The organism is Mesorhizobium sp. BR-1-1-10, assembly GCF_020165595.1.
Taxonomy (GTDB): Bacteria; Pseudomonadota; Alphaproteobacteria; order Rhizobiales; family Rhizobiaceae; genus Mesorhizobium; species Mesorhizobium australicum.
Genome location: NZ_JAIUIL010000007.1, coordinates 1 through 56050 on the forward strand (window position 1 = coordinate 1; position 56050 = coordinate 56050).

At 62.7% G+C, this 56050-nt stretch carries 57 protein-coding genes, 2 pseudogenes and 1 riboswitch (1 of these 60 cut by a window edge); of the genes and pseudogenes, 24 read left to right on the forward strand and 35 right to left on the reverse strand.

Translation table 11 applies throughout. The features are described from left to right. From LB555_RS29315 to LB555_RS16300, 6 genes are all read left to right on the forward strand, one after another. Positions 1–1713: type I secretion C-terminal target domain-containing protein (locus tag LB555_RS29315; protein ID WP_263489132.1), on the forward strand; the 1713-nt coding region annotated here is incomplete at its 5' end. Positions 1714–1785: 72 nt separating this feature from the next. Beyond that, positions 1786–2154, forward strand: a complete 369-nt coding sequence (locus LB555_RS16280) for a hypothetical protein (RefSeq protein WP_224683266.1) — start codon at positions 1786–1788, stop codon at positions 2152–2154. Positions 2155–2183: 29 nt separating this feature from the next. Then, positions 2184–3386 (forward strand): ABC transporter substrate-binding protein, encoded by a 1203-nt coding sequence (locus tag LB555_RS16285; RefSeq protein WP_224683267.1) that lies wholly within the window; start codon positions 2184–2186, stop codon positions 3384–3386. 46 nt (positions 3387–3432) lie between these two features. Then, positions 3433–4095, forward strand: coding sequence for a thermonuclease family protein (locus LB555_RS16290; RefSeq protein ID WP_224683268.1), 663 nt, complete (start codon positions 3433–3435; stop codon positions 4093–4095). Between the two features lie 120 nt (positions 4096–4215). Continuing rightward, positions 4216–4995: a GGDEF domain-containing protein gene (locus LB555_RS16295; protein ID WP_224683269.1), complete on the forward strand. Its 780-nt coding sequence runs from the start codon at positions 4216–4218 to the stop codon at positions 4993–4995. 133 nt (positions 4996–5128) lie between these two features. Next, positions 5129–5587, forward strand: a complete 459-nt coding sequence (locus tag LB555_RS16300; protein ID WP_224683270.1) for a VanZ family protein — start codon at positions 5129–5131, stop codon at positions 5585–5587. Between the two features lie 186 nt (positions 5588–5773). Here LB555_RS16300 and smc read toward each other — a convergent pair whose 3' ends face one another. The 3 genes from smc to LB555_RS16315 all read right to left on the reverse strand — a co-directional run bounded on the left by smc (position 5774) and on the right by LB555_RS16315 (position 10868). Continuing rightward, positions 5774–9232, reverse strand: a complete 3459-nt coding sequence (smc, locus tag LB555_RS16305; protein ID WP_224683271.1) for a chromosome segregation protein SMC — start codon at positions 9230–9232, stop codon at positions 5774–5776. 123 nt (positions 9233–9355) lie between these two features. Then, complete coding sequence (locus LB555_RS16310; protein WP_140617272.1) at positions 9356–10099, reverse strand: DsbA family protein; 744 nt, start codon at positions 10097–10099, stop codon at positions 9356–9358. Between the two features lie 268 nt (positions 10100–10367). Continuing rightward, positions 10368–10868 (reverse strand): DUF721 domain-containing protein, encoded by a 501-nt coding sequence (locus LB555_RS16315; protein WP_140878153.1) that lies wholly within the window; start codon positions 10866–10868, stop codon positions 10368–10370. A gap of 53 nt (positions 10869–10921) precedes the next feature. Between LB555_RS16315 and mutY the strand changes: the two genes are divergently transcribed. Together mutY and LB555_RS16325 are read left to right on the forward strand one after the other, a co-directional pair. Beyond that, positions 10922–12061 (forward strand): A/G-specific adenine glycosylase, encoded by a 1140-nt coding sequence (gene mutY / locus LB555_RS16320; protein WP_224683272.1) that lies wholly within the window; start codon positions 10922–10924, stop codon positions 12059–12061. Beyond that, positions 12054–12665 carry an HAD family hydrolase gene (locus tag LB555_RS16325; protein ID WP_224683273.1) on the forward strand — a complete coding sequence of 204 codons (612 nt, stop codon included), beginning with the start codon at positions 12054–12056 and terminating at the stop codon, positions 12663–12665. The genes mutY and LB555_RS16325 overlap by 8 nt, the downstream gene beginning before the upstream one ends. A gap of 64 nt (positions 12666–12729) precedes the next feature. Here the strand turns inward: LB555_RS16325 and LB555_RS16330 are convergent, their stop codons facing one another. Continuing rightward, positions 12730–13863 (reverse strand): site-specific DNA-methyltransferase, encoded by a 1134-nt coding sequence (locus tag LB555_RS16330; RefSeq protein ID WP_140617276.1) that lies wholly within the window; start codon positions 13861–13863, stop codon positions 12730–12732. Between the two features lie 178 nt (positions 13864–14041). On the opposite strand from LB555_RS16330, the gene LB555_RS16335 reads away from it, so the two are divergent. Further along, on the forward strand, positions 14042–14731 hold the full coding sequence (locus tag LB555_RS16335) for an HAD family hydrolase (RefSeq protein ID WP_140617277.1): 690 nt from the start codon (positions 14042–14044) through the stop codon (positions 14729–14731). Between the two features lie 42 nt (positions 14732–14773). Here LB555_RS16335 and LB555_RS16340 read toward each other — a convergent pair whose 3' ends face one another. Beyond that, positions 14774–15505, reverse strand: coding sequence for a hypothetical protein (locus LB555_RS16340; protein ID WP_140661407.1), 732 nt, complete (start codon positions 15503–15505; stop codon positions 14774–14776). Between the two features lie 129 nt (positions 15506–15634). Here LB555_RS16340 and thrC point away from each other — a divergent pair, with 129 nt between their 5' ends. The 4 genes from thrC to LB555_RS16360 are packed head-to-tail and all read left to right on the forward strand — an operon-like array spanning position 15635 to position 21840. After that, entirely contained in the window at positions 15635–17032 is a 1398-nt protein-coding gene (gene thrC / locus LB555_RS16345) for a threonine synthase (RefSeq protein WP_224683274.1), read from the forward strand. A gap of 14 nt (positions 17033–17046) precedes the next feature. After that, positions 17047–18339, forward strand: coding sequence for a M16 family metallopeptidase (locus LB555_RS16350; protein WP_140617280.1), 1293 nt, complete (start codon positions 17047–17049; stop codon positions 18337–18339). Between the two features lie 12 nt (positions 18340–18351). Further along, positions 18352–18948: a GNAT family N-acetyltransferase gene (locus LB555_RS16355; RefSeq protein WP_140661409.1), complete on the forward strand. Its 597-nt coding sequence runs from the start codon at positions 18352–18354 to the stop codon at positions 18946–18948. Between the two features lie 3 nt (positions 18949–18951). Continuing rightward, a complete protein-coding gene (locus LB555_RS16360) occupies positions 18952–21840 on the forward strand; it encodes an EAL domain-containing protein (protein ID WP_224683275.1) in 2889 nt (962 codons plus the stop codon). A gap of 49 nt (positions 21841–21889) precedes the next feature. On the opposite strand, the gene LB555_RS16365 is transcribed toward LB555_RS16360, so the two are convergent. Next, on the reverse strand, positions 21890–22780 hold the full coding sequence (locus LB555_RS16365; protein WP_140724839.1) for a LysR family transcriptional regulator: 891 nt from the start codon (positions 22778–22780) through the stop codon (positions 21890–21892). 185 nt (positions 22781–22965) lie between these two features. Here LB555_RS16365 and LB555_RS16370 point away from each other — a divergent pair, with 185 nt between their 5' ends. Further along, positions 22966–23670: an MBL fold metallo-hydrolase gene (locus tag LB555_RS16370; RefSeq protein WP_224683276.1), complete on the forward strand. Its 705-nt coding sequence runs from the start codon at positions 22966–22968 to the stop codon at positions 23668–23670. 153 nt (positions 23671–23823) lie between these two features. Here the strand turns inward: LB555_RS16370 and LB555_RS16375 are convergent, their stop codons facing one another. Then, positions 23824–24432 carry a YqgE/AlgH family protein gene (locus tag LB555_RS16375; RefSeq protein ID WP_015318780.1) on the reverse strand — a complete coding sequence of 203 codons (609 nt, stop codon included), beginning with the start codon at positions 24430–24432 and terminating at the stop codon, positions 23824–23826. A 172-nt stretch (positions 24433–24604) separates the two neighbouring features. Between LB555_RS16375 and LB555_RS16380 the strand changes: the two genes are divergently transcribed. From LB555_RS16380 to LB555_RS16390, 3 genes are all read left to right on the forward strand, one after another. After that, positions 24605–25411, forward strand: a complete 807-nt coding sequence (locus tag LB555_RS16380; RefSeq protein ID WP_224683277.1) for a protein-disulfide reductase DsbD domain-containing protein — start codon at positions 24605–24607, stop codon at positions 25409–25411. A gap of 78 nt (positions 25412–25489) precedes the next feature. After that, positions 25490–25972: a peroxiredoxin gene (locus LB555_RS16385; protein ID WP_015318782.1), complete on the forward strand. Its 483-nt coding sequence runs from the start codon at positions 25490–25492 to the stop codon at positions 25970–25972. Positions 25973–26065: 93 nt separating this feature from the next. Continuing rightward, a complete protein-coding gene (locus tag LB555_RS16390) occupies positions 26066–26542 on the forward strand; it encodes a DUF2938 domain-containing protein (protein ID WP_140617286.1) in 477 nt (158 codons plus the stop codon). A 4-nt stretch (positions 26543–26546) separates the two neighbouring features. On the opposite strand, the pseudogene LB555_RS16395 reads toward LB555_RS16390, so the two are convergent. The 14 genes and pseudogenes from LB555_RS16395 to coxB form a co-directional block, all read right to left on the reverse strand. Beyond that, positions 26547–26808, reverse strand: a pseudogene (locus tag LB555_RS16395) (type II toxin-antitoxin system RelE/ParE family toxin). Positions 26809–26842: 34 nt separating this feature from the next. Further along, on the reverse strand, positions 26843–27124 hold the full coding sequence (locus LB555_RS16400; RefSeq protein ID WP_140878137.1) for a type II toxin-antitoxin system ParD family antitoxin: 282 nt from the start codon (positions 27122–27124) through the stop codon (positions 26843–26845). A 122-nt stretch (positions 27125–27246) separates the two neighbouring features. Continuing rightward, a complete protein-coding gene (locus LB555_RS16405; RefSeq protein ID WP_015318786.1) occupies positions 27247–27822 on the reverse strand; it encodes a histidine phosphatase family protein in 576 nt (191 codons plus the stop codon). A 44-nt stretch (positions 27823–27866) separates the two neighbouring features. Then, complete coding sequence (gene rnhA / locus LB555_RS16410) at positions 27867–28400, reverse strand: ribonuclease HI (protein WP_015318787.1); 534 nt, start codon at positions 28398–28400, stop codon at positions 27867–27869. Next, complete coding sequence (locus LB555_RS16415) at positions 28397–29374, reverse strand: homoserine kinase (protein WP_140714996.1); 978 nt, start codon at positions 29372–29374, stop codon at positions 28397–28399. Before LB555_RS16415 ends, rnhA begins: the two co-directional genes overlap by 4 nt. A 6-nt stretch (positions 29375–29380) precedes the next feature. Then, on the reverse strand, positions 29381–30391 hold the full coding sequence (gene ispH / locus LB555_RS16420; RefSeq protein ID WP_015318789.1) for a 4-hydroxy-3-methylbut-2-enyl diphosphate reductase: 1011 nt from the start codon (positions 30389–30391) through the stop codon (positions 29381–29383). Positions 30392–30479: 88 nt separating this feature from the next. Beyond that, a complete protein-coding gene (locus LB555_RS16425; RefSeq protein WP_181172945.1) occupies positions 30480–31235 on the reverse strand; it encodes an SURF1 family protein in 756 nt (251 codons plus the stop codon). Beyond that, positions 31232–31618 carry a DUF983 domain-containing protein gene (locus LB555_RS16430; RefSeq protein WP_015318791.1) on the reverse strand — a complete coding sequence of 129 codons (387 nt, stop codon included), beginning with the start codon at positions 31616–31618 and terminating at the stop codon, positions 31232–31234. Before LB555_RS16430 ends, LB555_RS16425 begins: the two co-directional genes overlap by 4 nt. 330 nt (positions 31619–31948) lie before the next feature. Next, on the reverse strand, positions 31949–32830 hold the full coding sequence (locus LB555_RS16435) for a cytochrome c oxidase subunit 3 (protein WP_015318792.1): 882 nt from the start codon (positions 32828–32830) through the stop codon (positions 31949–31951). 1 nt (position 32831) lies between these two features. After that, positions 32832–33464, reverse strand: coding sequence for a cytochrome c oxidase assembly protein (locus LB555_RS16440; RefSeq protein ID WP_015318793.1), 633 nt, complete (start codon positions 33462–33464; stop codon positions 32832–32834). Beyond that, complete coding sequence (locus LB555_RS16445; protein WP_015318794.1) at positions 33464–33625, reverse strand: hypothetical protein; 162 nt, start codon at positions 33623–33625, stop codon at positions 33464–33466. Before LB555_RS16445 ends, LB555_RS16440 begins: the two co-directional genes overlap by 1 nt. Before the next feature lie 2 nt (positions 33626–33627). Then, positions 33628–34572, reverse strand: a complete 945-nt coding sequence (locus tag LB555_RS16450) for a heme o synthase (protein WP_140714998.1) — start codon at positions 34570–34572, stop codon at positions 33628–33630. A 75-nt stretch (positions 34573–34647) separates the two neighbouring features. Further along, entirely contained in the window at positions 34648–36300 is a 1653-nt protein-coding gene (gene ctaD, locus LB555_RS16455; protein WP_015318796.1) for a cytochrome c oxidase subunit I, read from the reverse strand. A 38-nt stretch (positions 36301–36338) separates the two neighbouring features. After that, entirely contained in the window at positions 36339–37205 is an 867-nt protein-coding gene (gene coxB / locus LB555_RS16460; RefSeq protein WP_015318797.1) for a cytochrome c oxidase subunit II, read from the reverse strand. A 378-nt stretch (positions 37206–37583) separates the two neighbouring features. On the opposite strand from coxB, the gene LB555_RS16465 reads away from it, so the two are divergent. The 3 genes from LB555_RS16465 (at position 37584) to LB555_RS16475 (ending at position 40647) form a co-directional block, all read left to right on the forward strand. Next, positions 37584–38144, forward strand: a complete 561-nt coding sequence (locus tag LB555_RS16465) for an invasion associated locus B family protein (RefSeq protein ID WP_140661414.1) — start codon at positions 37584–37586, stop codon at positions 38142–38144. 171 nt (positions 38145–38315) lie between these two features. Continuing rightward, positions 38316–39728 (forward strand): metalloprotease TldD, encoded by a 1413-nt coding sequence (gene tldD, locus LB555_RS16470; RefSeq protein ID WP_224683278.1) that lies wholly within the window; start codon positions 38316–38318, stop codon positions 39726–39728. A gap of 235 nt (positions 39729–39963) precedes the next feature. After that, on the forward strand, positions 39964–40647 hold the full coding sequence (locus tag LB555_RS16475) for a transglutaminase-like cysteine peptidase (RefSeq protein ID WP_181171246.1): 684 nt from the start codon (positions 39964–39966) through the stop codon (positions 40645–40647). A 222-nt stretch (positions 40648–40869) separates the two neighbouring features. Here the strand turns inward: LB555_RS16475 and LB555_RS16480 are convergent, their stop codons facing one another. Then, positions 40870–42114: a class I SAM-dependent RNA methyltransferase gene (locus LB555_RS16480; RefSeq protein ID WP_224683279.1), complete on the reverse strand. Its 1245-nt coding sequence runs from the start codon at positions 42112–42114 to the stop codon at positions 40870–40872. Then, entirely contained in the window at positions 42111–42875 is a 765-nt protein-coding gene (locus LB555_RS16485) for a TlyA family RNA methyltransferase (protein WP_224683280.1), read from the reverse strand. Before LB555_RS16485 ends, LB555_RS16480 begins: the two co-directional genes overlap by 4 nt. A gap of 174 nt (positions 42876–43049) precedes the next feature. Here LB555_RS16485 and LB555_RS16490 point away from each other — a divergent pair, with 174 nt between their 5' ends. Continuing rightward, entirely contained in the window at positions 43050–43451 is a 402-nt protein-coding gene (locus LB555_RS16490) for a GFA family protein (protein ID WP_140617295.1), read from the forward strand. Here LB555_RS16490 and LB555_RS16495 read toward each other — a convergent pair. The 6 genes from LB555_RS16495 to LB555_RS16520 form a co-directional block, all read right to left on the reverse strand. Further along, entirely contained in the window at positions 43448–43741 is a 294-nt protein-coding gene (locus tag LB555_RS16495; RefSeq protein ID WP_015318804.1) for a hypothetical protein, read from the reverse strand. The genes LB555_RS16490 and LB555_RS16495 overlap by 4 nt on opposite strands. A 148-nt stretch (positions 43742–43889) precedes the next feature. Further along, positions 43890–45827 carry a 1-deoxy-D-xylulose-5-phosphate synthase gene (dxs, locus tag LB555_RS16500; protein ID WP_224683281.1) on the reverse strand — a complete coding sequence of 646 codons (1938 nt, stop codon included), beginning with the start codon at positions 45825–45827 and terminating at the stop codon, positions 43890–43892. Between the two features lie 75 nt (positions 45828–45902). Beyond that, positions 45903–46823 (reverse strand): pirin family protein, encoded by a 921-nt coding sequence (locus LB555_RS16505; protein ID WP_140823327.1) that lies wholly within the window; start codon positions 46821–46823, stop codon positions 45903–45905. Positions 46824–46862: 39 nt separating this feature from the next. Continuing rightward, complete coding sequence (locus LB555_RS16510; RefSeq protein ID WP_015318807.1) at positions 46863–47129, reverse strand: DUF2277 domain-containing protein; 267 nt, start codon at positions 47127–47129, stop codon at positions 46863–46865. A gap of 92 nt (positions 47130–47221) precedes the next feature. Next, the gene (locus LB555_RS16515) at positions 47222–47473 is read right to left on the reverse strand and encodes an exodeoxyribonuclease VII small subunit (protein WP_015318808.1); all 252 of its coding nucleotides are present in this window, start codon (positions 47471–47473) and stop codon (positions 47222–47224) included. A 3-nt stretch (positions 47474–47476) separates the two neighbouring features. Then, positions 47477–48403: a histone deacetylase family protein gene (locus LB555_RS16520; protein ID WP_224683282.1), complete on the reverse strand. Its 927-nt coding sequence runs from the start codon at positions 48401–48403 to the stop codon at positions 47477–47479. 178 nt (positions 48404–48581) lie between these two features. Continuing rightward, positions 48582–48764, forward strand: a riboswitch (cobalamin riboswitch). Positions 48765–48835: 71 nt separating this feature from the next. Between LB555_RS16520 and bluB the strand changes: the two are divergent. Further along, positions 48836–49441: pseudogene (bluB, locus tag LB555_RS16525) on the forward strand (5,6-dimethylbenzimidazole synthase); the annotation flags it as partial. A 116-nt stretch (positions 49442–49557) separates the two neighbouring features. Here the strand turns inward: bluB and LB555_RS16530 are convergent. Both LB555_RS16530 and LB555_RS16535 read right to left on the reverse strand, forming a co-directional pair. Continuing rightward, entirely contained in the window at positions 49558–50541 is a 984-nt protein-coding gene (locus tag LB555_RS16530) for a hypothetical protein (RefSeq protein ID WP_224683283.1), read from the reverse strand. Positions 50542–50631: 90 nt separating this feature from the next. Next, positions 50632–51240, reverse strand: a complete 609-nt coding sequence (locus LB555_RS16535) for a TetR/AcrR family transcriptional regulator (RefSeq protein ID WP_140823329.1) — start codon at positions 51238–51240, stop codon at positions 50632–50634. A 120-nt stretch (positions 51241–51360) separates the two neighbouring features. Between LB555_RS16535 and LB555_RS16540 the strand changes: the two genes are divergently transcribed. Then, positions 51361–52581 carry an MFS transporter gene (locus LB555_RS16540; protein WP_015318813.1) on the forward strand — a complete coding sequence of 407 codons (1221 nt, stop codon included), beginning with the start codon at positions 51361–51363 and terminating at the stop codon, positions 52579–52581. A gap of 19 nt (positions 52582–52600) precedes the next feature. Here the strand turns inward: LB555_RS16540 and ribB are convergent, their stop codons facing one another. Further along, a complete protein-coding gene (ribB, locus tag LB555_RS16545; protein ID WP_224595845.1) occupies positions 52601–53701 on the reverse strand; it encodes a 3,4-dihydroxy-2-butanone-4-phosphate synthase in 1101 nt (366 codons plus the stop codon). Between the two features lie 92 nt (positions 53702–53793). Beyond that, positions 53794–54909, reverse strand: a complete 1116-nt coding sequence (gene aroC, locus LB555_RS16550; protein ID WP_224683284.1) for a chorismate synthase — start codon at positions 54907–54909, stop codon at positions 53794–53796. Positions 54910–55092: 183 nt separating this feature from the next. Between aroC and LB555_RS16555 the strand changes: the two genes are divergently transcribed. Then, on the forward strand, positions 55093–55356 hold the full coding sequence (locus tag LB555_RS16555) for a DUF1344 domain-containing protein (RefSeq protein WP_015318816.1): 264 nt from the start codon (positions 55093–55095) through the stop codon (positions 55354–55356). Positions 55357–55365: 9 nt separating this feature from the next. Here the strand turns inward: LB555_RS16555 and LB555_RS16560 are convergent, their stop codons facing one another. Next, positions 55366–55959, reverse strand: a complete 594-nt coding sequence (locus LB555_RS16560; RefSeq protein WP_140661424.1) for a histidine phosphatase family protein — start codon at positions 55957–55959, stop codon at positions 55366–55368. A 52-nt stretch (positions 55960–56011) separates the two neighbouring features. Further along, positions 56012–56050: the final stretch of an enoyl-ACP reductase FabI gene (gene fabI / locus LB555_RS16565; RefSeq protein WP_140661425.1), read on the reverse strand. It continues 780 nt past the right edge of the window; only the last 39 of its 819 coding nucleotides appear in the window; its start codon lies beyond the right edge, outside the window; the stop codon is at positions 56012–56014.

Consider the following 56050-nt stretch of genomic DNA (forward strand, 5'->3'; position numbering starts at 1 on the left):
CTGTCGGCGACGGCGACGGTGACGGATGGCGACAACGACCAGGCGACCTCGACGGTGAGCGCCGACCTGGGCGGCAACCTCGGCTTCGACGATGCCTTGCCGACGGCAATATCTCCGGCCTCCGCAGTTGTGGCAAACGGAGCAGGAGCGGCCGTCTCGTTCGACCTCGATATCGACGGGATACTTACCAACAACTACGGCGCTGATGGCGGAACAGTCATCTTCCCGACGTCGCTCGAAGGCACGGCAAGCGGACTGACCTCAAACGGCGTTTCGATCGTGTACGACGTCTCAGCCGACGGCCACACGCTCACGGGTCTGGCCGGCGCCACATCCGTGTTTGTCATTACGCTCAACCCGGCGACCGCTTCCTACTCCGTCGAGATGAACGGAACTGTGGACAGCATAACCACTGTGGATTTCAACGGAGGTGGCTATGATTTCGTTGGCGGCAACGGGGCTTGGGCAGGCTTCAATACGGCGGCCAATGACGACAGCAAGGATCTGCTGCTTACGCCCATAGAAAGCGGAGTCAGCTCTGGAACTTTGAACACTAACGCCAATGAGGGCGGCGTCAGCGGTGGCAATTCGGTTGGGTCAGGTGAGAAAATGCGCCTTGACTTCGTCGTAGATTTGACCGGCAACCCTCCGAACGGCAGCTACTCGTCGCCCTCGACCCATCTCTTCGAAGGACATTATACTACGAACGGCGCGTCGGCGAAGTTCACCGGTATCTCATCTCAGTCCGCGGCTCGCTTCGCCGCCTTCGACGATCCGGATGGGAACGTAAAGGTTGGCGACGGCGTCCAGGATTCTGTTACCGCGGTCGCATTGAGCTACAACGGCGAGACCAAGCTGGTGACGTTCGCCGAGATCAGCACCACAACGACGAACGTCACGGTTGGCGGTCACGTATTTACAGTGCATTTCGTCGACGGTGCCGCTCCTGGAACTCAATACGAGGCCGTGGTCGGATCCATCCTGCAGAACACCTCAATAGCCACCTACACGGCCAATGGGTATAACAGTCTCGAGATTGGTTACGAGTCGGGTGACACGTTCAAACTCGGAGATTTTGGCGCGGCAGCTTCGACAAACAGTCCGGTGAGCTTCGATCTTCCCGTCAGTGTTGTCGATGGCGATAACGACACAGCTGCGGGCACCATCGGTATCACTTTGAGCCCGACGGGACAAACCATCCAGAATCACTCGTCAGATCTGGCCGGTGACTCCCATTTGTATACTTCGACGCTGGCGGCGCCTCATATCATCGGGTCGGACTTCAACGACACGCTGAATGGCGACAGCGGCAACAACGTGCTCTATGGCGGCGCCGGCAACGATACGATCAACGGCAACGCCGGCAACGACCTTCTCATCGGCGGCGCCGGCCAGGACACCATGACCGGCGGCACGGGCGCCGACACATTCAAGCTCGACGGGTTGGACATCAAGGACCTCATCGCCGACTACAGTGGTGCACAAGGCGACAAGATCGACCTGTCATCCCTGTTTGAAACAGGTCCAGGGGCAAATATCGGGGACTTCGTGAAATACGACTCGGCATCACACACGCTCAGCGTCGACGCCAATGGTACAACCGGTGGCGCCAATTTCGTCGACGTCGCCGTCTTGCAGAACGCACCTGTCGCCGGCACCATCAGTCTGATTTACGACGACACGGCTCACACACAGCACACGGCCACGATTTAGCACTTATGCGCGGCCGTTCTCTCATGCTACATATTAGCGAAACATAATACCGCAGTTTGGAGAGGGACTTAAATGAAGCGTTGTTCAAAATTACTGATTTCGGCCACGGCGCTGTTCCTGGCTGGATCGACCGGCTTTGCCGCCGACATCATCGAGGGACCCGTGGCCGACTATTGTCGCACCGTTGGAACCTCCAATCTGGTGCTGACCGACAACACGGTCGACCTCACGAAACAGGTCGTCAAGCTGATGGACGAGTCGGTTGCCGTCGCCAACAGCCCGGAATGGATCAACTCGTCCCGGCCGGTCTTCGTCTGGGCGTCGGAAGCCAAGGTCGCTTGCGGCATGGCTTACGGCTACCTGAAGACGAATTACAAGGACGAAGACACGCTCAATAAATGCGAGTGTTTTCACGACCGCATGGTCGAGTACATGAACTGACCGCAAGAGCGAAAGCGCGCAGGCAGAACATGGAATCTGACCGGCCGGTCCACGGCCCGCGGACATGGGCGGTCGCTTGCGCGCTGGCGCTATCGCTGCTCGGCTGCCAATCGAAAAGCTCGGTGTCGGACGCGCTCGACCCCGCCGCCATCCAGGTCGCCAATCAGCCGGCTGCTGTTGTTGCTGTGGCAAACGCAAGCCAGGCGACGCAGTCCCTCGGCACGGGACCCACGAAAGTCGCCATGCTGCTGCCGCTGTCCGCTTCCGGATCAGCGGGCGAAAACGGCAAAAAGATGCTCGACGCCGCCAAGCTCGCCATGACGGACCTCGGTAATCCCCTGCTGACGCTTACCGTCGAGGACACAAGGGGAGACGCGGCTTACTCCCAGCAACTGGCGGTAAAGGCCATAACTTCGGGGGCGAAAGTGGTCATCGGTCCGACCGAACTGCCGGCGGCGCAGCATGTCGCGAAACTGTCGGGCTCGAACCGGCCCGTGGTTCTGGCTCTCGCGGAAAATTTTGCCGGCGGCCCAGGCGTCTATGCGGTATGCCTTGGCGAGGCGGACAGCGCCGCGGCGGGCGCCGGCGCAATCGCGGCCAAGGGCGGCAAGAAATTCGTCCTGCTGGTGCCAGCGGGCGCGGGTGCCGATATTGCCGAAAAACACGTCGCCAACAGCCTCAGCGTGTACGGCGCCGCACTTGCGATCACCATCCCCTACACGAGCGCCGACAGCGCGGCAAAGGCGGTCGCGGACATGGGCTCGCTGGTTGACGCCCCCGACGCCGTGATCGTCGCCAGCGGCGACAGCAATCCATCGCCAATCCTGATCGCCCTGAAGGCAAAAGGCATCCCTGGAAAATCAACCTCCGTGGTTGGCACGAACCGCTGGCTGGAGCACCCGACCAGTCCGCTTTTCGAAGGCGCCTATATCGCGACGCTCGACCAACATGAAACAGGCCCCATTTCGGATCGTTTCAAGGCAAGCTTCAATTACCAGGCCGACGTCAATGTCGCTTATGCCTATGATATGGTCGCCCTTACTGCGGGCATCGCGAGCGCTGCCGGACCCAATGGCTTCAACAGGCAGGTTTTCGAGAACCCGAATGGCTTTCGCGGATCGACCGGCTTGTTCAGGTTCCGCGCGGATGGATCCAGCGAACGCTCGATGCCGTTTTACCGGATTGAAAAAGGTGCGCTCAAACTGGTTGCCAAATCGACGTCCAGCTTCTAGCGAATTGGACGCGGGCGGCCCGATGGGACATCGGGGGCGCGTTCGCATGATGGTCGCGCTCGCGGGCCTCGAGCTTCTCATCGGTATCCTGCTGCTGATCAAGGCAGCGACCCTGTTCCCCGTCGAACGAAGCCTCACCGACCCAGCCCCTGACGTGGGCGATGACGTCGCGCGACATCCGGCTCGATCGATCGTCAACTCAGCCCGCAAGATTGCCGAGGATCTCATCGCACCGCCGGAGATCGAGGAATCGGAGATGGAGCGGGTGGAACCTCGTTTGCCGCTTGGCGACCTCGGCCTCGCATCACGCCCCAAGTCATGGATGCCCAGGGATTGGCGGGAAACACTGCTGTACCATCCAGTGGCCACGTCGTCGGCTGGTTTCGACTCAATGGGGCGTAAACTGTTCATCAGTGGAACCCAGGGCGTCCAGACCGACAGGGTCTGCCTGTTTCACGAGAGCGCGTGGCCATGCGGACAGCGGGCCTACGCGGCTTTCAACAACTGGATGCGCGGGCGAGCGCTGAACTGCTTCGTGCCTCCGGTGGTCGACCGCTTCCCTGTCGCGGTGACATGCAGGCTGGGCAAACAGGATGTCGGTGCCTGGCTGGTATCGAATGGCTGGGCGCTGGCCTTGCCGAGCGGCATCTATGGCAAGGCCGAAGCAACAGCCAGGGCGACGGAGATGGGAATCTTCGGCCCGCCATAGGCGACAGCACCGGATTCGCCACAAAGGGCAGCATCCTCCGTTCAGAAGCTTGGCGATCTAACCAACGTGTCAAATTGTATTGTTCTTCGAAACCGAAATCGTAACTTGCCGGTCTTATGCTTGGCGATCGAACGGAGATCGACGATGAGCAATGCAGCAGCTGATGTCCCGGTCCATCATGAATGGAAGACCATTGCCTGGCTGGCATTTCTTGGAACCGTCGGCAGCCTGTGCGTGTCCCTCGTCCTGAACTATCTGCTGTTGTTCAGCGAGGCGCTGACGCCTTTCGGGCGCGGCATGATCACGGCAACACTTTTGCCTGTGGTGATCTGCTTGCCGCTGTTTGTGTTCATAGGCCTGAAACTGGCCGAGATCCGTCGCTATCGGCGGGAACTCAACCGGGCCGCGACCTTCGATACGCTGACTGGTTGCCTGAACGGGAGGGTCTTCTCGTCGCTCATCGAGAGACGGGCGATCAGGTCTTCCCCACAAGGCGAGCGATCGGGCGCGTTCCTGGTCATTCATCCTGAACACCTGAACGCCATCAACTTGCGCTTCGGCCTGAACTGGGGCGACGAGGCCTTGCGCCTGATCGCTTCAACCATCCGGTCTTGCGTGCGCTCGCAAGACGTCGTCGGCCGCATAGGTGCCTCCATGTTCGGTGTGTTCCTTCCCGGAACGAGCGAGGCCGAAGCCAGGACGGTTGGCGAGCGTATCCGTGCCACTGTCTCGCAGGTCTATTTCGCCCCTCAGGGAGCCGAGGAGATCCTGGCCGTGTCCGTCGGGGGCGTGGTTTTCGAGCAGGACCTGGACTTCGAGGACATGTTCCGGCCTGCCGAAGAGAGCTTGTCGGGCAAAGGCGGTTTTGGATTGTCGCGTATTCAACGCGCTTCAATCTGACGAGCCGGCACCATTTATCGCCAATAGGCGGAAGGCGTGCCCTGCCCGGCAAATGGGCGGCACGCCTTGGGATCCCCTCGTGATCGCGAGACGGGCTCGTTGCTTTTCGAAGCCGGCTTATGCAATCGTGGCCATGGACGCCAGCCTGCCGCTTACACCCGGCATGCCACCTGACCAAGATCTCCGGACCCGACCTCGATGGCTGGTGTATCGACGGAACAGAATGAAATTTTACTCAGCCGCCGAGCGGATTGCCTTTATCGCCACGCTCATTGCGGTCTTGGTGCTCGCGTTGCTGCCGATATCTCGCCTCGACGAATTCGGCATCGATATCGGCTTCCACTACGACAAGGCCAACCATGCGAGCGCCTTCGCGATCCTGGCGTTTCTGGGAAGTCTGGGCTGGCCCGGCCGCAAGACGAGGCTGATCATCTTCCTCGCCCTGGTTGGAGCCGCGATCGAAATCCTCCAGGGCACGTCGCTGATAGAGCGTGATCTCGACGTGTTCGACTGGATCGCCGATTGCGTCGGCATGGCTTGCGGACTTCTGGCGGCAATCTGCGCGAACTGGATTTCGCGACGTATGAATTGAGATAGCCAAACCAGCAAGTTGGCCCTGAAGGTGAAGGTCTACCGCGAACTGCGCGATCGCGAGCGGGATCGTCGCGTGCCTGTGCTGAACATGGGCCCGCTCTATTTCCTCTGGGCCTCGGCCAAACACCAGTCCCACGGACACGATCAGAAAACCTAAGCGGTCCGCCGATGGCGGTCGGACGCGTCAACTCGCCTCGCGCATCGCCTCTGCCGCCTGCAAATCGACAGAGACAAGCTGGCTGACGCCCTGCTCGGCCATGGTCACGCCGAACAGCCGGTCCATGCGGGCCATGGTGATGGGATTGTGGGTGATGATGACGAAACGCGTCTCGGTGGTCTTGGCCATCTCGTCCATGAGATTGCAGAAGCGCTCGACATTGTGATCGTCGAGCGGCGCATCGACTTCGTCGAGCACGCAGATCGGTGCCGGGTTGGTCAGGAAGACAGCGAAGATCAGCGACATCGCAGTCAGCGCCTGCTCGCCGCCCGACAGCAGCGTCATGGTCTGCGGCTTCTTGCCGGGCGGTCGGGCAAGAATCTCCAGGCCCGCCTCCAGCGGATCTTCGGATTCGATCAGCTGCAATTCCGCCGTGCCGCCACCGAACAGATGCGAGAACAGTCGCTGAAAGTGGCTGTTGACGACATCGAAGGCGGCCAGCAGCCGTTCGCGGCCTTCACGATTGAGGCTCTGGATTGCTTGCCTGAGCTTGCGAATCGCTTCGATAATGTCCTCGCGCTCGGAAACGATCGCCTCCAGGCGCTCGGAAAGCTCCCTCTGCTCTTCCTCGGCACGCAGATTGACGGCGCCGAGCCGCTCGCGCTCGACCTTCAGCCGATCCAACTGGCGTTCGATCTCGGGCATTTCGGGCATCGGATCGTCGGCTTCCAGGCCGGTGTGGCGGATGACCAGATGCGGCGGCGTGTTCAACGTCTCCTGGATGCGCGCCTCGACCTCCAGCCGGCGTTCGTCGGCCGCCGTCAGCCGTTCCTCGGCGCGGGCGCGGGTTTCGCGCGCTTCGGCCAGCGACTGGATGGCGGATGTGGCCGCCTTGTCCAGTTCGGCCTGCCTGTTCTCCGCCTCCTGCAACCGGTCGGCTGCCGCCTTGCGCAAGGTTTCGGCCTCGGTGAGCTGCGACAGCAGCGCACGCCGCTTGGCGTCGATCTCGTCGGGCGCATCGGCCAGCCGTTCGCGCTCGGCCTCGGCCTCTGCCTTGCGTTCGGCGAGCGACGCGATCTGCGTCGAGGCGTTTTCGGCGCGCACCAGCCAGTTGCTGCGTTCGGCACCTATGGCGTCAAGCCGGCGTGTGCGTGCCTCGGCTTCTCGCCGCAAGCCCTCGTGGACGGCGCGCGCGTCGGCAAGCGCGGCCCGGTCGCGCGAGACATTGGCCGAGGACTGTTCGAGCTGCAATTGCAGGTCGCCGAGATCGGGCGCGTCCTGCAGCAGCATCTCGGCCTCGACGAAAGCCGCTGACGTCTCCTCATGGCTGTCGAAGATGCGGGCGCGCGCCTCATCCAGCGCGGCACGCCGGCTCGATAGTTCACCGCCGGCCTTTTCCGCCTCGGCCAGCGCACTGCGGGCGGCGTCCAGCCGGTGCTGGGCCTCACGTCCCGCCTGGCGCGTGTTGCGTTCGGCTTCGCTTGCCTGGCGGATCGCCTGCTCGGCCTGCGCTAGCGCTTCCTCGGCCTGGCGCAACACAAGCGTCGCTTGCACCGCTTCGGCATCGAGTTCCGCAAGCCGGTTCTTCTGTGCCAGCCTTTGTGCCGCGGCGGTCGGTGCATCGGCGCTGGCGGTCAGGCCGTCCCAACGCCACAGCGCACCCTGGCGGCTGACCAGGCGCTGGCCTGGAGCCAGAAGCCCCTGCAACCGGCGGCCGTCAGCGGCCTCGACGATGCCGATCTGCGCAAGACGTCGGGCTAGTTGCGCCGGCGCGCGAACCACGCTGGCAAGGCTCTTGATCCCTTCCGGAAGCGCGGCATCGCCGGGCTGGATTTCGCTTTCGCCCCAATGCGCCGGTGCACTGCGGTCGAGCGGCACGTCGAGGTCTTCGCCAAGGGCGGCCCCCAGTGCCGTCTCGAAGCCGCGCTCGACGCTGATCTGCTCCAGCACCGAAGGGAAGAGATCGCCGCTGGCCGCGTTCAGGATCTTGGCCAGCGTGCGCGCTTCGGTCTCGATCCGCGCCAGCTCGGCCTTGGCGTCCTGAAGCGGCGGGCGGGCAGCGCTTTCAGCGCCACGGCCGTCGATGACCGACTGTTCAGCCTGCTCCACCGCTGCCTCGGACTCCTCCAGCAACGCCATCGCCTGCTCGACCAGTACCTGCTTCTCGGCCGGATCCGGCAAGCCGGCGACCTTGGAGAGGATGTCCGACAATTCGCGGTCGACGTCGGCGAGTTGGCGGGCGAAGCGGTCGCGACGCTCCGCGGTTTCGCGCAAAGTCCGTTCGATCTGGTGGCGCGAGGCGGCGGCCTCGGCGCGCTCGGCGGTCAGCGCGGCAAGTTTGGCTTCGCTTTGCGCAAGCGTCGAGGCTGCCTGTTCGAATACCGCGCGGGTGGTGGCCTCGCGCTCGGCGGCGCCGGCGTTTTCGGAGTTCAGCGCGGCCTCTTCCGCACGCAGGCGCTCGAGAACGTCGGCATTGTCGCGCACCATCCGCTCTTCGCGGGCAATGTCGCCGTCGAGCTGCTGCAGCCGGCGTTCGAGTTCGGCCTGCCGGTTGCGGATACGGCCAGCTTCTTCCTCGATCTGCGACCTGGCGATCGACAGGCGCTGGAAAGCCGCGGCAGCCGCGGCTTCCGCGTCGCGCAGGTCAGGCAGGCGATGGGCGGAGATGCCTTGCTCCTTGGCCGCGTTCATCTGCGTGGCGGCGCGGTCGCCGACGAGCGCCGTTGCCGTGGCCAGCGCCGAACGCGCCTCGCCTTCCTGTGTCTTGGCCAGCGTCCAGCGCAGGTGCAAGAGCGTTGCTTCGGCCTTGCGGATGTCGGCCGACAGGTTCTTGAAGCGGGAAGCCTGGCGCGCCTGGCGCTTGAGGCTTTCGATCTGGCTTTCCAGCTCGCCCACGACATCGTCCAGGCGTTCGAGGTTCTGCTCGGCCGCCTTAAGCCGCAGTTCCGCTTCGTGGCGACGGGTGTGCAGGCCCGAAATACCGGCCGCTTCTTCGAGCAGGGCGCGACGGGCCTGCGGCTTGGCCTGGATCAGTTCGCCGATACGGCCTTGCCCGACCATCGAGGGCGAGCGCGCGCCGGTCGACTGGTCGGCGAACAGAAGCTGCACGTCCTTGGCACGCGCTTCCTTGCCGTTGATGCGGTAGAGCGAGCCGGCCTCGCGCTCGATGCGGCGCGATACCTGCAGTTCGTCGGCATCGTTGAAGGCGGATGGAGCCGAGCGGTCGCTGTTGTCGAGGAAAAGCGTGACTTCGGCGGTGTTGCGGGCGGGACGGGTGCCCGAGCCGGAAAAGATGACGTCGTCCATGCCGGACGCGCGCATGTTCTTGTAGGAGCTTTCGCCCATTACCCAACGCAGCGCCTCGACAAGGTTCGACTTGCCGCAGCCGTTCGGCCCGACAATGCCGGTCAGGCCGCGTTCGATGACGAACTCGCCGGGTTCGACGAAGGACTTGAAACCAAGAAGGCGGAGGCGCGAAAACTTCATTCGCGCGCCTCATACACCGGTTCGGCAAGAGTGTACCGAGGTTTTGCGATAGGACGCAGAGCGCGCGAACGGATGGAGAGCCAAGCAGCGCCGGAGCGCTGCCGCTTCAGCACTGAGCCGATGTCAGAGCAGAGGGTCGATGATGGCCGACATTTCCTCAATCGACATCGCCCCTTTGTAGGTCTTACCGTTGATGAAGAAGGTCGGCGTCGAGTCGACCTTGAATTCATTGGCGCCACGCTTCTGAACCGATCTCACATCGTCCAGAAGTTTCTGGTCCGTCAAGCAGGCCTCGAAGGACTCCTGTGTAAAACCGGCAAGCTTGGAAATTTGCAGCAGCGCTTCCTTGGTGTTCGACACGCCGACCCAGTTCGCCTGCTGCCTGAACAGCACGTCGACCATCGGGAAATAGTTATCCTTGGCGCAACGCGCCAGCATGAAACCGGCTTCGGCGCTCGGATCGAATGGGAATTCGCGCAGGATGTAGCGCGCCTTGCCGGTATCGATGTACTTGGTCTTCAAATCCGGAAAGGTGGTCTCGGCGAAATGCGCGCAGTGCGGGCAGGTCATCGAGGCGTATTCGACGATGGTGACCTTGGCGTCGTCCTTGCCGAGCTGCTTGTCGGGCAGCGCGCCCGGCTTCATCAGTTCGGTCATGTCGACGGTGCCCTGCGCTTCCGGTACCTGGACCGCGGCGGGCGTGGCCGGCTTTGCGGGCGTTGCCGGATTCGCGGGTTTGACATCCGCGGCCTTCGCCTCTTCGCCGGAATCACTGCAGGCGGCGAGCAGGGCCACCGCCGGGATTGCGGCCAGCGATGTCAGGACGTTTCTGCGAGAGAAGCTTTGGCCAAACGGGGGACGGCTCATACGAATCACCTGATAAGAGTTGGATTTTGCAATGCAAAGGCACGAAAAGGCGAGAGTTGGCGCGAATTAAGGCATCCCTGTCCCCAATCCAATCGTGAAACCTGACAAGGGCGATCACGAATGCGCGAGATTAACGACAAACCTATGACCGTTTCCAATCAGAACCAAGGGGATCGTCTCCGTTTGGGCCGACCGGGGCAACTGTAACCGTTCCACTTCGCCCTTGGCCAGACGGCCTCGGGATAGTCCCTGGGGTCATTGCAGCCGTCTAGGCTTTCCTTGCGCCCAGAATGGTCGCCCCCAGCCGTTCCAGCGAGGCGCGCAGCCCGTCATCCTCTATAAGCCCGACAGTATCGGACAATTTCGCCTTTTCGGCCGCGCTCAACGCCCTGAGGGTGGGTTTGGGCCGGGCTCTTCCCGAGCTTATCGGCTTCTGCACGATCCTGATGCGGCCTATCGCCCTGAAACCCAGGAAGGCGTTCACCCGGTTGATGATCTCGCCGGTCTCGTGCTGCAGATGAAGCGCGGCCATGCCTTCGCAGGCGATGACCAGTACGGCCGGCTCGAACGGATCATCCTCGTGCAGGCGGCGCGGCCACTGGATCTTTTCGGGCCGCGAATGGATGGCCAAGCGCGGTCCGGCAATCTCTTCCCACGACTGGACGAGACCGATCGAGATGCCTGCCCGCTTGCGCAGCACCGGGTCGAGGATGTCGGTGGCGAGATCGCTCACCGGAACGGGATTGCCGAAGCGCCTTTTCCCTGCCATGTGCGTTCTCCAGCCACGACCCAGCAGATACCGGCCAGGCCAACGCAAGATCAATGGCACCAGCAGACCAGACCCGCAAGGCCCAGACCAGCAAGGTCATCTCGGACGATACGGCGTCGCGCCTGCTCGCCTGGTATGACGCGCATCATCGCGAATTGCCGTGGCGCGTGACCCCGCGCGAGCATGCACGAGGTGTGCGGCCCGATCCCTACCGTATCTGGCTGTCGGAGGTGATGCTGCAGCAGACCACCGTCGAAGCGGTGAAATCGTACTTCCTCGCCTTTGTCGAGAAATGGCCCGATATCGAAGCGCTGGCCGCGGCGCCGACGGAGGATGTGATGAAAGCCTGGGCGGGGCTCGGTTACTACTCCCGCGCCCGCAACCTCAAGGCCTGCGCGGATCTGGTGGCGGCGCGCGGCGGCCGGTTTCCGGACACCGAGATCGGACTTCGAGAATTGCCGGGGATCGGCGCCTATACATCGGCGGCAATAACGGCCATCGCCTTCGACCGCCACGCCGCCGTCGTCGACGGCAATGTCGAACGCGTCATCTCACGGCTGTTTTCGATCACGACGCCGCTCAGCGAAGCCAAGGCCGAGATACGGGTCCATGTCGAGCGCATGGTGCCGGCGACAAGACCCGGCGACTTCGCCCAGGCGATGATGGATCTCGGCGCCACGATATGCACGCCGCGCCGGCCGCGCTGCATGCTGTGCCCGCTGCGCGAGGACTGCAGCGCCGTTGTTTCAGAAGACCCCGAAAATTTCCCGGTGCGGCTGCCAAAGGCCGACAAACCGCTGCGGCGGGGGGCTGCTTTCGTTGCCATGCGTGACGACGGTGCCATTCTTTTGCGCAAGCGGCCAGAGAAGGGGCTGCTCGGCGGCATGACGGAAGTGCCGACCACCGCCTGGACGGCGCGGATGGACGGAGCCACCACAGAGGCGGCAGCGCCCTTTGCCGGCGACTGGCGGCACGCCGGGACAATCGCGCATGTGTTCACCCATTTCGCGCTCGAACTCGAAGTCTTTCGCGCCCACATCAAAGGTGATGCCCTGGCAGGGCATTTCTGGTCGCCCGCCCATGAGATTTCAGGCGAGGCGCTGCCCACCGTCATGAAAAAGGCAATCGAGGCTGCGATACCCGGCGCGACGAAAAAACCGTCGCCATTGAGTGCAAAGAGGCCCCATGACTGAAATCCGCCACATCGTTTTCGACATCGGCAAGGTGCTGATCCATTACGATCCGAACATTCCCTTCAGCCGCCTCATTCCCGACGACGAAGAGAGAAAGTGGTTCTTCGACAATATCTGCACGCATGACTGGAACATAGAGCAGGATCGCGGCCGGACGTGGGAAGAGGCCGAAGCGCTGCTGATCGCAGAGCACCCCGAGCACGCCGAAAACATCCGCAATTTCCGTCGCCACTGGCACGAGATGGTGCCGCATGCCTATGACGACAGTGTCGCCATAATGCTCGGCCTGATCGACAGCGGCCACGATGTGACGATGCTGACCAACTTTGCTTCCGACACGCTGGCCGAAGCGCGCGAACGCTTCGATTTCCTCGATCGTCCGCGCGGCGTCACCATCTCGGGCGAGATTGGCAAGATCAAACCGGATCGTGGCATCTACGACCATCACGTGGCCGCGTTCGGCCTCGAGCCATCGGCGACGCTGTTCATCGACGACAGCCAGAAAAATGTCGACGGCGCCAAGGCCGCCGGCTGGCAAGCGGTGCTGTTCACCGATGCCAGCACGCTTAAAGCAGACCTTGAGCGATTGGGGATCAGGACGTGATCTCCATCGCTTGCGACGATCCGTTGAGCATTTGAATCAATAAATATGAGGCAGGCGGCAGAGCTCAGCCCCCTGCCCGTTCCATGCCAAGCCGGGCGATGCGGCGCAGTTCGTCGATGGGGGTAAGCCCGCCGCTGCGCTCATAATGCCAGAAGGTCCAGCCGTTGCAGGCGTCCAATCCCTGCACCTCGGCGCCGATCTTGTGGATCGAGCCGGCGCTGTCGCCGATCGCGACGGTCCCATCGGCGCGAACCTTGGCGGCCCAGCGCTTCTTGGCGTCATAGAGCGTGGCGCCGGGCGTCATCAGCCCGGTGTCGATCAGGCTGACGAAGGCGACGCGCGGCTCCGCGCGCTTGCCGGTGAGCACGGTGAGATCCGCCTCGTCGAGTGGCCGCACCGCGTCGATGCGCTCATTGGCGGCGTCGATATAGGCCTGCTCGCGCTCGATGCCGACGAAGTGACGGCCGAGGCGCTTGGCAACCGCGCCTGTCGTACCGGAGCCGAAGAACGGGTCGAGCACGACGTCACCCGGCTTGGTCGAGGCCATCATGATACGGGCAAGCAGCGCCTCGGGCTTTTGAGTCGGATGCAGTTTGTCGCCATTCTCATTCTTCAGGCGCTCGCCGCCGGTGCAGATCGGGAACAGCCAGTCGGAGCGCATCTGGATATCGTCGTTCGACGCCTTCAGCGCTTCGTAGTTGAAGGTATAGCCCTTGCCCTTCTGGTCACGCGAAGCCCAGATCATCGTCTCATGCGCGTTCTGGAAGCGGCGGCCGCGAAAATTCGGCATCGGATTGGTCTTGCGCCAGACCACGTCGTTGAGAATCCAGAAGCCGAGATCCTGCATCTTGGCCCCGACGCGGAAGATGTTGTGATAGGAGCCAATGACCCAGATGGTGCCGTTGGGCTTCAGCACGCGGCGTGCCGCCAGCAGCCAGGCGCGGGTGAAAGCGTCATAGGCTTCGAAGCTCTCGAACTGGTCCCAGTCGTCGTCGACCGCATCGACCTTGGACTGGTCGGGACGGTGCAGGTCGCCGTCGAGCTGCAGATTGTAGGGCGGATCGGCAAAGATGACGTCGATCGACTTTTCCGGCAGGCGGTCGAGCGCCGCGACGCAGTCGCCTTTCAGGATCGTGTCCAGCCATTCGGATTGCTGGGGAGCGTGGGAGAGCTCGTCGAGAAGACGCACGGCTGACATTTTTACACCCAAGGCACGCGTTACTGTTTACTGCCCGTTATGGTTACCGATCAGCGTAAATATTCGGTGAAGCTTTATCGATGCCGTGGAGGAGTTTGCGAAGCCGTGTCCATTGGTGTATGCCGCGCCGCTTGAGCCCTGAGCGGCCATTCCTCCACCCTCCATCGTTCGGATCACCATGCCCCAGCCAGATCTTGTCATCTTCGATTGCGACGGCGTGCTCGTCGATTCCGAAATCATCGCCGCGCGGGTCGAAGCTGAACTGATAACCCTGGCCGGATACGAAATCTCGGCGGAGGAGATTGCCGAGACCTATGCCGGCCTGACCTTCAAGGACATACTGATACGAATCGAGGAGAAGTCCAAAATCCCGTTCCAGGTGTCGCTGATCGACCGCGCCGAGGAACTGGTCGACCGCAAACTGCGCAGCGACGTGCGCGCCATCGAAGGCGTGCGCGAAGCGGTCGCCTCGGTCACGTCGCAACGCTGCGTCTGCTCCAACTCACGTTCGGAGCGGATCGAGTTCATGCTGGAGAAGGTGCATCTGTTGCCGTTCTTCGCCGGGCGCATCTTCTCGGCGATGGAAACGCCGACCGGAAAGACCAAGCCGGCTCCAGACGTGTTCCTGCATGCCGCCGAAAAGCTCGGCGTCAACCCGGCGAACACCTTCGTCATCGAGGATTCCGTGCACGGCGTCACCGGCGCCAAGGCCGCCGGCATGCGCGTGATCGGCTTTACGGGCGCCAGCCACAGCTATCCCGGCCATGCCGACGCCTTGACAGAGGCCGGTGCCGAGACGGTGATCCGCCGCTGGGCGGAACTGAAGAGTGTCATTGCCGCTCTGTCGGAGTGGTCGGCGGATGCCTGAGATGCGTGCGTCCGGCTGGAGGCAAGCCAGGCCGACAGCCGCCTAGTTCGTCGCGGCCGTCTTCTTCCTGTGGGTCTTCTTCCTCGGCTTGTCGGTCGTCGCCTTCGGCGCGGTTTCGTCGTAACCGGCATAGGCTTGATAGTCCTGCGCCGTCGGCGCCGGTACGACGACATTGGAATCGGTGAAGACAAACTGGGTCGCGACCGAGGGATCGGTCACCTGAACCTGATACTGGTGGATCTGCGAATAAAGCACGTCGGTGCCGTGCATGACCGCGGTGCGGATCGGCATGGTGATGGTGCCTGGCGTGAATTTCGGCCCTGGCACGATCTTGCCGGCAACCGCGATCTTCATCGTCAGTTGTCCGTCGGCACGGCTGCAATCGCGGGTCACGTCGCTGATCGACGCCTGATAAATGATCCTCGCCGAATCGTCGGGCGGCGTAGCAGCAGCGGCGTCAGCGGCGGCCTGGGCCGCGGCATCCGCAGCGGCATCGCCGGTCTTCTTGAGCTTCGGCTTGGGCTTCTGCACCTCGTTGACATAGGTGTTGAAGAAGGCCGTGCCGTCGCGCACCGTCACCCTTGGGCAATAGGCGTTCAGCTGGCTGGCCAGCACCTTGGGATCCTGCGGCGGCGGTGGCGCCGTCGGATCCTTCTTGCCGAAACCGAGGTTCAGGATGCCATTGTCGCCTGATTGGCAGCCCGCGGCGGCAAGCATAAAGCCCGTGAGCGCAAGACCCGCCAAAAAGCGACCACTTGATATACGAAACGCCATGAAACTGCACTTCCCTCTCGCAAAGCTGGTGACGTATATCAACCGCGCGGCAAAAATGCGACTAGAGCCGGTGCAGAAATTAACCACCTTGTGGTGAACGGAAAAACAGGCGGCAAACGGATCTGTGACATGCATTATGTGAGCACCCGCGGCGAAGCGCCCGCGCTTGGATTTTCCGACGCCATCCTGGCGGGCCTGGCGCGCGATGGCGGCCTCTACGTGCCGCGCGAATGGCCGCATTTCTCGCCATCCGAGATCCGAGCCATGCGCGGCCTCGCCTATCCCGACCTCGCCATACGCGTGCTGACGCCGTTCCTGGGCGGCGAGATCGCCGCGCCGGTCTTCGAGCGCCTGGTCCGCGAAGCCTATGCCACCTTCCGCCATGAGGCCGTCTGCCCGCTGGTGCAGACCGGCGCCAACACTTTTGTCCTCGAACTCTTTCATGGGCCGACACTGGCGTTCAAGGACGTGGCGATGCAGTTGCTTGCCCGGCTGATGGACCATGTGCTTGCCGAACGCGACCAGCACGCCACCATCGTCGGCGCCACGTCGGGCGATACCGGTGGCGCGGCCATAGACGCCTTCGCCGGGCGCAGCCGCACCGACATCTTCATCCTTTTTCCGCATGGCCGCGTCTCGCCGGTGCAGCAGCGGCAGATGACGACGTCGAAGGCTGAAAATGTGCATGCGCTGGCGATCGAGGGCAATTTCGACGACTGTCAGGGCTTGCTGAAGGACATGTTCAACGATCACGGCTTCCGCGACCAGGTGTCGCTGTCGGGGGTCAATTCGATCAACTGGGCACGCATCATGGCCCAGATCGTCTATTATTTCTCCTCGGCATTGTCGCTCGGCGCGCCGGACAGGCCGGTCTCCTTCACCGTGCCGACCGGGAATTTCGGCGATATCTTCGCCGGCTACGCCGCCAAGAAGATGGGCCTGCCGATCGACCGGCTGGTCATCGCCACCAACGACAACGACATATTGGCACGCACCTTCGCGACCGGCGAATACCGGACCAAAGGGGTGTTTGCGACCACCTCGCCGTCGATGGACATCCAGGTTTCGTCGAACTTCGAACGCCTGCTTTTCGAGACGTCAAACCGCGACGCCGCAACGGTGCGGCGCTACATGGCCGGCCTCAAACAATCGGGCGCCTTCACCATCGAAGCCGCGGAAATCGCCGGTATGCGAACCGAATTCGACGCCGGCCGCGCCGATATGGACGAGGTTGCCGCCACCATCCGCTCGACGCTGGCAAACAGCAACTACCTGCTCGATCCACATACGGCGGCAGCCATGCATGTGGCGGCGTCCAGGGCTGCGGGCGCCGTGCCGATGGTGGTGCTCGGCACCGCCCATCCGGCGAAATTCCCGGCCGCCGTCGAAGCCGCCAGCGGTGTCTCGCCCGCCCTGCCCGCATGGCTAGGGGGATTGATGACATTCGAGGAAAAACACACGGTACTTCCATCCGACCTCAAAATGGTGGAAGATTACGTCAGTCGCCGCGCGCGGGCGGCGCGTTAGGGAGTACGAGCCATATGGGTGTTGAGGTAAGCCGTCTGTCGAACGGCCTGACAGTCGCCACCGAAACCCTTCCAAGTATCGAATCGGTTGCCTTGGGTGCCTGGGTCAAGTCGGGTGCCCGCAATGAACGCGAAGACGAGCACGGTATGGCCCATCTGCTCGAGCACATGGCGTTCAAGGGGACGAAGCGGCGAAGCGCCTTCGAGATCGCCTCGGAAATCGAGGACGTCGGCGGCGAGATCAATGCGGCCACCAGCGTCGAGACCACGTCCTACTACGCCAGGGTGCTCTCCGACGATGTGCCGCTGGCCGTCGACATCCTGTCCGACATTCTGCAGGAGTCCGAATTCGACCCGCAGGAACTTGAGCGCGAACAGCACGTCATCCTGCAGGAGATCGGTGCCGCGCACGACACGCCCGACGACATCGTCTTCGACCGTTTCACCGAGACGGCCTTTCGCCACCAGACCATCGGCCGCTCGATCCTGGGTACGCCCGAAACGGTAAAATCCTTCACCTCCAAGCAGTTGCACGATTTCATCGAACGCCAGTATGGCGCCGAGCGCATGGTGATCGTGGCCGCAGGCGACATCAAGCACGACAAGTTCGTGCGCGAGGTCGAAAACCGGCTCGGCGGTTTCCGCAGCAAGGCCGACAGCACCATCCCGCAATACGCGCAATATGTCGGCGGCGACTTCCGCGAGGACCGCGACCTGATGGACGCGCAGATCGTGCTGGGCTTCGAGGGCCGCGCCTACCATGTGCGGGATTTCTACGCCTCGCAGGTGCTGTCGATGATCCTCGGCGGCGGCATGTCATCGCGCCTGTTCCAGGAGGTCCGCGAAAAACGCGGCCTCTGTTACTCGGTCTACGCCTTCCACTGGGGCTTTTCCGATACGGGCATATTCGGCGTTCACGCCGCGACGGGCCAAAGCGACATCGCCAAGCTGGTGCCTGTCATCATCGACGAGTTGCAGAAGGCCGGCGAGAGCATCCTGCAGGAAGAGCTCGACCGTGCGCGCGCCCAATATCGGGCCGGCCTGATCATGTCGGCCGAAAGCCCGGCCAGCCGCGCCTCGCAGATCGCGCGGCAACTACTCCTTTTCGGCAGGCCGATCGCGAAGGAAGAGCTGATGGAGCGCCTGGCGGCGCTGACGATCGAGCGCCTTACCGACCTGTCGTCGCGGATGTTCTCGACCAAGCCGACGCTTACCGCTGTCGGGCCCGTGGGTACGCTGGCACCATATGAGGCGATCCTCGATTCGCTTCCGGGCACGCAGACCACGGCCCGCAGGCTCGCCGTCTAAGTCCCAAGCGCCGTGTTCGCGCTCCCTTTCTTTCGCCGTGACCTGCCGGCACTGAAGGGCAACCTCGTCACGCTGCGCGTGCCGTTCACCAACGACTACCGCGAGTGGTCGGCGGTGCGCGGCGAAAGCCGGGCGTTCCTGGAGCCATGGGAGCCGCGCTGGACCCCGGACGAACTCGACCGCACGGCATGGCGCCTGCGCATCAGCCGCTATCGCGAGGACTACGCACAGGGAACCGCGATCGCCTTCTTCATCTTCGAGAAGTCGAGCGGCAAGCTCGCGGGCGGCATCACGCTCGGCAACATACGCCACGGCGTCTCGCAAAGCGGCCATGTCGGCTACTGGATCGGCGAGCGCTTCGGCGGCCGCGGGCTGATGACAGACGCGGTCAAGGTGGTGGCCCGCTTCGCCTTCGATACGCTGAGGTTGCACCGGATCGAAGCCGCCTGTATTCCCGACAATATCAGGTCGATCCGCGTGCTTGAAAAAGCCGGATTCCGGCGCGAAGGACTTCTGCGATCCTATCTCAGGATCAACGGCATCTGGCAGGATCACTACCTCTACGCCCGGATCGCCGACGATCCGCCGGGCGCTGGAACGAAGGACTGATTTTTGACGAATTCCCTGCGAAACGGGCCGCTGTTCGCCTTTCTTCTGGCGACGATGCTGACGCTGTGCGCGGCTTCGTCGGCCTTTGCCGTAGAACCGATCAAGATCGCCCGCGACGATGTCGCGCTCGATCTTTCGCGCGCCGTCGAAATCTACCGCAACCAGGGTGAGAACTTCCAGGTGTCGACCGCGCCCGGGCCGGACGGCATCGTGCGGCGGATCGAGGTCGAAGCCAACGATGCCCGCTCGACCGGCGACTGGGCTGTCTTCGCGCTCGCCAACACCACCGACCAGCAACTCGATCGGCTGATCGTGGCGCCGCACTTCCGGCTGGTCAATTCCGGCATCTTCTGGCCGGATCTGGGTTCTACGCGCATCGCCGCCATCACGCCCAGCGAAGGCTTCGCGCTCGACCGCCAGACCAGCCCCGACGCCGACGTGTTCCGGGTGACGCTGAACCCCGGCACGGTGATCACCTTCATCGCCGAACTCGCCTCGCCGAAGCTGCCGCAGGTCTACCTCTGGGATCCGGAATCCTACAAGGATTCGGTCAATTCCTACACGCTGTTTCGCGGCATCGTCATCGGTATCGCCGGCCTTCTGGCGCTGTTCCTGACCATCCTGTTCGTGGTCAAGGGGACGTCGATGTTCCCGGCGACGGCGGCCCTCGCCTGGGCGGTGCTTGCCTATATCTGTGTCGATTTCGGCTTCCTCAACAAGGTCATCGAGATCTCGCCAGGCAACGAGCAGATGTGGCGGGCCGGCACCGAGGTGGCGCTGGCAGCGACCTTCGTGGTGTTCCTGTTTGCCTATCTCAACCTCAACCGATGGCACGGCCATTTCAGCTACGGCGCCCTGGTCTGGATTCTGGGGCTGCTGCTGATCGCCGGCGTCGCAATCGTCGATCCGGCGGTCGCCGCCGGCATCGCCCGCATCTCGTTTGCCGCGACCGCACTGACCGGGCTCGGCTTGATCATTTTCCTCGGAATTCGTGGTTATGACCGAGCGATCATGCTGGTGCCCAGCTGGGTCATGGTGCTGTTGTGGTTATGCGGATCGTGGATGGCGATCACCGGCATGCTCGACAACGATATCGCCCAGCCGGCACTTGGCGGCGGCTTGATCCTGATCATCCTGCTGATCGGCTTCACCGTCATGCAGCACGCCTTTGCTGGCGGTGCGCTGCATCAGGGGCTGTTCTCCGACCTCGAGCGGCAGGCGCTGGCGGTCGCGGGATCGGGCGATACGGTGTGGGATTGGGACGTGCTGCGCGACCGCGTGGTGACCAAACCCGACGTCAGCATCCAGCTCGGCCTTGCGCCCAACAGCCTGGGTGGTGCCGCCCGCAACTGGCTGCCGGTGTTGCATGCCGACGACCGCGACACATTCCGCACCACGCTCGACGTGGTGCTGGAACATCGCCGCGGCCGGGTGTCGCAGAATTTCCGCTTGCGTGGCGCCGACGGGCACTATCACTGGTTTGCCCTGCGCGCGCGACCCGTCATCGGATCGGACGGCGAGGTGATCCGCTGCGTCGGTACCATGGTCGACATCACCGAACAGAAGAAATCCGAGGAACGGCTGCTGCACGACGCCGTGCACGACAATCTGACCGGCCTGCCAAACCGCGAATTGTTCATGAACCGGCTGGAGGCGATCATTTCGATCGCCCGCACCGAAGAGAAGGTGCGGCCGACCGTCTTCGTCATCGATATCGACCGCTTCAAGCAGGTCAATGACGGGCTCGGCATTTCGGCCGGCGACACCATCCTGCTCACCATAGCGCGCCGCCTGCACCGGCTGCTCAAGCCGAAGGATTCGCTGTCGCGCTTCGCCGGCGACCAGTTCGCCCTGATGCTTTTGTCCGAGCAGGACCCTGCCCGCATCGCCGGCGTGGCCGATGCGATCAAGCATGCGATCAACAATCCGATCACCTTTGCCAAGCGCGAAATCGTGCTGACCGCCTCGATCGGCCTGATCACCTGGACCTCGGCGCAAACCTCGGCCGAGGACATGGTCAAGGACGCCGAGCTCGCCATGCACCAGGCCAAGCGTTTCGGCGGCGACAGGATCGAGCCGTTCCGCCCGGCGTTCCGCACCGTCGGCACCGATCGCCTGCAGTTCGAATCCGATCTGCGGCGCGCCATCGAGCGGCGCGAATTCACGCTGGCCTACCAGCCGATCGTGCGGCTCGAGGATGGCAGCGTCGCCGGCTTCGAGGCCCTGCTGCGCTGGGACCATCCGCGCCGCGGCATGATCCCGCCGGCCGATTTCATCCCGGTCGCGGAAAGCTGCGGGCTGATCGTGCAGCTTGGGCTGTTTGCCATGCAGCAGGCGGCTGAGGATCTGGCAGGATGGCAAAAGCAGATCGGCGACGCGCCGCTGTCGGTGTCGGTCAACCTGTCCAGCCGCCAGCTCATCCGCCGCGACCTGGTCAGCGACGTGCGTTCCGTGATCGCGCGCGCCAATTTGAAGCCGCGCTGCTTCCGGCTCGAACTGACCGAGTCGCTGGTCATGGACAATCCCGAGCAGACGGCCCATGTGCTGACCAAGCTCAAGCAGCTCGGCATCGGCCTGTCGCTGGACGATTTCGGCACCGGCTATTCATCGCTCGCCTATCTGACGCGGTTCCCGTTCGACACCATCAAGATCGACAAGAGCTTCGTCGACGACAGCACGCCAAAACGCGCGGTGTTGCTCAAATCCATGGTCAACATGGCGCATGAGCTCGGCCTTTCGGTGGTCGCCGAGGGCATATCGGACGAGCGCGATGCGTTGGAGCTGCGCCAGATGGGATGCGAATATGTCCAGAGCTTCATGTTCGGCGCGCCGATGCCAGGCGACCAGGTGCTGAAGACGCTGAAGGAGCAGTATCCGCTCACGCAGGCCTAATGCATGTCACCCGGAAGTGTCCTCGGTTCCGGAACAACGACATGCATCACTATTGTTGCGAGAGTCGCAGCGCATTGACCAATGCTGACAGCGCCGCTGGCTGAAGCTGACGACTGGGATAATACAGGAAAAAGCCTGCGATTGGCGGCGTCCATTCCTCCAGGACGCGGACAAGCCGTCGCTCCGCGATATACTCCGCGACTTGCTCTTCATAGGCGAGACCGAGACCAACGCCGGCGAGCGCCGCCTGAATCACCAGGTGAGTATCGTCGATTATGAGCGAGCCGCTGGCGTTGATCGTGACCGACTTTCTCGCCCGCTCGAACTCCCACCGAGATGGACCGCCTGGAAGACGCAGGGCTATGCATTGATGATCCTTGAGATCCCTCGGCTTTTGCGGGATTCTTCGTGATGAGAAATAACCAGGCGATCCCACCACAGCCAGCCGCAACTCCGGCGTGACGCGTACCGCGATCATGTCTTTCTGAATATACTCGCCGAGCTGGATACCGGCATCGAACTCGCCGGCAACGAGGTCTACAGGGCCTGTCGTGGTGACAACGTCGAGAACGATATCGGGGTAGGCCTGGGCGAATGCCGCGAGCCGTGGCAGCAGCACCATTACGGCGGCCGAGCGTGACATCACAATTCGAAGGCGCCCCGCAGGGCGCCGCCTGAGGCTTCGCGCTCCGTCAAGGGCAGCAGCGATTTGCTCAAGCGCCGGAGACAGGTCTTTCAAGAGAGCGGCCCCTGCGGCTGTTGGCGCGACGCTCTTCGTCGTTCGAGCCAAAAGCCGCAGCTCGAGCCGCTGCTCGAGCCCACGGATAGTGTGACTCAGCGCAGATTGAGACACGCCTAGTTTTGCCGCGGCTCGTGTAAAGCTTCGTTCCCGGGCGACCATCGCGAACGCGGCGAGTTCGTTCAGTTCGCTTCTCATCATTCATGAGTATCACTCATGAGGCCTTGCTGTGCAACAGGCCTATCCTCATAGGTGACTCTGTCCTAGCTTTGATCGGCAACGGCAGATTGAGGTACTCTATGATCGTAACATTCCGCAGCGGTAACGTCCTCGGCTGTACCGCCGGCGCCTGGCGGGTCTGGTCGCTCTCGGACGGCTATATTGAGATGCCGGCGGACCTTCTGCGCGATCCGCGCGACAAACCGGTGCCGCAAGTCGCGCAGGCAGGGGCGCTCCGCCTGTCCGTCAATTGCTTTGCCCTCGCAGGTCCAGGCGTTGACGGCATTCTGATCGACAGTGGAGGAGGAGGCTGGGCCTCAACAACAGGACGCCTCGAGCAGACACTAGCCGAAGCCAGCATCGATCCTGCCTCGATCACGGTCTTGGCGCTCACCCATGCCCACCAGGATCATGTGTACGGGCTTTTGACGCCGGACGACCGGGTGCTCTTTCCGAATTTGAAGGCGATCGCAATCGCCGAGGAGGCTGTCGAGAGCTTTCTCGCCGAAACAGACCTTGCGCGGTTCAGATCCTTGTTGAAGCCCGTGCGGAATGGCGACCAGGTGGCCAAGCGACTGCGAGCAGTTGCCCTGCCGGGTCATGCTCCCGGTCACATCGGCTACGCATTCGACACGGACGAGGCCCGCTTCCTGTTCTTCGGGGACATCGTTCATGTGCCGGCGTTGCAGTTTGGCAATCCCGCGTTGAGTTGGGGTTATGACGACGACCAAGCGATCGCACGCGCAACGCGCCAGAAGGTTTTCCGCGACGCGGCCGAGGCTGGAACATGGATCGCCGGAGCGCACCTTGGCTGGCCGGGCATCGGCCGCGTGATGCGTGAGGACGGAGCGTACGGCTATGAGCCGGCATAGCGGATAACAAGCCGGACACGCGGTTTCGCCTGTTTACGCAATTCCAAGCCTGAACAGCTCTCGCGCACCGCCATGGGATGAGATTGCGCTAACGGCGCAGCGTTCCGGCTGCGCCTTACCTGGCGAAGGGACCCTGGCCGGCAAAGACGAGGCTCAAGCGTGCCCGGCGGCCAGGCTGAGATGGGCGAGATCGATGCCGATGGAGGCGAGAATCCGGTCGTATTTGCGTTCGATGTCGGCATCGAACAGCAATTCCGGCGTCGCCGGGCAGGTCAACCAGCCGTTCTCAGCGATCTCGGTTTCCAACTGGCCGGCGCCCCAGCCGGAATAACCGAGCGCCATGAGCGCGCGGCGCGGCCCGCGCCCTGACGATATCGCCCGCAGTATGTCGACGGTCGCGGTCAGGCAGATGTCGTCGGAAACGGTGAGCGAGGAATCCACACGGTAGTCGCCCGAATGCAGGACGAAGCCCCGGCTGCGGTCGACAGGCCCGCCATTGCGCACGACGAAATCGCGCGCCTGTGCCGGCAGGCGGATCGCCTCCTGCTCGTTCATGATGCCAAGCTGTACCAGAAGGTCCGGGAACAGCATCTGCTGCGTCTGGTTGATGATCAGGCCCATCGCGCCTTCATCGCTATGGGCGCAGATGTAGATGACCGAGCGCGTGAAACGGTCGTCCTTCATACCAGGCATGGCAATCAGGAACTGATCGTCGAGAAAGCCGCGGCCGGCGGCTGTCTTTTTGTGGCGCAACAAATCCATGCCAGGGAAGGTAACGCGTTTCCCCAGCGCCGAAAAGATGCGCCGTAGCGGATTCGACCAAAGCTCATATTGCGAGTCCGGCCTTGGCTTGCCCGCAAAGGTCACGCAAATATGATATCAGCACGGCCATGAAATCATTGCGCGGCCACGAAGGGACGATCAAATCACCGCCATGCAAAGCTTGAAAATCCTGTTGCTCGGCGCCGCCATTGGATTGGCGGCCGCCCTCCCCGCCAGCGCCTCCTCATCCGCCTGGTACAACAGCGAAGGCGGCAAGGTGCGGCTGGTGACATCCGGCAAGCCGGACGACGCCGGCCGCATACACGGTGTTCTCGATATCGCGCTCAAACCCGGCTGGAAGACTTATTGGCGCGACCCGGGCGATGCAGGTGTGCCGCCGCAGCTCGACGTCTCGGCCAGCACCAATATAACCGATGCGACACTGTCTTTTCCCGCGCCGCAGCGCCACGATGATGGCTATGGCAAATGGGCCGGTTACAATTATCCGGTTTCCTTGCCCGTGACGTTCACGCTGGCGGCGCCGAACCAGCCGGCGGTCATCGATGCCGACGTCTTTCTCGGCATTTGCGAATCCATCTGCATCCCCGTGCAGACACGGCTGAGCGTCGACCCCGCTTCCGATCCCGATAATGCCGACGACGCGGCGTTGGTGAAGGCGAGTTTCACCGCACTGCCGGCGGCGGCAAAGCCTGACTTCGGCATCAAGGTGCTGCCCGGCGATCACGAGACGCTGGTTGTCGAGGCAAGTTTTCCTGGCGATCCGCAGGCAGCGGATTTCTTCGTTGCCGGCGAGCGCGACTATATGTTCGGCACACCTTCCCGCTCGGAAAAGGACGGCAAGCTGATCTTCACCGTGCCGATCCTCGATCGCCCTTCGACGACGCCGACCGACGGCGGGCTTCACTACACGTTGACGAGTTCGGCGGGCGCGGTCGAAGGGTTGCTGCCTTTCCCTTGATGGCGCCGCGATGGTTGCAGGAAGCCGCCGAGTTCGTTACGCAAGCACGCGTCTTTCCCCATCCCAAGCGAGGAATTCATGACCATCTCCGTTGGCGACAAGCTGCCCGAGGCGACCTTCAAGACCATGACCGCGGACGGCGCCAAGCCGATCACGTCGGCCGAGATTTTTCCGGGCAAGAAAGTGGTGCTGTTCGGCGTTCCCGGCGCCTTCACGCCGACCTGCAGCAACAACCACCTGCCCGGCTATCTCGAGAACCATGACGCGATCCTGGCGCGCGGCGTCGACACCATCGCCGTCGTTTCGGTCAATGACGTCCACGTCATGGGCGCCTGGGCGCGCTTCACCGGTGGCGAAGGCAAGATCCTGTTCCTCGCCGACGGCAATGGCGATTTCGCCAAGGCGGTCGGCCTCGACGCCGACTATTCCGGTGGCGGCATGGGCCTGCGCTCGAAGCGGTTTTCGATGATTATCGACGACGGCAAGGTTACCGCGCTCAATGTCGAGACCAAACCCGGCGTCGACGAGTCCGGCGCGGCTCATATTCTGGGCCAACTTTGAACTTCGACGGCCAATCACGCGAGGCCGCAATGGCCGGCCTCGCGTGACAAGCAGCCGCGCTCCAGAATTGCCGGTTTTCGGGGGGATCCTACGATGTTTGACATCTTCTGGCGCGCTGTCGCGATCGGCGTCGGCGCGACCGTCCTGATGGATCTCTGGGCCTTCTTCCTGCACAAGGCGTTCGGCCAGCCACGCCCGAACTGGGGGCCGGTCGGGCGCTGGGTCTGGCACCTCCGCGACAAGGTGTTTCACGACGATATCGGCGATGCGGCGCCCTACGCGTATGAACAGGCGCTGGGCTGGGCCTTCCATTACTTCGTCGGCATCGCCTACGGCATAATCCTGGTGATGCTGGCGGGCGCGGGCTGGCTGGCCGCGCCGACCTTCCTGCCGGCCTTCATCCTCGGCATCGTTACCGTCGGCGCCGGCTGGTTCCTGCTGGCGCCAGGCATGGGCGCCGGCTGGGCGGCCTCGAAGCGGCCGAATCCGATGCGGGTCCGCGCCCTCAATCTGGTCTCGCACACGGTGTTCGCGCTCGGGCTCTACGGTACGGCGCTGCTGATCCGGTAGACAGCTAGAACAGACTGTTCAGATCCCGCCGCCCGTCGACCACACGGACGATTTCAACCCACTCCACTGGGCCATCGTCCGTGTTTGGAATCGTTTCGTAGAGCAGTACAAAAGGCGCCTCCACCAGCATTCGTGCGGAAGGCCTGATATCCGGTCGCCTGACACCCATGCGCGGCTGGTCTGCCAGCTGCACGCGCTTCTAACTGATCGTAGTAACGATCGGCCGCCCGTATGTTTTCGCTGCCTATCGTCACGTAGATGTCGATGAGGTCAGCCTTGGCCGCGGGTGACCAGACTAGCCTAACGGCCGTTCCGCGAGGTTTCCGTCAGCTCTCGCCGAGCTTCCTTTCGCAACACGTCGAAATCCACAGGCTCCGGTCTCCCGCTTGCCTTGCCTTCATCCCACAACCGTCTCAGCCGGCGAACATCGTCATGCCGCAGTTCGCGCTTGGCCAGCCAATCCCGCATCGCTTCACGCACGATCTCGCTTGCAGTGGCATACTCGCCCGCCTCCACGGCCTCGCGCATCAGGGCTGCCTGTTGTGGGGTCACAGCCACGCTCATTTTTTCAACGTTCGCCACGCTGCGTCCTCTCTTGCATTGCTCGATAGTGGGAAATATTACTCCCATCCACATCCTCGAGCAACTGCGATGTCGCGAGAAGAGCCTGTCCTTGCGCTACGAGTACGGCTGCGGTACGCCGATCAGGACAGCCTGTCGATCGGTCGCCATCCATGAATAATTTGGCGCGTGTGGGTATCGAAGGCGAAATAGTTGCCGCCGCCCGCCAGCTGATCGGCTTCGCGGCTGATTTGCCTGCCGCTGAGCGACAGTAGCAGGAGCGTACCGACACCGCCATGTCCGACAAGGGCGATGTTGCTGCCGCCGGCACCGAGGACGGCCTCGACCTCGCTCACGATGCGCTGCTGTGCGTCGATGGCCCGCTCCCAGCCACGAATGCTTTCGTGCGGATTGGCGAAGAACCGGTCGGCGACCGCCTCGAACTCCGGAGGCGGCAGGAAACCCGTCGCCGACCGGTCGTTCTCATGCATCCGTTCCCTCACCTGCACCGCAAGGTCGAGGTGCCGCCCGAGCACCTCGGCGGTTTCAACGGCCTTGCGTTCGCCCGACGACACCACACGCCCGATCGATGCGATCCACGGCTGGTTCAGCATTGCATGCGCCCTGGCACGACCGATGTCGGATAGACCCCAATCCGGCACGGGCACGCTGGCGTCGATCTGAACCTGAGGATGGGTGATGTAATAGGCGATCGGCATAACAGAAATTCTCCTGTCGGCCGGGCGCAGCGAGTGCCAGAAGCTCAATAGCTCTGGGTCGAACGACGCGCCTTCGGGGCCAGCGGCTGCTTTGCCTGGACATCCGGCTTTGGCGCCGACACTACCGGCCTGAAAGGCCCTTTCTTGAACGGCGCCATGCCTTCCCTTGCCAGTTCGTCGGCGCGCTCGTTCTCGATGTGGCCGGCATGGCCCTTCACCCAGTTCCAGGTGACCTTGTGGCGCCGGTTGGCCTCGTCCAGCGCCTGCCAGAGTTCCCCGTTCTTGACCGGCTTCTTGTCGGCGGTCTTCCAGCCATTCTTCTTCCAGCCATGGATCCATTTGGAAATTCCGTCCATGACGTATTTGCTGTCGGTATGAAGCTCGACCGTGCAAGGCTCCTTCAACGCATTCAGCGCCGAAATGGCCGCCAGCAATTCCATGCGGTTGTTGGTGGTTTCGGCCTCGCCGCCGAAGAGTTCCTTGGTGGTGCCGTTGAAGCGCAGGATGGCGCCCCAGCCGCCGGGGCCGGGATTGCCCGAACAGGCGCCATCGGTAAAGATTTCAACCTGCTTGCTCATGACACCCCGTTTTCGGCCAATCCATATTCCGAAGGAAATCTGATCGCCCGATGGAACCGCATCCTTCGGATATATTCGGACGGGTCGCGTTTCATCACCAGTCCGCCATCGGGGACGGTCAGCCAGTCGTAAAGCCGGGTCAGCATGAAGCGTAGCGCCGAACCGCGCGCCAGCATCGGCAGCGCCGCTTTCTCGTCATCGCTCAGGGGGCGCACGCTTTGATAACCGGCAAGCAGTGCCTTGCCCTTGGTAAGGTTGAAGGAAAAATCCTTCTCGAAACACCAGGCGTTGAGGCAGGTGGCGACATCATAGGCATAGAGATCGTCACAGGCGAAATAGAAATCGATCAGCCCCGAAAGCTTCTCGCCCAGGAAAAAGACATTGTCCGGGAACAGATCGGCATGAATGATGCCCTCGGGGAGGCCCTTGGGCCAGTTCCGCTCGAAATCGGCAAAGTCGGCATCGACCTCGGCCGCAAGGCCCGGCTCGACCTCGTCGGCGCGGCCGCGAGACGCATCCCAAAGCTTGCGCCAGCCGTCGAGGGCGAGCGCGTTCGGACGCGTCATCGGAAAGTCGGCGCCGGCCAGGTGCAGCGCCGCCAGCGCCTTGCCGACCTCGGCGCAATGCGTTGCGGCCGGTCGCCGCAGCGAAAGTCCTTCGAGGAAGGTGATGATCACGGCCGGCCGGCCGGCCAGCGTGCCGATGACGCTGCCGTCATGCGCGGTCACCGGCAGCGGGCAGGACACCCCCTTGCTGGCGAGATGGCCCATTAGCCCGAGGAAAAACGGCAAATCCGCCTTCTCGACCCGCTTTTCATAGAGCGTCAGGATGTAGGAGCCGCTCGAGGTGTGCAGCAGGAAGTTCGAATTCTCGGTGCCTTCGGCGATGCCCTTGTAGGATAGGAGATCGCCGACCGGGTAGTGCTTCAGGAAAGCGCCGAGTTCGCCCTCCGCAACATCGGTATAGACCGCCATGGCCGTTCACGCGGTCCCATTGACGAAGGCCATGTCGGCCGGCGTCAGTTCGACATCGCGCAGTACCCGCATGACCGGAAAATCCTCTGTTTCGGTGGCCGTGACAGCCAGGTCGATGGTGACGTCGAAACGCTGGCGGAACGCGTCGATGATCTCGTCGACGATGATCTCCGGCGCCGATGCTCCCGCCGACAGGCCGAGCGTCGAAATGGTGCCGATATCATTCCACGGAATTTCAGCGGCGCGCTGCACGAGAAGCGACATCGAGGCACCTGCCCGTTCCGCAACTTCGACAAGGCGGCGCGAATTCGAGGAATTGGGGGCGCCGACGATCAGATAGAGATCAGCACCCGGGGCGGTGTCCTTGACCGCTTCCTGGCGGTTGGTGGTGGCGTAGCAGATCGATTCCGCCGCCGGCGCCTGCAGGTCCGGAAAGCGCTCCTGCAACGCGCGAATGATGCCGGCGGTATCCTCGACCGAGAGCGTGGTCTGGGTGACGAAACCAAGTGCTTTTGGATCGGCCGGTACAAGCCGGGCTGCGTCGGCTTCGGTCTCGATCAGCGTTACCGCGCCTTCCGGCAACTGCCCCATTGTGCCGATCACCTCGGGGTGCCCAGCATGACCGATCAACAGCACATGGCGGCCAAGCCGCTGGTGACGCATCGCCTGCTTGTGGACCTTGGAGACCAGCGGACAGGTTGCGTCGAGATAGAACAGGTTGCGCGCCTGCGCATCCGCCGGCACGGACTTGGGCACACCGTGCGCGGAGAAGACGACCGGCGACTGCCGATGTTCGGCCGGGATTTCGGAAAGTTCCTCTATGAAGACGGCCCCAAGGCTCTGCAGCCCCTCGACGACATAGCGGTTGTGGACGATTTCGTGGCGGACATAGACCGGGGCGCCATATTTTTTCAGCGCCAGCACGACGATCTGGATGGCACGGTCCACGCCCGCGCAAAAACCGCGCGGCTGGCAGAGCCGGATCGTCAGAGGAGGCTTGGCGATTGTGTGAAGCATCAAATCCTGCCGGTTGGTCAGCGCCGAAATGAGGTGCCTACCCCTGCCCTGTCAAGGGTATCGGTGGAAAGAGAGGCGTCGCTTGCGTTCATTCCTCTTTCGCGGGCCGGCGAAGCCGGAGGACAAGCACCGCGGCGAGTGCCGCGGCAAGCCCGTACCAGGTGACGGCATATTGCAGATGGCTGTTCGGCAGGTCGATGATGGTGACACCCCCGACCGGAAGGCCGCCGGGATTTGGCGTCTTGTCGGCATCGATGAAGATCGGCACCAAGGTGAACCCAGCCGGCAGGCCGGCGCTCGCGGCCATGACGTCGCGGTCCTTCCAGTAGAAGATGTTCTTCCCCACGTCATTGTCGGGAAGCATCATGGAGGGCTTTGCCGGCAGCGGGTTGCGGGCAAGCCCGGTGACCGTGACCCTGCCCGTTACCTGTCCCTTGGCGCGCTTCGCCGCATCCTTGAGGTCGTAGGGAACAAAGCCGCGGTTGATCAGGACGAAACGGCCATCGTCGAGGGCCAGCGGCGTATAGACATTGAAGCCGGCATCCCCTTCCCAGGTCGCGTAGAAATGCCGCTCGCCGGAATGCAGGAAAGTGCCGGTGACAGTGACCGGCGTGTAGTCGACGTCGCCGGTCGAGGCGAATTCCTTCTCGACCTCGGAAAGCGGTCGTGGCGCCGAATGGGTGCGCTGGTCGATGGTCTGCAGCAGGCCTTCCTTCCAGTGCAGGCGCTGGACCTGCCAGGTGCCCAGCGCCAGCAGAATCAAGAACAACACAAGGCCAAGGACGAACAACAGTGCCGATCGTGGCCGCGAATGGCCGCGGTCTTTCAGGGACGCTTCGCTCATTCGCCGCGATCCAGCCGACCCTCGGCTGCTTTGTTGCTGTATTGCAGGGTGAGCAGCACGCCCTTGATCAACCGAAGCGCCGTGAGACACAGCACCAGGGCCAGTGGGATCCATATCAGCAGATGTAGCCAGAGCGGCGGGCTCAGCGTCACCTCGACCCAGAGCGCCAGACCGACGATGATGAAGCCGATGATCAGGATGACGAACACCGCCGGTCCATCGCCGGCATCGGCGTAGGAATAGTCGAGGCCGCAATTGACGCAGCGCTTGCCGACGGTGAGAAAGCCGGAAAACAGCCGCCCCTCGCCGCAACGCGGGCAGCGGCCGTGCAGGCCGGCCGAAATCGGATCGATCGGAGGCCAGATCGCCTTGTCTTCACTCATGCGTAGTGCCGTAATTCATGGCTATTGCTCGATCTCGATCGGCGTCCCATCGGCCACCATCGCCCAGATTTGTCCATATCGGACTCCGTAACCCCAATGCAGTCATCGGTCCAGTCGACCAATTGAAGCAGCCAGCCCCACTAGCTGAAGCCGCTTCGCCTCCTCGACGCGCAAGACCTTCTCGGGCAAGAGCCGGAATGCCAAGACGATAAAATGCGCAAATTGAAGTCAGCCGCATCTTTCATCGATTGGCGATCCTTGCGCCGAAAAGAAGAAAGGCGGCCACGTCGCCGCGGCCGCCTTCCCGAAATTGAAACTCAAAAGGCTGGATCAGTGGCCTTCGATCACCGCGCCGACCGATCCCCAGACGTAGATCGAGGCGAACAGGAACAGCCAGACCACGTCAACGAAGTGCCAATACCAGGCGGCCGCCTCGAAGCCGAAATGCTGCTTGGGGGTGAAGTCGCCCTTCATCGCCCGGATCAGGCAGACCAGCAGGAAGATGGTGCCGATGATGACATGGAAGCCATGGAAGCCGGTCGCCATGAAGAAGGTGGCGCCGTAGATGGAATCCTTGAAGCCGAACGGCGCGTGCATGTACTCGTAAGCCTGCACCATGGTGAACAGCATGCCAAGCCCGACGGTCAGCACCAGGCCGTTGATCAGGCCCTTGCGGTCGCCATGGATGAGCGAGTGGTGCGCCCAGGTGACCGTGGTGCCCGACAGCAGCAGGATGATGGTGTTGTAGAGCGGCAAATGGAAGGGATCGAGAACCTCCATGCCCTTCGGCGGCCAGACACCACCGGTAAACGTGTGGCGCGCATAGTTCTGCACCTCACCGGCAAAAAGGCTGGCATCGAAATAGGCCCAGAACCAGGCAACGAAGAACATCACCTCCGAGGCGATGAACATGATCATGCCGTAGCGCAGGTGCAGCGACACGACGCGCGTATGGTGGCCTTCATGCGCTTCCTTGATCGTGTCCGACCACCAGGCGAACATGGTGTACAGCACGATCACAATGCCGATGAAGAACAGCCACGGATTGGCGATGTTGACGCCGAAGATCGGGAAGGAGCCGCCTTTCAGGTATTCCATGAGGCAGACACCGCCAAAAGCGGTGACAAGCGCCCCTACCGATCCCAGGAAGGGCCACGGGCTCGGGTCGACGAGATGGTAGTCATGGTGTGGTTTTGCGTGCGCGTCTGCCATATCAACCCCCGAGATTTCCTTCGGTATCTGAAACTGTCTTGCTATTGCCCTGGGCCGGCCCGGACGACGCCACCGGCTTGGTCTTCTCGACCGGGAACATCGTATAGGACAGGGTGATCGTCTTCACGTCCTTCAGTTCCGGCACATTCACGATGTCGGGGTCCACATAGAACAGGACCGGCATGTCCAGCGTCTCGCCCGGCTTCAGCGTCGTATCGGTGAAGCAGAAGCATTCGACCTTGTTGAAGTACGGACCCGCCAGTTCCGGCTGCACGTTGAAGGTTGCGCGGCCGGTGACGGGGCGATCGAACTTGTTGGTCGCCTGATAATGCGCCTGGACGGTCTGCCCGATCTTCATGGTCATCGAGCGCTGGACCGGCTGGAACTCCCATGGCACGCCGGCGATGTTGGCGTCGAAACGAACGGTGATCTCGCGATCGAGCACGCGGCCGGCATATTGCTTCTCGGCACGTTGCGTCGTGCCGCCATAGCCGGTCGCCTGGCAAAACATCTTGTAGAGCGGCACGGCTGCATAGGCCATGCCGATCATGCCGGTGAAGAAAGCAAGGCAGACAACCGCGACAACGCGGTTGCCGGTCTTGCCTACCGTCTTCTTGGACGTCTCGGCGCTCATCACATCGAGCCCGACAAATTGTGGCCGAACTTCACGATTGTCGCGATGTAGAAGATCACGACCAGCACCGCCAGCGCCACGCCGATGGCGATGGAACGGCTGCGCTGGGCCTTCTTCTGGCGATCGGTCAAGGTGACCGTTTCGAGTTCTTTCTCGGCCATGGTCATGCCCCACCCATGGCAAGCGCGCGTTCGACGACACTGTCAGCCAGATAGGCGGCGAAGATTGCGAAGAGATAGAGCAGCGAATAGGCGAACAGGGCCTTGGCCGGCTTCATGACGCGGTCATCGTCGGCCATGCCAAGCACTTTCCACGCATACCAGACGAAACCAGCCCCCAACAGCAAGGCGGCCACGCCGTAGAACGGCGTCGTATAGCCGAGCAGCCAGGGCAGCACGCCGACCGGGGCCAGCACCAGCGCGTAGGCGAAAATCTGACGGCGGGTCGATGCATGGCCGGCGACGTTGGGCATCATCGGGATGCCGGCGCGGCCATAGTCCTCGGACTTGAACAGCGCGAGCGCCCAGAAATGCGGCGGCGTCCACAGGAAAATGATCAGGAACAGGATGATGCTTTCGAGGCTGACCGACCCGGTCACCGCGGCCCAGCCGATAACCGGCGGGATGGCGCCCGCTGCACCGCCAATGACAATGTTCTGCGGTGTCGAGCGTTTCAGCCACATCGTGTAGACCACGGCATAGAAGAAGATGGTGAAGGCCAGCAGCGTCGCCGACAACCAGTTGACCAACACGCCCAGCGTCATCACCGACAGCACCGACAACACCAGGCCGAAGCTCAGCGCCTCGTGCGGCTGGATCCGGCCGGAAGGCACCGGGCGGCTAGCGGTCCTGGTCATCACCGCGTCGATGTCGGCGTCGTACCACATGTTGAGCGCGCCAGAGGCGCCGGCCCCAATCGCAATGGCAAGGATGGCGATCACCGCCAGCAGCGGATTGATGGTCATCGGTGCCGCGACCAGTCCGACAAAGGCGGTGAACACCACCAGCGACATGACGCGCGGCTTCAGCAGGGCGAAGAAATCGCCCGCCGTGGCTTCCGACATACGGAAGCCCGCTTCGTCAATGCTGGTTTTGTCGACTAGGGCCATGCGTACTCAAGTCCATCATTCCGTTGGCCAAAACCGCCGGCGGGCCGGCGGTTTTGTATTCGAGCGGGAGCCGCCTTACTTGATCTTCGGCAGCTGCTCCCACTGGTGGAACGGCGGCGGCGAAGGCAGCTGCCATTCGAGCGTGGTAGCACCCTCACCCCACGGGTTGGCGCCGGCGATCCGCTTCTTCTGGAAGGCTTCGAACACGCCATAGAGGAAGATCACCACACCGACGGCCGAAATATACGAACCGTAGGACGAAACCATGTTCCAGCCCGCAAACGCGTCAGGATAGTCGATGGTGCGGCGCGGCATACCGGCGAGGCCGAGGAAGTGCTGCGGGAAAAAGATCAGGTTCACGCCGACGAACATGACCCAAAAATGGGTGTTGGCGATGACGGGCGAGTACATGTAGCCGGTCATCTTCGGGAACCAGTAGTACCAGCCGGCGAAGATGGCGAACACCGCGCCCAGCGACAGTACGTAGTGGAAGTGGGCAATGACGAAATACGTGTCATGCAGCGACCGGTCGAGGCCGGCATTGGCCAGCTGGACACCGGTGACGCCACCGATCGTGAACAGGAAGATGAAGCCCAGCGCCCACAGCATCGGCGGCTTGAACGAGATCGATCCGCCCCACATGGTTGCGATCCAGGAAAAGATCTTCACGCCTGTCGGCACCGCGATGACCATGGTGGCGAAGACGAAGTAGCGCTGCGTATCGAGCGACAGGCCCGTCGTATACATATGGTGCGCCCAGACGATGAAGCCGACCGCGCCGATCGCGACCATGGCATAAGCCATGCCGAGATAACCGAATACCGGCTTCCTCGAGAAGGTCGAGACGATATGGCTGATGATGCCGAAACCCGGCAAGATCAGGATGTATACTTCCGGGTGGCCAAAGAACCAGAACAGGTGCTGGAACAGGATCGGGTCACCACCACCGTCAGGCGCGAAGAAGGTCGTGCCGAAGTTGCGGTCGGTGAGCAGCATGGTGATGCCGCCGGCCAGGACCGGCAGCGACAGCAAGAGCAGGAAGGCGGTGACCAGCACCGACCAGGCAAACAGCGGCATCTTGTGCAGCGTCATGCCGGGGGCACGCATGTTGAAGATGGTGGTGATGAAGTTGATGGCGCCGAGGATCGAGGAGGCGCCGGCGATGTGGATCGACAGGATCGCCAGATCCATCGCCGGTCCGGGCTGGCCCGAAGTTGACAGCGGCGGATAGAGCGTCCAGCCGCCGCCCACGCCAAAGGCGCCGGGCGCACTCGGCACGAACATCGAGGTGAGCAACAGGATGAAGGCCGGCGGCAGCAGCCAGAAAGAGATGTTGTTCATGCGCGGGAACGCCATGTCGGGAGCACCGATCATGATCGGCACCATCCAGTTGGCGAAACCGCCGATCAGGGCCGGCATAACCATGAAGAAAATCATGATCAGCGCGTGCGCGGTGGCAAACGCATTGTACATGCTCTTGCCGCCGTCGATCGCGGCGTCGCCGTTCATGCCATAGACCATCTGCGCAAGACCGCTGAAGATCTGGATGCCAGGCTCCTGCAGCTCCATGCGGATGGCGACCGAAAGCGCGCCGCCGATTATGCCGGCCATGATCGCGAAGATCAGGTAGAGCGTACCAATATCCTTGTGGTTGGTCGAATAAACCCAGCGCACCCAGCCATGATACGGCTTGTGGTCGTGCCCGTCGTGAGCTGCAGCGTCTGCCATGTTCCGCTCCGTTCCCTAAATCTTGCTAACCCGCGACATCAGTTGCCGGCGGCCGCTACCTTGTTCTGGCCATCGACCTCGGCCATGAGCGTCTTGTTGGCACCTGGCAGATCGGTCTTGGCCGCGGCCAGCCAGGTCTTGAACTGCGTGTCCGACACCACACGAACGGCGATCGGCATGAAGGCATGGTCCTTGCCGCAGAGCTGCGAGCATTGACCGTAATAGAGGCCTTCTTTCTCCGCCTTGAACCAGGTCTCGTTGGTGCGGCCGGGAACGGCGTCGATCTTGATGCCGAAAGACGGCACGGCAAAGGAATGGATCACGTCGGTCGCGGTGACAAGCACGCGGGTCATCGTGTTGACCGGCACGACCAGCTCGTTGTCGACGGCGAGCAGGCGCGGATAGACCGCGCGATCCTCCTTGCCGGCCTTGGCACGATCGCCATCCTGAAGGATGGCCGAATTGAAGGCGAGCGTGTTGTCGGTCTGGTATTCGTAATCCCAGTTCCACTGGTTGCCGGTTGCCTTGACGGTCAGCTTGGCCTCTTCCGGCGGCGTATATTGGGCGGTCAGGAGTTGGAACGAGGGGATGGCGAGGCAAAGCAGGATGACGACAGGGCCGATGGTCCAGATCACCTCGATCAGCGTGTTGTGGCTGGTCTTGGACGGGGTCGGATTGGCGCTCGCGCGGAATTTGACGATGCAGTAGATCAGCAGAAACAGCACAAGGACCGTGACCGGGATGATAAACCACATCGTGTAGTTTCCGAACCACTCGATCTGCCGCATCATGTCGGTCGCAGGCGCCTGGAAGCCGGTCTCCCACGGCCTGGGCTGGTCCGCATAAGCGGATCCGCAGGCGAGGAACGTGGCAGCAGCACCGGTGCTCGCTAGGAATTTTCTCATCGCCCTCTTCGTCTCCCAGTCCCTCGCCGGCTGTGCCCGCGAGAATAACGAACAATGCCGGGACGGGAATCCCGGACAGTCTCAAGCTGGTTCAAACCATACTCTTTTTCCCTCCGCAAGAAAGGAGCGGTCGAAACCGTGCGGCATTTTTGCGCGCAAGCTGACGTGGCTCTTCCGGGGCAATGGCCGTAGTGGCGAATCGCGTATGTTCGGCGGGCCGCACGCCTTGTGCCGGCGACACCCGCAAAGCGTCGTAATTCAGGCGAATTTGGCAGGGAAAAGCGCCGCATTGCCTTTTTAGGGACAGTCCGGCCACGGTCTCGTCCTTTACTTGGCATTGGCGCGGCTTAAAGTGCCGTGATTCGCAATGGAGCCGTCATGAACTCTTGGCTTTCGAGACTGAGGCATACGCGACTGGGCCTTTCGAGAACCCTGGCAAACGCCGTGTTTCTCGCGGTCCTGTGCGCGGCCGGTCTGTCCGTCCCTGGCAAGGCCAATGCTGCCCAGCCAAGCGGCACGGTGCGCTCGACGCATGGCGCATGGTCGATCATCTGCGACACGCCGGCCGGCGCCACCTCGGAACAATGCGTGATGATGCAGAACGTCGTCGCCGAGGATCGTCCGGAGATGGGGCTTTCGGTCGTCGTGCTGCGCACCGCCGACAACAAGGCCGAGATCCTGCGCGTGCTGGCGCCGCTTGGCGTGCTGTTGCCGAACGGCCTCGGCCTCAACGTCGACGGCAAGGACATTGGCCGCGCCTACTTCGTGCGCTGCTTCCAGGACGGCTGTTATGCCGAGGTCATTCTTGAAAAGCCACTGCTCGACACGCTGAAGACCGGTACGTCGGCGACATTCATCGTTTTCCAGACCCCGGAAGAGGGTATCGGCATTCCCGTCGACCTCAAGGGTTTCGCCGAAGGCTTCGCCGCTCTGCCCTGATCGCGGCTTCGCGCTGAACCAGGCCTGGACGCGGCTTTTGCCGACCCCAGACGCATGCCCTGCGTTCAGCGAACGAATCATTCGTCGGCGCCGATTCCTCATTGCCGATTGTGCGGGCGCGGCTTCACGCCTACATCGGGGGAAAGCAAACATCCCACGGACGGACGCGCCATGAACAGCCTGATCGGCCAATTCGACATTTCAGACGACCGCATCAAGCAGATCGTCGCTGACACCATCAAGGGCGCGGACGACGGCGAGCTTTTCCTCGAATACAGCGAGAGCGAAGCGCTGATGTTCGACAATGGCAAGCTGAAAACCGCCAATTTCAACATCGACCAGGGCTTTGGCCTGCGGGCCGTCGCCGGCGAGGCCAGCGGCTACGCTCATTCCAGCGACCTGTCCGAGGCGTCGCTGCTGCGCGCGGCCGAAGCCGTCTCGACCGTCAAGGGTGGCTATTCCGGCACGCTTGCGGCAGCCCCCGCCCGTACCAACCGCCATCTCTACGGCGACGAGAACCCGATCCCCTCGCCTTCCTTCGAGGCCAAGGCGAAGCTGCTGCAAGAAATCGACGCCTGGCTGCGCGCCGAGGATCCACGCGTGCGCCAGGTAACGGCCTCGATCGCCGCGTCCTGGCAGCATGTCGAGATCGTTCGTGCCGACGGCCAGATAGTGCGCGATATCAGGCCGATGGTCCGCGTCAACGTCTCGGTCGTCGTCGGCGAAGGCGACCGCCAGGAAAGCGGCTCCTATGGCATGGGCGGGCGCAAGGCATTCGGCGAATTCCTGATCGAGGATAGTTGGAAGCACGCCGCCAGGGAGGCGCTCCGGCAAGCGGTGGTCAACCTGGAGGCAATCCCGGCCCCGGCAGGCACTTTCGACATCGTGCTATCCAATGGCTGGCCGGGCGTGATGCTGCACGAAGCCGTCGGTCATGGTCTTGAAGGCGATTTCAACCGCAAGAAGACGTCGGCGTTCGCCGGCCTGATGGGGCAGCAGGTGGCCGCCAAGGGGGTGACGGTCGTCGACGACGGCACCATCCCAGAGCGGCGCGGCTCACTCACCGTCGACGACGAAGGCACGCCTTCGGCCCGCAACGTCTTGATCGAGGACGGCAAACTGGTCGGCTACATGCAGGACCGGCAGAATGCCCGGCTGATGGGCATGAAAGCCACTGGCAATGGCCGGCGAGAAGGCTATGCGCACCAGCCGATGCCGCGCATGACCAACACTTACATGACCTCAGGCGACATGGAGCCGGACGAAATCATCGCCTCCGTCAAGAACGGCATCTACGCCGTATCCTTCGGCGGTGGCCAGGTCGACATCACGTCGGGCAAATTCGTGTTCGGCTGCACCGAGGCCTACATGATCGAGAACGGCAAGGTGACACAGCCGATCAAAGGCGCGATGCTGATCGGCAACGGGCCTGATGCCATGCACCGCGTCTCGATGGTCGGCAACGACATGAAGCTCGACAATGGCATCGGCATGTGCGGCAAGGCCGGCCAGGGCGTACCCGTCGGCGTTGGCCAGCCGCATCTCAGGATGAACCAGATGACGGTCGGCGGCACGCGGGTTTGAAACTCGGTGCCGTTCCGGTGTCATCGCCCGCCGTGACGTTTCCGGATGCAGGCGCCCTCCACCATGCCCATTGTGATCCTGACAGGGGCCGGCCTGACAGGGACCGGCTTTTCGGCGGCCGGGACCTTGAAGTGGACACAATCCACATTAACAAATTATTAGGTCTTTGACTGCCTGGGCTGCCTCTCACGCACGAACGCAGCACCAGTTCCTCGTTGCGGTGGTGGTTTTGGCAATGCGGCACTCCCCCGTCCTGGCTCTCCTGCTTGGCTTTGTTTCGTTGATTGGTGCGGCATCGCTGCTAGCCAGTCCGGCGTCGGCCCAGTCGACTTTGTTCAAGTCGCGATCGACCCAATCTTCCATGGATGGGTCGCGCTCTGCCTCCGTGGGTGGAAGCACCAGCGTCCCCTACGGTTGGATCGATTTCTGTCATCGCCGCCCAAAAGAGTGCAAGGTGCCGGCTCTGCCGGCCGCGAATGTCAAGCTGACAGCGCGGACCTTCCGCATCCTCAAGCGGATAAATCAGAAGGCGAACAGCGCCATCAAACCCGTCAGCAATTTCGATCACTGGGGCACGATGGCTGACCATTGGGATTATCCGGTTGACGGCAAAGGCGATTGCAAGATCTACGCCCTCTACAAACGCAAGCTCCTTCAAGAGGCTGGATTTCCCCGACAAGCGCTGTTGATGACGGTCGTGCGCGATCTCAACAATGAGGGCCACACCATCCTGACGGTGAAAACCGATAAAGGCGATCTTGTCCTCGACAATATGGTCGACCAAATCAGGCCTTGGAACGCAACCGGCTACTACTTCCTGAAACGTCAATCGCAGCAGAATCCGAATGTCTGGCAGTCGGTCAACCAGCGAGGCGGCACGCCGAAAACCTTCGCGAATGCTGCAAAGCTCGTAGATTGAGCCTGCCTGGACCGTACGGTTCAGGCATTACAGGCGTTCGGCGGCTTTTTTAGAGCGGTTCGGTGTTTGATAGAAGCGCTGAACCGCTCTCTCTTCATTTCGACGCAATTCCGGACGGAAAACCGCTACCCATTCTTCCTGGAGTCGCTTTAACCGGAGGATCCCGCAGCAGCGCTTGGGAAGCGCGGTTTTCTGTGGCTCAGTAGTCTGAACGAAACGTGCTCAGCCGCGCCTCTTCTTGGGTTTTTCCAGCAAGGCGACCGCCTCGACATGTGGCGACCACAGGAACTGATCGATTGGCGTCACGCTGGTTAAGGTATAGCCGCCGTCGATGAGAATGCGCAGGTCGCGGGCCAGCGTCACCGGGTTGCAGGACACCGCGGCAACGTATGGAACGTCCGAGCGGGCGATCTGCGTCGACTGGTCTTCGGCGCCGGCGCGCGGCGGATCGAAGACAAGGCCGTCGAAGGCGTTCAACTCCTTGAAGGTCAGTGGCCGGCGAAACAGGTCGCGTCGTTCGCCCGTCACCCGCTTGAGGCCGGTCGCGAAACGTGATCCCCGGTCGAGCGCCGAAAGCGCGGCCGCGTCGCCTTCGACCGCATGGACTTCCGATTTCGCCGCCAGCCGCAAGGCAAAGCTGCCGCAACCGGCAAAGAGATCGGCAATTTTTTTTGCACGCTTCAGATGTCCGCCGACGATCTCGGCCATGGTCCGTTCGGCGGCCTCCGTCGCCTGCAGAAAGGCGCCGGGCGGCACGGCGACCGCAACACTGCCGAACATGACCACGGGCTTCCTTGGTTCGATGACGATCTCGTCATCGATGGACAGCCTGGCAAAGCCTTGCGCAATGACAAAGTTGGAGGCGATACGGCGCTGGTGTTCGCCGAGCTTGCCTGACTCGTGCACCGCGATGTCGAGGCCGGAACCCGTAACGGTGACCGCCATCCGGAACGATTTGGTGGTGGCGCATATCAATTCGGCCAGCGCCCTCAGCTGGCCGAGTGCCGCGACGATCTCGGGCAGTGAGATCGGGCATTCGGATATGGAGATGATCTCGGGCGACAGATGGCGATTGAAGCCGAGCAGCATGCCTGCGTCCGTGCGCCGGGCGGCAAGCACGACGCGGCGGCGCGACTGCGGCGCGCAGGCGACCAGTTCACCAATCTCGCACTCGATGCCCTTGCCCTTCAATGCGTGCACCACCTTTTCGCGTTTCCATCGGCGATAGGCTTCGGTCTCGAAATGCTGGAGGGCACAGCCGCCGCATTCGGTGAAATGGCGGCAGGCTGGTTCGACGCGCAGCGGAGAGGCTTCCAGCACCGCCATCAGCGTGGCGCGATCCCGCTCGCGCGCGGCGGTGACGATCTCGCCTGGCAGCGTGAAGGGAATGAACAGATCGCCACTCTCGGTTTCGGCGATGCCGTCGCCCTGCGATCCGAGCTTTCGTATTGTGAAGCGTACGCTCATCGGTCCTTGATCCCACCGAGCAGGAATTCGCGATTGCCGTCGCTACCTTCGATCGGCGACAGATGCAGGCCAAGCGAGCGCCAGCCGGGAACGGCATCCAGCCAATCCTGCAGCAGGCCCGCGACACGGGCGGCATCGAAGGGATCCTTCAACAAACCGCCCTTGCCGATCGCCTCGCGACCGGCCTCGAATTGCGGCTTGACCAGAAAGATCGCACCGGCGCCGGGCTTGGCAATGGCGAGTGCCGGCGGCAGCGCCAGTTTCAGCGAGATGAAACTGACGTCGGAAACGATGAAATCCGGATTGCGGCTGGCAAGATCGGCAACGGTGAGATCGCGCGCGTTCAGGCCCTCGATCACGGTCACGCGCGGATCACCACCGACATCAGGATGCATCTGGCCATGCCCGACATCGATTGCCGTGACATGGGACGCGCCGCGTTCGAGCAGCACCTGGGTGAAACCGCCGGTCGAGGCGCCGATGTCGAGGGCCTCGCGACCGGCCGGGTCGAGGCTGAAATGGTCGAGCCCGGCGATCAGCTTGAGCGCGGCGCGCGAGACATAGGCTTGCGCCGGATCGTCGATGGCGACAACGCATTGCGGCGAAACGTTCTGGCCGGGCTTGCGGGCTATGGCGCCGTCGACCGTCACCGTGCCGCGCTCCACCGCGTCGCGGGCGCGCGAGCGGCTGGCAAACAGCCCGCGCTGGACGAGCAGGTCGTCGAGCCGCTGGCGTGTGCTGGCTGGCAGAGGCGAGTTCATCGGCCTTCTCTGACGAAAGCCCGCGGTGAAGGCAAGGACATTAGATGGACCAAAGTGATCCTACGAGAGCGGCTGGTGCATCGAACCAGGCCGCGGCTTGCGCCCATCATGCCGGGTCCGGCAGAATATTGGTCACGAAGAGCCCTCTGTTTGTCGCAACTCGAAGGAGAACGAATGCTGACGGGAACCTGCCACTGTGGCGCCGCCCACTGGACGCTGGAGGGCGACCCCGGCCCGGTGACGGCCTGCAACTGCACGCTTTGCCGCCGCTATGGCACGCTCTGGGCCTATGATTATGTCGACGAACGCATTCGCGTTTCGGGGCCAATGGGCAGCTATACGCGCGCCGGACAGGAAGACCCGTCGCTCGAGATCCTGTTCTGCCCGCGTTGCGCCTGCGTGCTCGGCTGGCGCGGACTGCGCGCCAGCGCCTCGGGTCGAAGACGCATGGCCGTCAATGTCCGGCTGGCGCCCCCCGAGGCCGTCGCCGATCTGCCGATCGACCATTTCGATGGTCTCGACACGTACGACGATCTGCCGCGCGACGGCCGCTGCGTACGCGACATGTGGTTTTAGAAGATGGTTCGCGGAGCCTGGCGCTCGATGGCTGGAGACAAACCGTCGTCTCGACCGCCTGAAGCCTGCTCACGCGCATGCCCGGTCGCAACAGGTGATACAGGCGAAGGATCCGGCGGCACCACAAGCTGCGGAATTTGCTTGTAGGAAAAGCCGCCGCGGATATCGCCCATCTTGCCGGCGACAATGCCTATCGCCGCCTTTTCGAGATTGCGGTCGTAGGGCGTTTCGGCGGCAGCCGGTACGACCATCACCGCCAAGAAGGCCGCGCCGCACAGAAGCGTCTTCATTCTCGTTGTCTCCCTGCCTGGCTGTGATCTAGCAGGGCGGCGTTGAAAAACGGCCAAGGGACAGGGTAAGCAAAACGCCAAATGGCAGCGTTAACAGTGCCTTATAAAATCGAGCCGGCAAACTGATTCAAGCTGTTGAGGTTTTGATTCAGGCGCGCTGGGCGCGGACCGTATGACCGAGCGCGGTGAATACGGTGCACACGATTCCGGCGACGTCGAGGCCAGCATCGGCATACATCTTCTCTGGCTTGGCGTGGTCGGTGAAGTCATCCGGCAGCACCAGCGGGCGTACCTTCAGGCCGCTTTCGAGCAGTCCTTCATGGGCGAGGAATTGCAGCACATGGCTGGCGAAGCCGCCAATTGCGCCCTCCTCCACCGTCACCAGAACCTCATGCGAGCGGGCCAGCCGCCGGATCAGATCCTGGTCGAGCGGCTTGGCGAAACGGGCATCGGCGACCGTGGTGGAAAGCCCGGCCGCGCCGAGTTCCTCGGCCGCGATGAGGCAATCCTGCAGCCTTGTGCCGAAGGACAGGAGGGCAACCTTGCTGCCTTCCCGGACGACGCGGCCTTTGCCGATCTCCAGAACAGAGCCGCGCTCGGGCATGTCGACGCCGACGCCGTTGCCGCGCGGATAGCGGAAGGCGATCGGCCCGTCGTCATAGCTGGCGGCGGTGCGCACCATGTGACGCAATTCCGCCTCGTCGGCCGCGGCCATTACGACAAAGCCCGGCAGGCTTGCCAGGAAGGTGGTGTCGAACGCGCCGCAATGGGTGGCACCGTCGGCGCCGACAAAGCCGGCGCGATCGATGGGGAAACGCACCGGCAGTTTCTGGATCGCGACGTCATGGACGACCTGATCGTAGGCACGCTGCAGGAAGGTCGAATAGATCGCGGCGAAGGGCTTGTAGCCTTCCGTCGCCAGGCCGGCGGCGAAGGTCACCGCATGCTGCTCGGCAATGCCGACGTCGAAAGTCCTTGACGGAAACACCTCGCCGAACAGGTCGAGGCCGGTGCCGCCCGGCATGGCGGCGGTGACGGCGACGATGCGGTCGTCCTCGCGCCCCTCCTGGATCAGGCTTTCGGCAAACACCTTGGTGTAGGCCGGTGCATTGGCTGGCGCCTTGGCCTGTGCGCCGGTGATGACGTCGAATTTGTTGACGCCATGATACTTGTCGGCAGCCGCCTCCGCCGGCGCGTAGCCCTTGCCCTTCTGGGTGACGACATGGATCAGCACCGGACCCTTGCCGTTGTCACGGACATTTTTCAGGACCGGGATGAGATGCTCCAGATTGTGACCGTCAATCGGGCCGATGTGATAGAAGCCGAGTTCCTCGAACAAGGTGCCGCCGGTGACGTAACCGCGCGCATGCTCGACCGCGCGGGTGATGGCTCGATCGGCCCGCTTGCCTAGATAGGAGGTCAGCTTCTTGCCAAAGTCGCGCAGGCCGACATAGGCCTTGCCGGAAGCCAGACGCGCCAGATAGGCGCTCATGGCGCCGGTTGGCGGGGCGATCGACATGTCATTGTCGTTGAGGATGACGATGAGGCGCGCATCGAGCGCGCCGGCATTGTTCATCGCCTCATAAGCCATGCCGGCCGACATGGCGCCGTCGCCGATGACGGAAATGACATTGTTGCGGCCACCTGAGAGGTCGCGGGCGGCGGCCATGCCGAGGCCGGCCGATATCGATGTCGAGGAATGGGCGGCGCCGAACGGGTCATATTCGCTCTCGGCTCGGCGGGTGAAGCCCGACAACCCGCCTTCCTGGCGCAAGGTGCGGATGCGGTCGCGACGGCCGGTCAGTATCTTGTGCGGATAGGCCTGGTGGCCGACATCCCAGATCAGCCGGTCATCGGGTGTGTTGAAGACATAATGCAGTGCCACGGTCAGTTCGACCACGCCAAGGCCGGCACCGAGATGGCCGCCGGTGCGCGACACCGCGTCGATCAATTCGAGGCGAAGCTCCGATGCCAATTGCGGCAAGTCGCTCTCGGCCAGCGTGCGCAGGTCGGCCGGGACGCGAACCCTATCGAGAAGCGGCGTATGCGGCGTTGCGTTCACGTTGGGCCCAGACTTTCTGTTCATCGGCGGGATAGGCCGCCGGCCGGCGAAAGTAAATGCGTGTCGCTGACGCGGACGGTCAGCCCCTCACCGATCTTCTCAGCCTTCCGGCAGCGGGATGAATTCTTTCTCATCGCCAGGAACGATATCGAAGCGGCCGGTCTTCCATTCCTGCTTGGCCTGCTCGATGCGCTCCTTGGACGAGGAAACGAAATTCCACCAGATGTAGCGCTTCGAACCGAGAGACGCGCCGCCGAACAGCATGAAATGCGCACCCGTCGATGACGATATGACGATCTCGTCGCCGGGCCGGAACACCAGCAGCCGTTCCGCTGGAAAGACATCACCCGAAATCGAGACCTCGCCCTCCAGCGTGTAGATGGCGCGCTCCTCGGCATCGGGCGGGATTTTGACGCTGGCGCCGGGCGCCAGCCGCAAATCTGCATAGAGTGTCTCGGAATCGGCCCGCACCGGAGACCGCAAACCCTGGAAATCACCGATGACGACGCGGCCGCTGACGCCTTCGGCGTCGATTTCGGGAAGCCGCAGCGCCGCTGTGTTCTCGAACACCGGCGCCACCTCTTCCTTGCCGTCCGGCAGAGCCAACCAGGTCTGCAGGCCGGAGATCGACATCGGCGCGCCGCGCAATTCCTGCGGCGTGCGTTCGGAGTGGACGATGCCGCGACCGGCCGTCATCAGGTTCACGTCGCCGGGTTGAATGACCATTTCGGTGCCGAGCGAATCGCGGTGCCTGATCTTGCCGTCGAACAGATAGGTCACGGTCGACAGGCCGATATGCGGGTGGGGACGGACATCGAGCGCCTGGCCCGCGCGCATGATCGCGGGACCCATTCGATCGAAGAAGATGAACGGCCCGACCAGGCGCCGCTTGGCGGTCGGCAAGGCGCGACGCACCTCGAAACCGCCAATGTCCTTGGCGTTAGGGATAACCATCAGCTCGATCTGGTCGCTGGCGAAGGCATCGCCGGCCTCAGGGTCCTTGCCGGGGAAAAAGCTCATGAACTCTCCTCGTCAGCGGTCAGTGGGCGCTTGGGCATATCAGGCGAACCGGATCGCCGCTTTCGCTTTTAATTTGGCCGCCACCTCTTCGCGATTGCGCGGATGCTGGTGGGTTTCGAGGGAATCGAGCAATTCGCGTGCGGATGCCGCGATGGCTTCGACCGCATGATCGAACGCATGCTGGTTCTTGGCAGAAGGCCGCGTCGTGCCGCTCAGCTTGCGGACAAACTGCAGTGCCGCGTCGCGGACTTCGTCGTTGGTTGCCGGCGGATCAAAATTGAACAGGGTCTTGATGTTTCTGCACATCGCTTCCGTATCTCCTCTTGTCCGTTTCAATCGGGACGAACTGTATCCTCAATGATGATCGTGTCCAAAAACCGGTAAGGCTGCTCCGGACCTCAGTCCGCGTCGAGCGGCTCGGTTCCAACCGGCTTGCCGTCGCGCGACAGCCTGATCTTCTCGACCTTGTCCTCGGCGGCCTTCAGCAGCCGGTCGCAATGAACCTTCAGCGCCTCGCCGCGCTCGTAAATCCGGATCGACTGGTCGAGCGGCACGTCGCCACGCTCCAGATCATCGACGATCTTCTCCAGTGCGTCGAGTGCCTGTTCAAAGCTCATCGCCTTGACGTCTTCGTTGATCTCACCGGTCATCATTTATCCTTTCATCAGTCGCCCGACATGGGCGGCGACCGAAAATGCCAATCCCTGCAGATCGTAGCCGCCCTCGAGCAGGCTGACGAGCCGGTTGCCGCCGTGGATTGCGGCGCGCTGCATCAGCTGGCCGGTCGCCCAGTCGAAATCGTCTTCGGTCAGATTGATTTCCGCCAGCGGGTCGCGATGGTGCGCGTCGAAGCCGGCCGAAACGATAATCAGATCCGGCGCGAAATTGTCGAGTGCCGGCAGCACGCGCGACAGGAACGCATCGCGAAACACCTCGCTGCCCGTCCGAGGCGCCAGCGGCGCATTGACGATGTTGCCGGCGCCGGTCTCACTCTTCGCGCCCGTGCCGGGATAAAGCGGCATCTGGTGCGTCGAGCAATAGAGCACCGAGGGATCGTCCCAAAAAATATCCTGCGTGCCGTTGCCGTGGTGCACGTCCCAGTCGACGACCGCGACACGCTCGGCGCCGTGCTTCTTCTGCGCATAGCGCGCTGCGATTGCCGCCGTGTTGAAGAAGCAGAAGCCCATGGCCGTGGTCTTTTCGGCATGGTGGCCGGGCGGACGGGCGGCGACGAAAACGTTGTCGGCGCGGCCCGCAAAGACGTCGTCGACGGCAGCATTGGCGGCACCGATCGCCGTAATCACCGCTTGCCAGCTTTTCGGGCTGGCGGTGGTGTCGGCGTCGATGCGGGCAATGCCTTCGTCGGGGATGGCGGCGCGGACACGCGCGACGAAATCGGCGGGATGCGCGTAGAGGATGGTCGCCTCGTCGCCGTGCGGTGCCTCGACGCGGTCAAGCGTGGCAAAAGCTTCGTCGTCGAGCACGCGCTCGATGGCGCGCAGGCGGTCGGGCCGCTCGGGGTGACCGGGCGGCGTGATGTGTTCGAGAAAGATCGGGTGCGTGTAGAGACGGGTGGCCATGCCCCCTATCTAGTGCCCCGGCGTCGTGATGGCCATGCGTTGCGGCTTGATCGCTGGGGAAAATCGAACCTGCGTCCATTCATGTCGCTGCGGGCATTGGCGTCGCCGGCCCTTCGGCGTAAGGTCGCAACCACTGCCTGGTGCCCGCCGGGCTGTTTGTTTTAGCGGCATTCTGCGACGCCAAGTGATTCCACTTGGCTGCAAATGCCTTGGCGGGAGAATCGGGAACACGGTTGAACTCCGTGGCGTGCCCAACGCTGTGAGGGGGACCGCGCCGGTAAATGCCACTGTCGATGACGGGAAGGCACCGGACGCGGGTCGATCCCGAGCCAGAAGACCGGCCTGGCAGGCATCGTCATCCGCATGGTCAGGCGGATGACATCGATTGCAATCGCAAGGGGACAAGCGATGCCGGAAGCTATGACCGCTCCAATGGGCGATGGATTTGACCAGATTGCGCGCGACGCTGTTTACCGCGCCATCTTCACACGGCGCGACGTCCGCAACCATTTTACATCGGAGACGATCGACGACGAGGTGCTGGCGCGGCTGCTGCTTGCCGCCCATCACGCGCCGTCGGTCGGCTTCATGCAACCCTGGAATTTCATTATCATTCGCGATGCCGCGTGGCGGGCGGAAGTGCGCGACCTGTTCCTGGCCGCGCGAGAACGGGAACTGCCTGAAATCGAGGCAGAACGGCAGGCGCTCTACCGCAAGCTCAAGCTCGAAGGCATTTGCGAAAGCGCTCTAAACATCTGCATCACCTGCGACCGCGAGCGCTCGAAAGGCTCGCCGCTGGGGCGCTGGCACAATCCGGAGATGGATCTCTACAGCACGGTCTGCGCGGTGCAGAATTTCTGGCTGGCGGCACGCGCCGAGGGCGTTGGCGTCGGCTGGGTCAGCATCATCGAGGCGCAAGCGCTGAAAAGCCTGCTGGCCATTCCCGATCAGGTGACGCCGATCGCCTATCTCTGCGTCGGCCGCGTTTCCGAATTCGCACCGAAGCCGGATCTCGAAACACACGGCTGGGGCCGGCGGCTGCCGTTGCCCGAGCTTATCATGAGCGAGACTTTTCGCGGACAAGGCGAAGCGCTGCTCAAATCAGCAGTGGCGCGCCTCGGTACCGTCGCCGGTGCGCCCGCGAGGCCGGTTGATCAGCTCGTCGCGCCGGCAGTGCCCCACCGTGAGCCACCGAAAGAAGCCAGTGCCCTGTCCTTGAGTTCCCTGAACTTCGACGAGGCTTCGGCCAGCCTGGCGTCCCAGGCGGCATCGGGCACCTGACCCTCGATGGTCTTGAAATAGACCTGCATCAGGCAGGCAATGGCGAACGGCTCGATGAAGGCCGCCTTGAAAGCCCAGGCAAAGACGATTGCCAGCACGAAAGCCCAGCCGGCGAGCTGCCCGGGCATGACGTAAAGAATAGCGGCTGCCGGAGCCAGCATCAGCAGGAAAATCACGAACGACACGCCCCACATGATGACCCCTAGCCAGACGGCGTTCTTGACCATGGTCTTGCTGTTCTGGGCGTAGAGCACGACGCCTTGGCGCGCGGTTTCGAACGGCGAGGACGAACTGACGCGGATGTTGTAGCCGAGAATGATCTCGTCGACATAGGTCAGCGACAGGCGAATCACCGTGTTGAGGAACGAAACCAGGCCGCTCAGGCCAGGAATGGGCAGGAAGGCCGCGATGCCGCCGAGCAGGCCGGTGATGGCGCGTATGGCGCCCTTGACCAATTGGTCGACGACGAAAAGGATGTTGGCCTCGGCAAAACGCTCGGTCACGACCTCTTTCGCGTAGGCGATCTGGTTCTGGCCGTTGGGAATATCATGGCCGTCGATCAGATGCACCATGACGGCGATATGGCCCGCCTTGACGACGTAGAGGATGTATTCGCGGATCCAGTAGACGGCGATCGAGACGATGCCGAAACCGACCACGCCGCCCCACATCGCAAAAGACAATGGTCCGTCGGGATCGGTGGAAATATGGCCGACGCCATAGCCGACGGAGGCGCCGGTGCCGGTGGCCACGATGTAGGCCAGCGTGATGCCGAAATAGACGATCATGCGAAAGACAATGAAAGGCCAGGTCCGCATCATGATGGACACCGACCTGCCGATATCGAAATCCCACATGCCCCGAATCTCCCCTCAGAGATGGCTGCGGAGGATGCGCTCAAACCGGCTATTGTCAATTGCAGGCAGTGGCGGGACTGCCATGGTGGTTCATCTTGAAAGCGCTTCCGGCTTTTTCAGCAGGCCTTCGAGCAATTGCTTGAACGCGGCCACCACCATCTTCGATGTCGTTTCGGGATCTTGCGAATTGGCGATGCGCTGCGCGGCCTGGCTGCTCGCCCCATTGATCAGCCGCGCTGCCGACTCCGGGTCGACGCCGGGGACGACCACCCCTTCCCGCTGCAGCGCTGTCAGATGATCGGTCATTGAACCGACGCAGGCATTGGCATTCGACCACAGTGCCGGATCGCCCAGCACAGCCGGACCATCCCGGAACATGATGCGCTGGATTTCCGGCTCCAGCGCCATTTCGATATAGGTGGTGCATTCGTCCACGAAATGCTGCCAGCGGGTCGGCGCCCGCGACGCGACCTCATTCACCCGGGCCGCCATTTCCGCGTCGATTTCGGCGATAACCGCCTCAAGCAGTCCCTTCTTGTCGCCGAAGTGATGATAAAGGGCGCCGCGCGTCAGCCCGGCCGACGCGGTGAAATCATCCATCGACGCTTCGGCATAGCCGATGGTACCGAAAGCCTGGCGTGCCGCGGCGATCAGCTTGGCGCGTGTTTCGGCGATCATCTCCTTGCGCGGTCGATGCATGCTTCTGGCCTTACTTACATACGCTCCGTATGCCAATTGACATACGCGACGTATGCTCTATTTAACACTTATACGTCTCGTATGTAATTGTCGAATCGCCCCTTGTCGAGGAACAGGATCATGCAAAACCCCTATTCGGAAATCTTTCGCGCTCCCGGAGCCAGGGGCTTTGCCGCCGCCGGCTTCATGGCGCGCCTGCCGATCGCCATGGCCCCGATCGGCATCGTGGCGATGCTGTCGCAGACGCGTGGCGAATACTGGGTGGCGGGTGCGGTTTCGGCGACATTCGCCTTGGCCAATGCCTTCCTGGCGCCGCAGATATCGAGGTTGGTCGACCGCCTCGGCCAGACGCGGGTTGTCGTACCCACCACCATCATCTCCGTGCTCGCATTCGCGGCCCTGATCGCATCGGCCAATCAAGACTGGCCGGTATGGACGCTGTTCGCGTCGGCGCTGCTGGCCGCGGCGATGCCAAGCATGCCGGCCATGGTGCGGGCGCGCTGGACCGAGATTTTCCGGGGCCGGCCCGAGATGAACACCGCCTTCGCCTTCGAGTCGGCGGCGGACGAACTGGTCTATATTGCCGGCGCATCGCTATCTGTGGGCCTCAGCGCCGCGCTGTTCCCGGAAGCGGGCGTTGCCGTCAGCACGCTGTTCCTCGCCTTGGGCTCGACAGCCTTCATTCTGCAGCGTTCGACCGAGCCGCAAGTGCGGCCGGTGGACCATGGCTCCAGCGGCTCGGCAATCCGCCTGGGGCCGGTCCAAATCATCACCTTCGCCATGATCTTCATCGGCGCGACCTTCGCGACGACGGAGGTGAGCACGGTGGCGATCACCAAGGAACTCGGCCAGCCGGGCACTGCCAGTCTCGTCATCGGCGTCTATGCGCTGGGCTCCTTCGTGCTCGGCATCATCATCGGCGCGCTCAACCTGAAAGCACCGCTGCAACGCCAGCTCGCCATCGCGGTTGCCTTGGTCGCGCTCGGCACACTGCTGCCGCTTACCGCCAGCACCGTGCCAGCGCTCGCGCTGACTGTCTTCATCAGTGGCGTGGCGATCTCGCCGACCTTCATCACCGCCTTCGGCCTGATCGAGCGGCATGTCCCGGAAGCGATGCTGACCGAAGGCATCACCTGGGTAACCACCGGGATCGGCATCGGCATGGCGCTGGGCTCCTTCGCCGCCGGCGCCGTGGTGGATGCATTCGGCGCCCAGAACGGATTCTGGGTCTCGGTGACGTCAGGCGCTATCGCGCTGATCACGGTGCTGCTCGGCCAGCGCAGCCTCGCCACCCACGAATGCGAGTTGGAAGGATGCGAGGCGGCAATCCCGGCCGAGTGACAGGCAGGGTTTGTCGAGATCAGAGGATCTCGGTCTTGGCGATGTGAATGCCAAAACCCTCGAGGCCGACATAGTGGCGTTCGCGCGAGGCAATCAGGTTAATGGATGAAATGCCGAGGTCCTTCAGGATCTGGGCGCCAAGGCCGATCTCGCGCCATTCGCTCTCGCGCCGGCGCGCCTCTTCATGGTCCTCGCGGTCGCCTGGCGCCGGCCGGTTGCGCTCCTGGTGGGCAACGCCGACCGAGCCTTCCCTGAGATAGACAATGACGCCGCGCTTGCGCTCGCCCATCGCCTTCATGATGCCGTCGAGCCGGTGGCTGGTTCCGAACACGTCGGTCACCACATCCTCCGAATGCAGCCGCACCGGCACCTCCTCGCCATCGCGGATGTCGCCGAAGACGATGGCGACGTGATGCATCGTGTCCCAGGGCAGCGTGTAGGTGAAGACCTGCGCCTTGCCGCCCAGCGTCTCGATGTCGGAGCAGGCGACGCGCTCGACCAGGGTCTCCTTGCGCTGCCGGTAAGCGATGAGGTCGGCGACCGATACCTGCTTGAGGCCATGCTCCTCGGCGAAAGCCGCGACCTGCGGGCCGCGCTTGACGGTGCCGTCGTCGTTGACCAGTTCCGAGATCACGCCGATCGGCGGCAGGCCGGCGAGCTTGCACAAATCGACCGCCGCCTCGGTATGACCCGAGCGCATCAAGACGCCGCCCTCGCGCGCGATGAGCGGGAAGATGTGGCCAGGGCGGACGAAATCGGAGGCGCCGACATTGCCGTTGGCGAGGTTGCGCACGGTCAGCGTGCGGTCGTCGGCCGAAATGCCTGTCGTCGTGCCATGCTTGAAGTCGACGCTGACGGTAAAGGCGGTGGTGTGAGCCGAATCATTGTCGGCCACCATCGGCGCGAGGTTCAGCCGTTTAGCCTCCTCGCGCGGCATCGGCGTGCAGACAATACCCGACGTGTTGCGAACGATGAAGGCCATCTTCTCCGGCGTGCAATGGACGGCGGCGACGATCAGGTCGCCCTCGTTCTCGCGCCCGTCATCGTCCATGACGACGACGATCTCGCCGCGTTCGAAGGCGCGGATGGCTTCGACAATCTTCTTCTGGTCGTAAGACATGGAATGCTCGCTTCGCTCGCAGGGAATAGGGACTGGGCAGTAGGGGTTAGGGGAATAAAAGGCCGGGCTGGCAGCTGACCACTGACTACTGCCTATTCCCTACCGCCTATTCCCTTCCCCGTCTGTCCTCGATGCCGCAGATAGTGGTCGGCAATGGCGCAGGCAACCATGGCCTCGCCGATCGGCACGGCTCGGATGCCGACGCAGGGATCGTGGCGACCCTTGGTCATCACCTCCACGTCGTTGCCGTCTTTGTCGATCGACTTCCGGGGCGTCAGGATCGACGAAGTCGGCTTCACCGCAAAACGGGCGACGATCGCCTGGCCCGTCGAGATGCCGCCCAGGATGCCGCCGGCATTGTTGGACAGGAACACCGGCTTGCCGTCATTGCCCATGCGCATCTCGTCGGCATTCTGTTCGCCGGTGATGCGGGCGGCCTCGAAACCATTGCCGATCTCGACGCCCTTGACGGCGTTGATCGACATCAAGCCGGACGCGATGTCCTGGTCGAGCTTGGCGTAGATCGGCGCGCCGAGGCCGGCAGGCACACCGTCGGCGACGATCTCGATCACCGCGCCAACCGAGGAACCGGCCTTGCGGATACCGTCGAGATACCGCGTGAAAACAGGAATCGAAGCCGGATCCGGCGTGAAGAACGGGTTCTCGGCATCGCCGATGAAATTCCAGTTCCAGTTGGCGCGGTCGATCGACTTTTCGCCCATCGACACGAGCGCGCCGCGCACCACCATGCCCGGCACCACTTTGCGGGCGAGCGCGCCGGCAGCGACCCTGGCAGCGGTCTCGCGTGCCGAGGAGCGGCCGCCGCCGCGATAGTCGCGTATGCCGTATTTGACGTCGTAGGTGTAGTCGGCATGGCCCGGCCGGAACTGGCGGGCGATCTCGCCATAGTCCTTCGAGCGTTGATCGACATTCTCGATCAACATCGACACCGGCGTGCCGGTGGTGATCATCGTCGCGCCGTCCTCGTCGAGGACGAAGCCTGAGAGGATCTTCACTTCGTCCGGCTCGCGGCGCTGCGTGACGAAGCGCGACTGACCCGGGCGGCGCTTGTCGAGTTCGGCCTGGATTTCATCGCGCGTGAAACGGATACCCGGCGGACAACCATCGACCACGCAGCCGAGCGCCGCGCCATGGCTCTCGCCCCAGGTGGTGACGCGGAAAAGATGGCCGAACGTGTTGTGAGACATGGAAAGTGCCCTGCCCGGCATCGAAACCGGCTGAAGCCAGCCTTCTATTGGCGTTTTCCACAGTGGTCAAACTGTGATCCGACGGATTTAGTTTTGACACATTCGGTTGGTTTCTGCTCTCCTCCATTCGCCGTTGAGGATCCGCCGCCACCCAGGCCGGCGCAATGACCAAAGAGGACGATGATGCGTACCCTGATTGGCGCTGTTGCCGCCACGCTGCTGCTCTCCACCGCCGCCTTTGCCGGCCAGACCGAAGGCCTGATCAAGAAGATCGACAAGGACGCGCTGACGCTGACGCTGGACGACGGCAAATCTTACAAGCTGAACGCCGAAACCGATCTTGATGCGCTGAAGCCGGGGATGGACATCGTCATTGCTTACGATGTGACCGATGGCGAAAACGTCGTCACCGACATGCAGCTGCCGGGGGACAGCGACACGAACTAGGAGTTGGCGTCACCGGGCGAGCCACTCCAGGCTCCTGCCTTCAAGTTTGAGCACGCGATCCTGCGGTATCTCCAGGTTCGCGGCCTCGTCCTCGGCCATATCGAGCACGAAGCGAAACAGGGTGCGCATGACGCCCCCGTGCGTCACGCAAATCGTCTGCCCCCGAAGCTCATCGAACCATGGCTTCACCCGTTCGAGCAGCATCTGGTAGCTCTCCGCGCCTTCACCTGGCGGCTGAAAATTCCACTTGTCCAGTGCGCGGGATCGGCTCGCGCCGGGCGACTGCCTCTCAAGCTCGGCGAAGGTAAAACTCTGCCAATCGCCGAAATTGACTTCAATCAGTCTGATATCGGTTCGATAGGCGAGCGGATCGAGCCTCATGGCGGCGCGGATGCGTTCCATCGTTTCGCGCGTGCGTCTCATCGGACTGGCGACGAAGTCGAATTCCTGGGGAGCGCCGACGAGTTCGGCCAGCCGATGCCCGTTTGCGCTCGCCTGTTCGCGGCCGAGAGCATTGAGATCGGTATCGGCCTGGCCCTGAAGCCGGAACTCGGCATTCCACGCGGTCTGGCCGTGGCGCACGATATAAACCAGCGGGTACATCAGCTCTTCCGGAGATCGGGCCAGGGCCTGGACGGAGGAAAGGCGGGGAGAGCTAATCCTTGACCGTCGAAATATCGGGTGCGTCGACCGC

Coding starts and splice junctions, on each gene's coding strand:
- LB555_RS16510 (WP_015318807.1), bottom strand. CDS start 47,129: ATGTGCAGAAACATCAAGACCCTGTTCAATTTTGATCCGCCGGCAACC.
- LB555_RS16540 (WP_015318813.1), top strand. CDS start 51,361: ATGCAAAACCCCTATTCGGAAATCTTTCGCGCTCCCGGAGCCAGGGGC.
- LB555_RS16380 (WP_224683277.1), top strand. CDS start 24,605: ATGCAAAGCTTGAAAATCCTGTTGCTCGGCGCCGCCATTGGATTGGCG.
- LB555_RS16505 (WP_140823327.1), bottom strand. CDS start 46,823: ATGAGCTTTTTCCCCGGCAAGGACCCTGAGGCCGGCGATGCCTTCGCC.
- LB555_RS16315 (WP_140878153.1), bottom strand. CDS start 10,868: ATGGCAGGGAAAAGGCGCTTCGGCAATCCCGTTCCGGTGAGCGATCTC.
- LB555_RS16530 (WP_224683283.1), bottom strand. CDS start 50,541: ATGTGGGATTTCGATATCGGCAGGTCGGTGTCCATCATGATGCGGACC.
- thrC (WP_224683274.1), top strand. CDS start 15,635: ATGCATTATGTGAGCACCCGCGGCGAAGCGCCCGCGCTTGGATTTTCC.
- LB555_RS16390 (WP_140617286.1), top strand. CDS start 26,066: ATGTTTGACATCTTCTGGCGCGCTGTCGCGATCGGCGTCGGCGCGACC.
- LB555_RS16365 (WP_140724839.1), bottom strand. CDS start 22,780: ATGATGAGAAGCGAACTGAACGAACTCGCCGCGTTCGCGATGGTCGCC.
- ribB (WP_224595845.1), bottom strand. CDS start 53,701: ATGTCTTACGACCAGAAGAAGATTGTCGAAGCCATCCGCGCCTTCGAA.
- LB555_RS16555 (WP_015318816.1), top strand. CDS start 55,093: ATGCGTACCCTGATTGGCGCTGTTGCCGCCACGCTGCTGCTCTCCACC.
- LB555_RS16535 (WP_140823329.1), bottom strand. CDS start 51,240: ATGCATCGACCGCGCAAGGAGATGATCGCCGAAACACGCGCCAAGCTG.
- LB555_RS16495 (WP_015318804.1), bottom strand. CDS start 43,741: ATGAAGACGCTTCTGTGCGGCGCGGCCTTCTTGGCGGTGATGGTCGTA.
- LB555_RS16445 (WP_015318794.1), bottom strand. CDS start 33,625: ATGGCCGAGAAAGAACTCGAAACGGTCACCTTGACCGATCGCCAGAAG.
- LB555_RS16405 (WP_015318786.1), bottom strand. CDS start 27,822: ATGCCGATCGCCTATTACATCACCCATCCTCAGGTTCAGATCGACGCC.
- aroC (WP_224683284.1), bottom strand. CDS start 54,909: ATGTCTCACAACACGTTCGGCCATCTTTTCCGCGTCACCACCTGGGGC.
- LB555_RS16290 (WP_224683268.1), top strand. CDS start 3,433: ATGATGGTCGCGCTCGCGGGCCTCGAGCTTCTCATCGGTATCCTGCTG.
- smc (WP_224683271.1), bottom strand. CDS start 9,232: ATGAAGTTTTCGCGCCTCCGCCTTCTTGGTTTCAAGTCCTTCGTCGAA.
- LB555_RS16465 (WP_140661414.1), top strand. CDS start 37,584: ATGAACTCTTGGCTTTCGAGACTGAGGCATACGCGACTGGGCCTTTCG.
- LB555_RS16475 (WP_181171246.1), top strand. CDS start 39,964: ATGCGGCACTCCCCCGTCCTGGCTCTCCTGCTTGGCTTTGTTTCGTTG.
- dxs (WP_224683281.1), bottom strand. CDS start 45,827: ATGAACAGAAAGTCTGGGCCCAACGTGAACGCAACGCCGCATACGCCG.
- LB555_RS16300 (WP_224683270.1), top strand. CDS start 5,129: ATGGACGCCAGCCTGCCGCTTACACCCGGCATGCCACCTGACCAAGAT.
- LB555_RS16415 (WP_140714996.1), bottom strand. CDS start 29,374: ATGGCGGTCTATACCGATGTTGCGGAGGGCGAACTCGGCGCTTTCCTG.
- LB555_RS16325 (WP_224683273.1), top strand. CDS start 12,054: ATGACTGAAATCCGCCACATCGTTTTCGACATCGGCAAGGTGCTGATC.
- LB555_RS16450 (WP_140714998.1), bottom strand. CDS start 34,572: ATGGCCCTAGTCGACAAAACCAGCATTGACGAAGCGGGCTTCCGTATG.
- LB555_RS16370 (WP_224683276.1), top strand. CDS start 22,966: ATGCCGGCGGACCTTCTGCGCGATCCGCGCGACAAACCGGTGCCGCAA.
- LB555_RS16430 (WP_015318791.1), bottom strand. CDS start 31,618: ATGAGTGAAGACAAGGCGATCTGGCCTCCGATCGATCCGATTTCGGCC.
- LB555_RS16425 (WP_181172945.1), bottom strand. CDS start 31,235: ATGAGCGAAGCGTCCCTGAAAGACCGCGGCCATTCGCGGCCACGATCG.
- LB555_RS16520 (WP_224683282.1), bottom strand. CDS start 48,403: ATGGCCACCCGTCTCTACACGCACCCGATCTTTCTCGAACACATCACG.
- LB555_RS16440 (WP_015318793.1), bottom strand. CDS start 33,464: ATGAGCGCCGAGACGTCCAAGAAGACGGTAGGCAAGACCGGCAACCGC.
- LB555_RS16340 (WP_140661407.1), bottom strand. CDS start 15,505: ATGGCGTTTCGTATATCAAGTGGTCGCTTTTTGGCGGGTCTTGCGCTC.
- LB555_RS16350 (WP_140617280.1), top strand. CDS start 17,047: ATGGGTGTTGAGGTAAGCCGTCTGTCGAACGGCCTGACAGTCGCCACC.
- LB555_RS16375 (WP_015318780.1), bottom strand. CDS start 24,432: ATGGATTTGTTGCGCCACAAAAAGACAGCCGCCGGCCGCGGCTTTCTC.
- coxB (WP_015318797.1), bottom strand. CDS start 37,205: ATGAGAAAATTCCTAGCGAGCACCGGTGCTGCTGCCACGTTCCTCGCC.
- ispH (WP_015318789.1), bottom strand. CDS start 30,391: ATGCTTCACACAATCGCCAAGCCTCCTCTGACGATCCGGCTCTGCCAG.
- LB555_RS16480 (WP_224683279.1), bottom strand. CDS start 42,114: ATGAGCGTACGCTTCACAATACGAAAGCTCGGATCGCAGGGCGACGGC.
- ctaD (WP_015318796.1), bottom strand. CDS start 36,300: ATGGCAGACGCTGCAGCTCACGACGGGCACGACCACAAGCCGTATCAT.
- LB555_RS16385 (WP_015318782.1), top strand. CDS start 25,490: ATGACCATCTCCGTTGGCGACAAGCTGCCCGAGGCGACCTTCAAGACC.
- LB555_RS16490 (WP_140617295.1), top strand. CDS start 43,050: ATGCTGACGGGAACCTGCCACTGTGGCGCCGCCCACTGGACGCTGGAG.
- LB555_RS16435 (WP_015318792.1), bottom strand. CDS start 32,830: ATGGCAGACGCGCACGCAAAACCACACCATGACTACCATCTCGTCGAC.
- LB555_RS16285 (WP_224683267.1), top strand. CDS start 2,184: ATGGAATCTGACCGGCCGGTCCACGGCCCGCGGACATGGGCGGTCGCT.
- LB555_RS16310 (WP_140617272.1), bottom strand. CDS start 10,099: ATGAGCCGTCCCCCGTTTGGCCAAAGCTTCTCTCGCAGAAACGTCCTG.
- LB555_RS16560 (WP_140661424.1), bottom strand. CDS start 55,959: ATGTACCCGCTGGTTTATATCGTGCGCCACGGCCAGACCGCGTGGAAT.
- rnhA (WP_015318787.1), bottom strand. CDS start 28,400: ATGAGCAAGCAGGTTGAAATCTTTACCGATGGCGCCTGTTCGGGCAAT.
- mutY (WP_224683272.1), top strand. CDS start 10,922: ATGGCACCAGCAGACCAGACCCGCAAGGCCCAGACCAGCAAGGTCATC.
- LB555_RS16280 (WP_224683266.1), top strand. CDS start 1,786: ATGAAGCGTTGTTCAAAATTACTGATTTCGGCCACGGCGCTGTTCCTG.
- LB555_RS16335 (WP_140617277.1), top strand. CDS start 14,042: ATGCCCCAGCCAGATCTTGTCATCTTCGATTGCGACGGCGTGCTCGTC.
- LB555_RS16485 (WP_224683280.1), bottom strand. CDS start 42,875: ATGAACTCGCCTCTGCCAGCCAGCACACGCCAGCGGCTCGACGACCTG.
- LB555_RS16330 (WP_140617276.1), bottom strand. CDS start 13,863: ATGTCAGCCGTGCGTCTTCTCGACGAGCTCTCCCACGCTCCCCAGCAA.
- tldD (WP_224683278.1), top strand. CDS start 38,316: ATGAACAGCCTGATCGGCCAATTCGACATTTCAGACGACCGCATCAAG.
- LB555_RS16515 (WP_015318808.1), bottom strand. CDS start 47,473: ATGACCGGTGAGATCAACGAAGACGTCAAGGCGATGAGCTTTGAACAG.